We start from the raw sequence: 54406 nt of genomic DNA, 5'->3' as shown, positions 1-54406 counted from the left end.
GAAGACCGTTTGAGGGCTTATCAATGCCAAGACGTCGCGTAGCAGCCAAACGTGAGATTCTGGACGATCCGAAATACGGAAGCCAGATTCTCGCCAAGTTCATGAACCACGTAATGGAAAGCGGCAAGAAAGCCGTTGCCGAGCGTATCGTTTATGGCGCACTGGACAAAGTTAAGGAACGCAAGAACAGCGATCCCCTGGAAATCTTCGAGAAAGCTCTCGACGCCATCGCTCCGCTGGTCGAAGTGAAGTCGCGCCGTGTAGGTGGTGCTACTTACCAGGTTCCGGTCGAAGTTCGTCCGTCCCGTCGTAACGCCCTGGCAATGCGCTGGTTGGTAGACTTCGCCCGCAAGCGCGGTGAGAAGTCCATGGCCCTGCGTTTGGCTGGCGAACTGTTGGACGCTGCTGAAGGTAAAGGTGCTGCAGTTAAGAAGCGTGAAGACGTGCACCGTATGGCTGAAGCCAACAAGGCTTTCTCGCACTACCGCTTCTAATTTTAGCGTCACTCAATTTGCGAGGGCTTTATGGCTCGTACTACACCGATTAATCGCTACCGTAACATCGGTATCGTTGCTCACGTGGATGCTGGTAAAACCACCACCACCGAGCGCGTCCTTTTTTACACCGGCAAAAGTCACAAGATGGGCGAGGTGCATGATGGCGCCGCGACCACCGACTGGATGGTGCAGGAGCAGGAGCGTGGTATTACCATTACTTCTGCTGCCATTACCGCTTTCTGGAAGGGTTCCGAGAAGCAGTACAAGGACGAGCACCGCTTCAACGTCATCGATACCCCGGGCCACGTTGACTTCACTATTGAAGTTGAGCGTTCCCTGCGCGTACTCGACGGCGCTGTGGTTGTATTCTGCGGCACCTCGGGTGTTGAGCCTCAGTCGGAAACCGTATGGCGTCAAGCCAACAAATACGGCGTTCCGCGTCTTGTTTATGTGAACAAGATGGACCGTGCTGGTGCCAACTTCCTGCGCGTGATCGGTCAGATCAAGCAGCGTCTGGGTCACACTCCAGTGCCTATCCAGCTGGCTATCGGTGCCGAAGACAACTTCCAGGGTCAGATCGATCTGATCAACATGCAAGCGGTCTACTGGAGCGATGCTGACAAAGGCATGGTTCCTGTTCGCAAGGACATTCCTGCTGAATTGCTGGAAGAAGCCGAGCAATGGCGCAGCAACATGGTTGAGGCTGCGGCCGAAGCCAGCGAAGAGCTGATGAACAAATACCTCGAGGGTGAAGAGCTCACCAACGAGGAAATCAAGGCCGCTCTGCGTCAGCGTACTATCGCTGGCGAAATCGTTCTGGCTGTTTGCGGTTCTTCCTTCAAGAACAAGGGTGTTCCCCTGGTTCTCGACGCCGTTATCGACTTCCTGCCTGCGCCGACCGACATTCCTTCCATCAAGGGTACCGACCCGGATGACGAGACTGTCGAGCTGGAGCGTCATGCAGACGACAACGAGCCGTTCTCGGCCTTGGCGTTCAAGATCGCTACCGACCCATTCGTGGGTACCTTGACATTTGTCCGTGTTTACTCGGGCGTGTTGAACTCCGGCGACGGCGTGATCAACTCTGTAAAAGGCAAGAAAGAGCGCGTAGGCCGTATGGTGCAAATGCACGCAAACGCCCGCGAAGAGATCAAGGAAGTGCGCGCTGGCGACATCGCGGCCTTGATCGGCATGAAGGACGTCACCACGGGTGAAACTTTGTGCAGTGGCGACAAGCCAATCATCCTGGTTCGCATGGACTTCCCGGAGCCGGTTATTTCGGTTGCCGTTGAGCCTAAGACCAAGGACGACCAGGAAAAAATGGGTATCGCTCTGGGCAAACTTGCTCAGGAAGACCCGTCTTTCCGCGTCAAGACTGATGAAGAGACTGGTCAGACGATCATCTCGGGCATGGGCGAGTTGCACCTGGACATCCTGGTTGACCGGATGCGCCGTGAGTTCAACGTCGAAGCCAACATCGGTAAGCCTCAGGTTTCCTATCGTGAGCGCATCACGAAGAACTGTGAAATCGAAGGTAAGTTCGTTCGCCAATCCGGTGGTCGTGGCCAGTTCGGTCATTGCTGGATCCGTTTTGCACCGGCTGACGAAGGTCAGGAAGGTCTGCAATTCGTGAACGAAGTTGTAGGTGGTGTGGTTCCTAAGGAATACATCCCGGCGATCCAGAAGGGTATCGAAGAGCAGATGAAGAACGGCGTTGTCGCCGGCTATCCGCTGATCGGCCTGAAGGCGACTGTGTTCGATGGTTCTTACCATGACGTCGACTCCAACGAGATGGCGTTTAAGGTGGCTGCTTCCATGGCAACCAAGCAATTGGCCCAGAAGGGCGGTGGTGAGTTGCTTGAGCCGATCATGGCGGTAGAGGTCGTTACGCCTGAAGACTACATGGGTGATGTCATGGGCGACCTTAACCGTCGTCGTGGCATGATTCTGGGTATGGAAGATACGGTTTCCGGCAAGGTGATTCGTGCTGAGGTTCCGTTGGGTGAAATGTTCGGTTACGCGACCGACGTTCGTTCCATGTCTCAGGGTCGCGCAAGCTACTCTATGGAATTCAAAAAATACAATACAGCTCCGTCGCATATCGTCGAGACTGTTACCAAAAAACAAGGCTGATTCAGCCCCTTTAAGCTAGGAGTTAATTGTCGTGGCTAAAGAAAAATTTGAACGGAACAAACCGCACGTCAACGTTGGCACCATTGGTCACGTTGACCACGGTAAAACCACGCTGACCGCTGCTCTGACCCGTGTCTGCTCCGAAGTTTTCGGTTCGGCCAAGGTTGACTTCGACAAGATCGATAGCGCCCCGGAAGAGAAAGCTCGCGGTATCACCATCAACACTGCTCACGTTGAATACGATTCGTCCGTGCGTCACTACGCACACGTTGACTGCCCGGGTCACGCCGACTACGTAAAAAACATGATCACCGGTGCTGCCCAGATGGACGGCGCGATCCTGGTTTGTTCGGCTGCTGATGGTCCGATGCCACAAACTCGTGAGCACATCCTGCTGTCCCGTCAGGTGGGCGTTCCGTACATCGTTGTCTTCCTGAACAAGGCAGACATGGTTGATGACGCTGAGCTGCTGGAACTGGTTGAGATGGAAGTGCGCGACCTGCTGAGCACTTACGACTTCCCAGGTGATGACACTCCAATCATCATCGGTTCGGCTCTGATGGCTCTGAACGGCCAAGACGACAACGAAATGGGCACCACCGCTGTCAAGAAGCTGGTGGAAACTCTGGACAGCTACATCCCAGAGCCAGAGCGTGCTATCGACAAGCCGTTCCTGATGCCAATCGAAGACGTGTTCTCGATCTCTGGTCGCGGTACTGTTGTGACTGGTCGTGTTGAGCGTGGCATCGTCCGCATTCAGGAAGAAGTTGAGATCGTCGGTCTGCGCGACACTCAGAAAACTACCTGCACCGGCGTTGAAATGTTCCGCAAGCTGCTTGACGAAGGTCGTGCTGGCGAGAACTGCGGCGTGCTGCTGCGTGGCACCAAGCGTGACGACGTTGAGCGTGGCCAGGTTCTGGTCAAGCCAGGCACCGTCAAGCCGCACACCAAGTTCACTGCAGAAGTTTACGTTCTGAGCAAGGAAGAAGGTGGTCGTCATACTCCGTTCTTCAAAGGCTACCGTCCACAGTTCTACTTCCGTACAACTGACGTGACTGGTAACTGCGAGCTGCCAGAAGGCGTTGAAATGGTAATGCCAGGTGACAACATTCAGATGACTGTTACCCTGATCAAGACCATCGCGATGGAAGACGGTCTGCGTTTCGCTATCCGTGAAGGCGGTCGTACCGTCGGCGCTGGCGTCGTAGCCAAAGTCATCGAGTAAGTCTCTTATAGAGTCAGCTTGATGAGTTGAAAGGGCCCCCGCTTAGCGGGGGCTTTTTTATTGGGTTGACACCTATCGGGGGCGTCTATAGAATTGCGCCTCCTTTTAACGGGCGTATTGCGCCCGGTGGGAATAGCAGCCGGAGTCTGAAATCCAATGCAAAATCAGCAAATCCGTATCAGGTTGAAGGCTTTTGATCATCGCCTGATCGACCAATCCACCCAGGAAATCGTGGAAACCGCGAAACGTACTGGTGCTCAAGTGCGTGGTCCAATTCCACTGCCTACCCGTAAAGAGCGGTTCACCGTTCTGGTCTCCCCGCACGTCAACAAAGACGCGCGTGACCAGTACGAGATCCGTACTCATAAGCGCGTTCTGGACATCGTCCAGCCAACGGATAAAACCGTTGATGCACTTATGAAGCTTGATCTTGCGGCCGGTGTGGAAGTGCAGATCAGCCTCGGCTAAGACTCGGTCTTAGTCGTGTAACGCTCTGAAATGGGCGGCCATAGCGGGTGAAAGCCCCGTACACTCATGAGGTTTACAACATGACTATTGGTGTAGTCGGTCGTAAATGCGGTATGACCCGTATTTTCACCGAAGAAGGTGTCTCCATTCCGGTCACGGTCATTGAGATCGAGCCGAATCGCGTCACCCAGTTCAAAACTGAAGAGACCGATGGCTATCGTGCAGTGCAAGTCACTGTCGGCGAGCGTCGCGCTTCGCGTGTAACAGCAGCTCAGGCTGGCCACTTCGCCAAGGCGAACGTTGCCGCTGGTCGTACCGTAATGGAATTCCGCCTTGAAGAAGGCGAGTACCAGGCCGGCGATCTGATCAACGCTGAAATTTTTGCCGCTGGCCAACTGGTTGATGTGACCGGTCAGTCCAAGGGTAAAGGCTTCCAGGGTACGATCAAGCGTTGGAACTTCCGCGGGCAAGATAATACCCACGGTAACTCCGTATCCCACCGCGTTCCAGGCTCTATCGGCCAGTGCCAGACTCCTGGTCGTGTATTCAAGGGCAAAAAAATGTCCGGTCATATGGGCGCTGAGCGCGTGACCGTGCAGTCCCTCGAAGTAGTGCGCGTGGACGCTGAACGCAATCTGTTGTTGGTCAAGGGTGCTGTTCCTGGCGCTACTGGCGGCAACTTGGTTGTACGTCCAGCAGCCAAGGCTCGCGGTTAAGGGGAAGCTGACATGCAATTAAATGTAAATGACGCTCAAGCGATCGAAGTTTCCGAACTGACATTTGGCGGCGAATTCAACGAGACGCTGGTTCACCAAGCAGTCGTGGCCTACATGGCTGGCGGCCGTCAAGGTAGCAAGCAGCAAAAGACCCGTTCCGACGTTTCCGGTGGCGGCAAGCGCCCATGGCGTCAGAAAGGTACTGGCCGTGCTCGTGCCGGTACTATCCGTAGCCCAATCTGGCGTGGCGGCGGTACCACTTTCGCGGCTCGTCCTCAGGATCACTCCCAGAAGCTGAACAAGAAGATGTATCGCGCAGCAATGCGTTCCATCCTTGCTGAGCTGGTGCGTACTGATCGTCTGGTCGTGGTTCAGGACTTCGCTGTTGAAGCACCGAAAACCAAAGATCTGCTGAACAAGCTGAACGGCATGGGCCTGACTGACGTCCTGATCGTGTCTGATGCTGTTGATCAGAACCTGTACCTGGCTGCTCGTAACCTGCCACACGTCGACGTTCGTGACGTGCAGGGTTCCGATCCGGTCAGTCTGATCGCATACGACAAGGTGTTGATCACCGTGTCGGCCGTGAAGAAATTCGAGGAGCTGCTGGGATGAACCAGGAACGCGTATTTAAAGTTCTGCTTGGCCCGCACGTTTCCGAGAAGGCTACGGTTCTGGCAGACAAGAAAGGCCAGTTCGTTTTCAAGGTTGCTACCGACGCAACCAAGCTGGAAATCAAGAAGGCCGTCGAAAGCCTGTTCAGCGTGAAAGTAGAGCGCGTGACTACCCTGAACGTTCTGGGTAAAAGCAAGCGCACTGCTCGCGGTCTGGGCAAGCGTAATGACTGGAAGAAGGCAGTTATCTCCCTTCAGCCAGGCCAAGATCTCGATTTCAGCAGCAGTGCTGAGTAAGGAAGGGGTGCATCATGGCAATCGTTAAATGCAAACCGACTTCCCCTGGCCGCCGTTTTGTGGTCAAGGTGGTCAACCAGGAGCTGCATAAAGGCGCTCCTCACGCACCGCTGCTCGAGAAAAAATCGAAGTCTGGTGGTCGTAACAACAATGGCCGTATTACCACTCGTCACATCGGTGGTGGTCATAAGCAGCATTATCGTCTGGTCGACTTCCGTCGCAACGACAAGGATGGCATCGCTGCCACCGTCGAGCGTATCGAATACGATCCAAACCGTACTGCTCACATCGCTCTGCTGCTGTACGCAGATGGCGAGCGTCGCTACATCATCGCCCCTAAAGGCGTGAGTGCTGGTGACCAGCTGATCGCAGGTGCCTTGGCGCCGATCAAGCCGGGCAACGCTCTGCAACTGCGTAACATTCCAGTTGGTAGCACCGTACACGGCATCGAATTGAAGCCAGGTAAAGGCGCGCAGATCGCTCGTTCCGCTGGTGCTTCGGCTCAGCTGATCGCTCGTGAAGGTGTCTACGTGACCCTGCGTCTGCGTTCTGGTGAGATGCGTAAAGTACTGGCTGAATGCCGTGCGACCCTGGGCGAAGTCTCGAACTCCGAGCACAGCCTGCGTTCGTTGGGTAAAGCTGGTGCCAAGCGCTGGCGTGGCGTTCGCCCAACCGTTCGTGGTGTTGCCATGAACCCGGTTGACCACCCACATGGTGGTGGTGAAGGTCGTACCTCTGGTGGTCGTCATCCGGTATCGCCATGGGGCTTCCCGACTAAGGGCGCGAAGACTCGTGGTAATAAGCGTACCGACAAAATGATCGTCCGTCGTCGCAAGTAAATAGAGGGATACGACAGTGCCACGTTCTCTGAAAAAAGGTCCTTTTATTGATCTTCACCTACTGAAGAAGATCGAAGTGGCGGCGGAAAAGAACGATCGCAAACCAGTTAAGACCTGGTCGCGTCGTTCGATGATCCTGCCACAAATGGTCGGTTTGACCATCGCAGTACACAACGGTCGCCAACACGTCCCAGTTCTCGTGAACGAAGACATGGTCGGCCACAAACTGGGCGAGTTCGCCGGTACCCGCACATACCGTGGGCACGTGGCTGACAAGAAAGCCAAGCGTTAAGGGGTAAGGAAATGGAAGTAGCCGCTAAGTTGTCGGGCGCTCGAATCTCCGCCCAGAAAGCCCGCTTGGTCGCCGACCAGATCCGCGGGAAGAAGGTGGGCGAAGCGCTCAACCTGTTGGCTTTCAGCAGTAAGAAAGCCGCCGAGATCATGAAGAAAGTGCTGGAGTCGGCCGTAGCCAACGCCGAGCATAACGAAGGCGCAGACGTTGATGACCTGAAGGTCAGCACTGTTTTCGTCAACGAAGGGCGTTCGCTGAAGCGCATCATGCCGCGTGCCAAAGGCCGTGCTGATCGCATCGTCAAGCGGTCTTGCCATATCACTGTCAAGGTTGCTGACAAGTAACGGAGTCGAAGAGATGGGTCAGAAAGTACATCCCATTGGCATTCGCCTGGGAATCGTCAAGGAGCACACCTCCGTCTGGTACGCAGACGGTCGGACTTATGCGGACTACTTGTTCGCTGATCTGAAGGTGCGTGAGTATCTCCAAGACAAACTAAAAAGCGCGTCCGTAAGCCGTATCGATATCCATCGTCCGGCACAGACTGCACGTATCACCATCCACACCGCTCGTCCAGGTATCGTTATCGGGAAGAAGGGTGAAGATGTTGAGAAACTGCGTCAGGACCTGACCAAGCAAATGGGTGTGCCTGTGCACATCAATATCGAAGAGATCCGCAAGCCGGAGCTCGACGGTATGCTGGTTGCGCAGAGCGTAGCTCAGCAGCTGGAGCGTCGCGTAATGTTCCGTCGCGCTATGAAGCGCGCTGTACAGAACGCAATGCGCATTGGTGCCAAAGGCATCAAAATCCAAGTGAGCGGTCGTCTCGGCGGTGCTGAAATTGCACGTACTGAATGGTATCGCGAAGGTCGTGTGCCACTGCACACCCTGCGTGCCGACATCGACTATGCCAACTACGAAGCTCACACCACCTACGGTGTGATCGGTGTAAAGGTTTGGATCTTCAAAGGCGAAGTAATTGGTGGTCGCCAAGAAGAGCTGAAGCCACAAGCACCAGCGCCTCGTAAAAAAGCTGCTAAGTAAGGGGTACGCCAAATGTTGCAACCAAAGCGTACGAAGTTCCGCAAGCAGATGACCGGTCACAACCGTGGCCTGGCATTGCGCGGTAGCAAAGTCAGCTTCGGCGAGTTCGCGCTGAAGTCTGTTGCTCGTGGTCGTCTCACCGCTCGTCAGATCGAGTCAGCGCGTCGTGCTCTGACCCGTCACGTAAAACGTGGCGGCAAGATCTGGATCCGTGTATTCCCGGACAAGCCTGTCACCAAGAAGCCACTCGAAGTTCGGATGGGTAAAGGTAAGGGTAACGTGGAGTACTGGGTTGCCCAGATTCAGCCAGGCAAAGTCCTGTATGAAATCGAGGGTGTTTCTGAAGAGCTGGCGCGTGAGGCTTTCGCCCTGGCTGCTGCAAAGCTGCCGCTCGCCACCTCCTTTGTTAAGCGGACGGTGATGTGATGAAAGCGAATGAACTTCGTGAAAAATCAGCACAGCAGCTGAACGAGCAACTGCTCGGCCTGCTGCGCGACCAGTTCAATCTGCGTATGCAGAAAGCAACTGGCCAGTTGGGGCAGTCTCATCTGCTCTCGCAAGTTAAGCGTGACATCGCTCGCGTGAAAACTGTGCTCAACCAGCAGGCAGGTAAGTAATCATGGCTGAAGCCGAAAAAACTGTCCGTACGCTGACTGGCCGTGTTGTCAGCGACAAGATGGACAAAACCATCACCGTTCTGATCGAGCGTCGCGTTAAGCACCCGATCTACGGTAAATACGTTAAGCGTTCGACTAAGCTGCACGCGCACGACGAAACCAATCAGTGCCACATCGGCGACAAAGTCACTATTCGTGAAACTCGTCCGATGGCCAAGACCAAGTCTTGGGCGCTGGTTGATGTTCTCGAACGCGCTGTGGAAGTCTAAGGGCTAGGGGTCGGAGAAATTATATGATTCAGACTCAATCCATGCTCGATGTGGCCGATAACAGCGGCGCTCGCCGTGTTATGTGCATCAAGGTGCTGGGTGGCTCCCATCGTCGTTACGCTGGTATCGGTGACATCATCAAAGTTACCGTCAAGGAAGCAATTCCTCGCGGTAAGGTGAAAAAAGGCCAAGTGATGACTGCTGTCGTAGTCCGCACTCGCCATGGCGTCCGTCGTGCTGACGGCTCCATCATCCGCTTTGATGGCAACGCTGCTGTTCTGTTGAACAACAAGCAAGAGCCGATCGGCACCCGTATCTTTGGGCCAGTGACCCGTGAGCTTCGTACTGAGAAGTTCATGAAGATCGTCTCGCTCGCCCCAGAAGTGCTGTAAGGAGATCCGACATGCAAAAGATTCGTCGTGACGACGAGATCATCGTGATCGCCGGCAAAGACAAAGGTAAGCGCGGTAAGGTGCTGAAGGTTCTTGCTGACAACCGTCTGGTTGTTGGTGGTCTGAACCTGGTCAAGCGTCATACCAAGCCTAACCCGATGTCGGGCGTACAGGGCGGTATCGTCGAGAAAGAAGCGCCACTGCACGCTTCCAACGTCGCCATCTTCAACGGCGAAACCAACAAGGCTGACCGTGTTGGTTTCAAAGTAGAAGACGGTAAGAAAATTCGTGTCTTCAAGTCGACCCAAAAAGCGGTTGATGCTTGAACACTGCTAGGTAGAAGACCATGGCACGACTAAAAGAGATTTACCGGAAGGAAATCGCACCGAAACTTAAGGAAGAACTTAAGCTTTCGAACGTGATGGAAGTTCCGCGCGTTACCAAAATCACCCTGAACATGGGTCTGGGCGAAGCGATCGGCGACAAAAAAGTCATCGAGCACGCTGTTGCTGACCTGGAAAAGATCACCGGCCAGAAAGTCGTCGTGACTTACGCTCGGAAATCCATCGCAGGCTTTAAAGTCCGTGAAGGTTGGCCGATCGGCGTCAAAGTGACCCTGCGCCGTGAGCGTATGTACGAGTTCCTGGATCGTCTGCTGTCGATCTCCCTGCCTCGGGTTCGCGACTTCCGCGGCCTGAATGCCAAGTCCTTCGATGGTCGTGGTAACTACAGCATGGGTGTTAAAGAGCAGATCATTTTCCCGGAAATCGATTACGACAAGATCGACGCTCTCCGCGGTCTGGACATTACCCTGACCACCACTGCTCGGACGGATGACGAAGGTCGCGCACTGCTGCGCGCTTTCAAATTCCCGTTCCGCAACTGATTGGAGTAGGAAAATGGCCAAGAAGAGCATGAAGAACCGTGAGCTGAAGCGTCAGCTCACCGTTGCCAAGTACGCCACCAAGCGTGCAGCGCTGAAAGCTATCATCGTTGATCTGAACGCAAGTCCAGAAGCGCGTTGGGAAGCTACAGTTGCCCTGCAGAAGCAGCCACGTGATGCAAGCGCCTCGCGCATGCGTAACCGCTGCCGCCTGACTGGTCGTCCGCACGGCGTGTACCGCAAGTTCGGCCTTGGCCGTAACATGCTGCGTCAAGCCGCAATGCGTGGTGACGTTCCAGGTCTGGTTAAAGCCAGCTGGTAAGCGCTGTCAAAGTCGGGGCGTTCGGGATCGCAAGATCCTGACCGTCGGTGACCTTGAACATGAATCAAGCCCCTATTGGGGCTTGATTCATTTGTGGGGTGTGTCTAGAATACCCGGCTCGCCTGAGCCCGTGCTTTTGTTGCACGGATGTGCTCGGCGACACGTACTAGCCGAAAGGCTAATTTTTTGTGTATTAGGAGCGTCTAGCCCATGAGTATGCAGGACCCGTTAGCGGACATGCTAACTCGTATCCGTAATGCCCAGATGGCTGAAAAGTCCGTCGTAAGCATGCCATCTTCTACTTTGAAGGTAGCTGTTGCCAAAGTCCTGAAGGACGAAGGTTACATTGCGGGTTATCAGATCAGCAGCGAAATCAAGCCACTGCTGTCCATCGAGCTGAAGTACTTCGAAGGCCGTCCGGTCATCGAGGAAGTGAAGCGCGTTAGCCGTCCAGGCCTGCGTCAGTACAAGTCCGTCGAGGATCTGCCGAAAGTTCGCGGCGGCCTGGGCGTGTCTATCGTCTCCACCAACAAAGGTGTGATGACGGATCGTGCTGCGCGCGCTGCCGGTGTCGGCGGCGAAGTTCTTTGCACTGTGTTCTAAGGGGGGATAAGCATGTCACGCGTCGCTAAGAACCCCGTTAAGCTGCCAGCCGGTGTCGAAGTCAAATTCGCAGGCCAACAGCTTTCGGTGAAGGGTGCCAAGGGCACTCTGCAACTGAACATCCATTCGTCCGTTGAGATCGTTGAAGAAGCTGGTGAGCTGCGTTTCGCTGCTCGCAATGGCGATCAGCAGACTCGCGCAATGGCTGGTACCACTCGTGCGTTGGTAAACAACATGGTCCAAGGCGTAAGCCAAGGCTTCGAGCGCAAGCTCCAGCTGGTCGGTGTTGGTTACAAAGCGCAAGCAAAAGGCACAGTGCTGAACCTGGCTCTTGGCTTCTCGCATCCAGTGGATTATGAACTGCCGGAAGGCATCACCGCTGAGACTCCTAGCCAGACCGATATCCTGATCAAGGGCATCGACAAGCAGCTGGTAGGTCAAGTGGCCGCCGAGATCCGCGACTTCCGTCCACCAGAGCCGTACAAAGGCAAAGGTGTGCGCTACGCGGACGAAGTCGTCCGTCGTAAAGAAGCCAAGAAGAAGTAGGGCATAGCAAATGACCGACAAAAAAGTTACTCGACTGCGTCGCGCTCGCAAAGCACGCCTGAAAATGCACGAACTCGAAGTCGTGCGTCTCTGCGTGTTCCGCTCGTCGCAGCACATCTACGCCCAGGTCATTTCGGCCGACGGCAACAAAGTCCTGGCAAGTGCCTCGACTTTGGATAAAGAACTGCGTGATGGCGCCACTGGCAACATCGACGCGGCCACTAAGGTTGGCCAGCTGGTCGCTACGCGTGCAAAAGCCGCTGGCGTCTCGCAGGTGGCTTTCGACCGCTCTGGCTTCAAGTACCACGGCCGCGTCAAGGCGCTGGCTGATGCTGCTCGTGAAGCTGGGCTGGAGTTCTAAGTTATGTCAAATAACGACCAAAAGCGCGACGAAGGCTACATCGAGAAGCTGGTTCAAGTTAACCGCGTAGCCAAAACCGTTAAAGGCGGCCGTATCTTCACTTTCACTGCGTTGACCGTAGTGGGTGATGGTAAGGGCCGTGTTGGCTTCGGCCGTGGCAAGTCGCGTGAAGTGCCTGCTGCGATCCAGAAGGCAATGGAAGCTGCTCGCCGCAACATGATCCAGGTTGATCTGAACGGCACCACTCTGCAGTACGCAATGAAGTCTGCCCATGGCGCTTCGAAGGTGTACATGCAGCCTGCTTCTGAAGGTACCGGTATCATCGCTGGCGGCGCTATGCGTGCTGTCCTCGAAGTTGCTGGCGTTCAGAACGTTCTGGCCAAGTGCTACGGCTCGACTAACCCGGTAAACGTGGTTCACGCCACTTTCAAGGGTTTGAAAGCAATGCAGTCTCCTGAATCCATTGCCGCCAAGCGTGGCAAAAGCGTCAAGGAGATCTTCTGATCATGGCTACCGTAAAAGTTACGCTGATCAAAAGCATGACCGGCCGCATCCCTAACCACAAACTGTGCGTTAAGGGTCTGGGGCTGCGTCGCATCGGTCACACTGTAGAAGTCCTGGATACTCCCGAAAATCGCGGGATGATCAACAAGGCTTACTACATGCTGCGTGTCGAGGGTTAATCGATGAAACTCAATGATCTGAGTCCAGCGCCGGGTTCCCGTCGCGAAAAGCATCGTCCGGGCCGTGGTATCGGTAGTGGTTTGGGTAAGACCGGTGGCCGTGGCCACAAAGGTCAGACCTCCCGCTCCGGTGGCACCATTGCTCCAGGCTTTGAAGGCGGTCAACAGCCGCTGCATCGTCGCCTGCCGAAGTTCGGTTTCGTTTCCCTGAAAGCCATGGATCGCGCAGAAGTGCGTCTGTCCGAGCTGGCCAAAGTGGATGGCGATATCGTCACCGTGCAGTCCCTGAAGGATGCCAACGTGATCAACCAGAACGTTCAGCGTGTGAAAATCATGCTGTCGGGCGAGGTTGCTCGTGCTGTCACCATCGGAAAGGGAATCGGCGCCACCAAAGGTGCGCGTGCGGCTATCGAAGCAGCTGGCGGCAAGTTCGAGGAATAAATGGCTAAGCAAGGTGCTCTCTCTGCGCTCGGCAAAGGCGGTATGTCTGAACTCTGGGCTCGTCTGCGTTTTCTGTTCTTGGCGATTATCGTCTACCGAATAGGCGCACACATCCCGGTTCCAGGTATCAACCCGGACCGACTCGCGGACCTGTTTCGACAGAATGAGGGGACCATTCTTAGCTTGTTCAACATGTTTTCCGGCGGCGCGCTGGAGCGGATGAGCATCTTTGCGCTGGGGATCATGCCGTACATTTCGGCATCGATCATCATGCAATTGATGAGCGCCGTCAGCCCGCAGCTGGAACAGTTGAAGAAGGAAGGTGAAGCTGGCCGTCGCAAGATCAGCCAGTACACCCGCTACCTCACTGTCGTCCTTGCTCTCGTCCAGGCTGTTGGCATGTCCATCGGTCTGGCGGGGCAGGGCGTAGCGTTCACTGGTGACTTTGGCTTCCATTTCGTTGCGGTAACCACTTTTGTGGCGGGCGCGATGTTCATGATGTGGCTGGGTGAGCAGATTACTGAGCGTGGTGTTGGCAACGGTATCTCGATGTTGATCTTCGCAGGTATCGTCGCCGGTCTTCCGAGAGCGATCGGGCAGTCTTTCGAGTCTGCGCGTCAGGGTGATATCAATATCTTTGCCCTGGTTGCCATCGGTCTGTTGGCAGTAGCGATTATCGGTTTCGTGGTGTTCATCGAGCGTGGTCAGCGGCGTATTGCTGTTCACTACGCCAAGCGTCAGCAGGGCCGCAAGGTGTTTGCTGCGCAGACCAGCCACTTGCCGTTGAAGGTGAATATGGCCGGTGTTATTCCGGCTATTTTCGCGAGCAGCATCCTGCTGTTCCCAGCTTCGTTGGGTGCCTGGTTCGGCCAGTCTGAAGGTATGGGCTGGTTGCAGGACATCTCGCAGTCGATCGCTCCTGGTCAGCCGTTGAATATTCTGCTGTTTAGTGCAGGGATTATTTTCTTCTGCTTCTTCTATACGGCGTTGATGTTCAATCCGAAAGACGTAGCGGAAAACCTGAAGAAGTCCGGTGCCTTTATTCCGGGTATCCGTCCAGGTGAGCAGTCGGCGCGCTACATTGATGGCGTTCTGACTCGTTTGACCTTGTTCGGTGCTCTTTACATGACGGCCGTCTGTCTGTTGCCCCAGTTCCTGGTGGTTGCGGCAAACGTACCGTTCTACCTTGGCGGGACCTCGTTGCTGATCGTGGTCGTGGTTGTGATGGACTTCATGTCCCAAGTGCAATCGCACCTCGTTTCGCACCAGTACGAATCCCTGATGAAGAAAGCCAACCTGAAGGGCTACGGCAGCGGCATGTTGCGCTGAGTAGCGTCCATAAGGTTCGAGGAGTTGGTGATGAAAGTTCGTGCATCGGTGAAAAAGCTGTGCCGTAACTGCAAGATTATTCGCCGCGAAGGTGTTGTTCGGGTAATTTGCAGCGCGGAACCACGTCACAAACAGCGCCAAGGCTGAGTGTGATTGTGCTTTAAGCCCGGCAGCTAGTGCGCTGCCGGGTTGATTATTTGTTATTACAGCGATATTATCTCGCGCCCTATTTCTTGGCTTCCGGGGCGTAGGTAGCTGTCAATTGGAGTCCCACTGAATGGCCCGTATTGCAGGCGTCAACATTCCAGATAACAAGCATACTGTTATCTCGCTGACCTACATCTATGGTGTTGGTCGCACTACTGCACAGAAAATTTGTGCAGTGACTGGGGTTAACCCAGCGGCAAAGATCAAGGATCTGAGCGACGAGCAGATTGAACAGCTGCGTGGCGAAGTGGCGAAGTTCACCACTGAAGGTGACCTGCGTCGCGAAGTCAACATGAAAATCAAGCGCTTGATGGACCTCGGTTGCTATCGCGGTCTGCGTCATCGTCGTGGTCTGCCAGTACGCGGTCAGCGTACCAAGACCAACGCGCGTACCCGTAAAGGTCCGCGTAAGCCGATCCGCAAGTAATCGCCCCAGCGAATCGACAGGAATTTAATCATGGCAAAACCTGCTGCTCGTCCTCGTAAAAAAGTTAAAAAGACAGTGGTTGATGGCATCGCCCACATCCATGCTTCTTTTAACAACACCATCGTGACCATTACCGACCGTCAAGGTAACGCTCTTTCCTGGGCTACCTCCGGTGGTTCGGGTTTCCGCGGTTCCCGCAAGTCCACCCCGTTCGCTGCTCAAGTAGCTGCTGAGCGTGCTGGTCAAGCTGCGCTGGAATACGGCCTGAAAAACCTCGACGTCAACGTCAAGGGTCCAGGTCCAGGTCGTGAATCCGCAGTCCGCGCTTTGAACGGCTGTGGCTACAAGATCGCCAGCATCACCGACGTGACGCCAATCCCGCACAACGGGTGCCGTCCGCCGAAGAAGCGCCGCGTGTAATCCAGGAGATTGTAAAGAATGGCTCGTTACATTGGTCCAAAATGCAAACTCGCTCGTCGCGAAGGCACCGATCTTTTTCTGAAGAGCGGCGTGCGCGCGATCGAATCGAAGTGCAACATTGAAGCAGCACCTGGTATCCACGGCCAACGCCGCGGCCGCCAGTCCGACTACGGCACCCAACTGCGTGAAAAGCAGAAGGTCCGTCGTATCTACGGCGTTCTCGAGCGTCAATTCAGCGGCTACTACAAAGAAGCAGCTGGCAAGAAAGGCGCAACCGGCGAAAACCTGTTGCAACTGCTCGAATGCCGTCTGGACAACGTTGTATACCGTATGGGTTTCGGTTCTACTCGTGCCGAATCCCGTCAGCTGGTATCGCACAAGTCGATCAGCGTTAACGGTCAGACCGTAAACGTTCCGTCCTACCAGGTTCGTGCTGGTGACGTGGTTGCTGTTCGCGAGAAAGCAAAGAACCAACTTCGCATTGTCCAAGCTCTCGATCTGTGTGCCCAACGTGGCCGCGTAGAATGGGTAGAAGTAGACACTGAGAAGAAGTCGGGCGTTTTCAAGAACGTTCCTGCTCGCAGTGATCTGTCCGCCGACATCAACGAAAGCCTGATTGTCGAGCTCTACTCCAAGTAAGGGCTAGAAAATAGGTGCATCCATGCAGATTTCGGTAAATGAGTTCCTGACACCCCGCCATATTGATGTGCAGGTTGTCAGTCCAACCCGCGCCAAGATCACGCTCGAGCCTCTCGAGCGTGGTTTCGGCCACACCCTGGGCAACGCGCTGCGACGCATCCTGTTGTCCTCAATGCCCGGCTGTGCAGTAGTCGAGGCCGAGATTGACGGTGTGCTCCACGAGTACAGCGCCATCGAAGGTGTACAGGAAGACGTAATTGAAATCCTGTTGAACCTTAAAGGTCTGGCTATCAAGCTGCACGGTCGTGACGAAGTTACGCTGACCTTGTCGAAGAAGGGTTCGGGGGTGGTTACCGCTGCCGATATTCAGCTGGATCATGATGTCGAGATCGTTAACCCCGATCACGTAATCGCTAACCTGGCGTCTAACGGCGCCCTGAACATGAAGCTCACCGTAGCTCGTGGTCGTGGTTATGAACCGGCAGACTCGCGTCAGAGCGATGAAGACGAAAGCCGCAGCATCGGTCGCTTGCAGCTTGACTCTTCGTTCAGCCCAGTTCGCCGTATCGCATACGTGGTGGAAAACGCCCGTGTCGAACAGCGTACCAACCTGGACAAGCTGGTTATTGATCTGGAAACCAACGGTACCCTGGATCCTGAAGAGGCTATCCGCCGTGCTGCAACCATCCTGCAACAGCAGTTGGCTGCGTTCGTCGACCTCAAAGGTGACAGTGAGCCAGTGGTTGTCGAGCAGGAAGACGAGATCGATCCGATCCTGCTTCGCCCGGTTGACGATCTGGAACTGACTGTACGTTCGGCTAACTGCCTTAAGGCGGAAAACATTTACTACATCGGCGACCTGATTCAGCGTACCGAAGTAGAGCTGTTGAAGACTCCGAACCTTGGTAAGAAATCCTTGACTGAAATCAAGGACGTTCTGGCCTCCCGCGGTCTGTCCCTCGGCATGCGCCTCGACAACTGGCCGCCTGCAAGTCTTAAGAAGGACGACAAGGCGACTGCCTGATCGTCGTAATCACCGAACGTTGTGTTTGGTAAGGAATGAACCATGCGTCATCGTAAAAGTGGTCGTCACCTGAGCCGCACCAGCTCGCACCGCAAGGCCATGTTTCAAAACATGGCGGTGTCGCTGTTCGAGCACGAGCTGATCAAAACTACACTGCCGAAAGCCAAAGAACTGCGTCGCGTTGCTGAGCCGCTGATCACTTTGGCCAAGACAGATAGCCTGGCTAACCGCCGTCTGGCTTTCGACCGTACTCGTTCGAAAGCTATCGTTGGTAAGCTCTTCAACGACCTGGGCAAGCGTTACGCTACCCGTGAGGGTGGCTACCTGCGCATCCTCAAGTGCGGTTTCCGCGCTGGCGACAACGCGCCTATGGCGTACGTCGAGTTGGTTGATCGTGCTACCAGCGGTGAAGCTGTATCCGCTGAGTAAGTCGGCAACATACAAAAAACCGGGCCTTGTGCCCGGTTTTTTGTTGCCTGAAGGAATAGCAGGCAATCCGTTTCGCCTGGATTGGCCATCGGCAAGTATTCAACATTAGATAATGACTATCGATGTCCATGATTTAATGAATTTGGATACTGTCATTAATATGATCGATACTCCTTTCCAGCCGATTAGCCGGCAGTTCGAAGACCGACCTAGGAAGATTGAGCATGAGCCAGACCAAAACGCTTACGACCGCCAGCGGCGCTCCTGTCGCCGATAACCAGAACTCTCGCTCCGCCGGCCCGCGTGGCCCGCTGCTGCTCGACGACTTTCACCTGATCGAGAAGCTTGCTCACTTCAACCGCGAAAACATTCCAGAGCGTCGTGTGCACGCCAAAGGCTCGGGCGCCTACGGCACATTCACCGTTACCCGGGACATTACTCAGTACACCAGCGCCAAGTTGTTCGAATCGGTTGGTAAACAGACGCCCACTTTCCTGCGGTTTTCCACCGTGGGTGGCGAGCGTGGTTCGGCCGACACTGAACGCGACCCGCGCGGCTTTGCCCTGAAGTTCTACACCGAGGAAGGCAATTGGGACATCGTTGGCAACAACACGCCGGTATTCTTCATCCGTGATCCATTGAAGTTTCCAGACTTCATCCACACCCAGAAACGTCTGCCGCAAAGCAACCTGAAAAGCGCCCAAGCGATGTGGGATTTCTGGTCGCATTCACCTGAGGCGCTGCATCAGGTCACCATTCTGTTCTCTGATCGCGGTATTCCGGATGGCTACCGCCACATGCATGGCTTCGGCAGTCATACCTACAGCCTGATCAACGCGCAGGGTGATCGCCACTGGGTGAAGTGGCACTACAAGACCCAGCAAGGGATCAAGAACCTCGCACCGGCAGAAGCGGCACGCCTGGCGGGTACCGACCCGGATTACGCCCAGCGTGACTTGTTCAACGCCATCGAGCACGGTGATTTCCCGAAATGGAGCGTTTGTATCCAGGTCATGAGCGAGGCCCAGGCCGCAGCGCATTACGAGAACCCGTTCGACGTGACCAAGACCTGGTCGCAGAAAGAGTTTCCGCTGATCGAAGTCGGTGTGCTCGAGCTCAACCGTAATCCGCTGAATTACTTTGCCGAAGTCGAGCAAGCGGCGTTTGGCCCTAGCAACATGGTGCCAGGGGTTGGCCTCTCGCCGGACCGCATGCTGCAGGGCCGTGTCTTCGCCTACGCTGATGCGCACCGCTACCGTGTGGGCACCAATCACCAGCAATTGCCGGTGAATGCGCCGCGCAGTCCGGTCAATACCTACCAGCGCGACGGTGCCATGGCGTTTGGCAGCAATGGCGGGGCGGCACCGAACTACGAGCCTAACAGCTACGTGGAGGCGCCGAAGCAGGCCCCACGTTACGCAGAACCAGCACTGGCCCTCAGCGGCGCGGCGGACCGTTACGATCACCGCGAAGACAACGACTACTACAGCCACGCCGGTGCGCTGTTCCGCTTGATGAGCGATGAGCAGAAGGCGCTATTGATCAGCAACATCGCCGGTGCAATGGGGGGCGTGTCGGCAGATGTGGTGGACCGTCAATTGCAACATTTCTTCAAGGCCGATGTGGCCTATGGAGAAGGTATCGCAAAAGCCTTGGGTGTAGCGCTTAACTAAGTCTAAACGAGAAGCAGAACCGCCCTCATTAGGGCGGTTTTTGCGTTATTTAGCCTGGTTTTCTCTGATTTTCTTCGATTTTGTTCCGTTGAGGTCGTGACCTCGAGGTCCGCTTGGTTCAAACTGCAACCTTTAAAAGCTTGTGGAGATGTAGGGCGATGCAAGGTCACCCAGACGTAATCGATTACCTCAACACGTTGCTGACAGGCGAACTGGCAGCCCGTGATCAATATTTCATCCATTCGCGGATGTACGAGGACTGGGGTTTTACCGAGCTCTACGAACGTATCAACCATGAGATGGAAGAAGAGACCCAGCACGCCGATGCGTTGATGCGCCGGATCCTGATGCTCGAAGGCACGCCACGCATGCGTGCCGATGACCTCGACGTTGGCACCACGGTGCCCGACATGCTCGCCGCCGACCTGCGCCTGGAATACAAAGTTCGCGCTGCGCTGTGCAAAGGCATCGAACTCTGTGAGCAGCACAACGACTACGTGACCCGCGAGATCCTGCGGATCCAGCTCAACGACACCGAAGAAGACCACACCTACTGGCTGGAGAAGCAGTTGGGTCTGATCAAGCTGATCGGGTTGGAAAACTACCTGCAATCGCAGTTCTGAGTGTAGGCGCTGCCGAAGGCTGCGATCTTTTCGAAATCGCAAAAAAGCCCCTGCCATCGATGAGATGACAGGGGCTTTTTCGTGCTCGGTTAAAATCAGTCCCGATCACGTTCCAGCAGCGGTTTGAGGTAGTGGCCGGTGTAGGACTGTTTCATCTCGGCCACTTGTTCCGGTGTTCCTACGGCGATGATCTGGCCGCCCTTGGAGCCGCCTTCCGGCCCCAGGTCCACTAGCCAGTCAGCCGTCTTGATCACGTCCAGGTTGTGTTCGATCACCACCACGGTATTGCCGTGGTCGCGAAGACGGTGCAGCACGTCGAGCAATTGCTGGATATCGGCGAAGTGCAGGCCTGTGGTTGGCTCGTCGAGGATATACAGGGTCTTGCCGGTGTCGCGCTTGGACAGCTCGCGGGACAACTTGACCCGCTGGGCTTCACCGCCGGACAGCGTGGTTGCCGACTGCCCCAGCTTGATATACGACAGGCCGACATCCATCAGCGTCTGGAGCTTGCGCGCCAGGGCCGGTACCGCGTCGAAGAACACCCGGGCCTCCTCGATGGTCATCTCGAGGGTTTCGTGGATGTTCTTGCCCTTGTATTTGATCTCCAGGGTTTCGCGGTTGTAGCGCTTGCTCTTGCACACATCGCACGGCACGTAGATGTCTGGCAGGAAGTGCATTTCCACTTTGATCAAACCATCGCCCTGGCAGGCCTCGCAGCGCCCGCCCTTGACGTTGAACGAGAAACGCCCCGGGCCGTAGCCGCGCGAACGGGACTCCGGCACGCCGGCGAACAGCTCGCGGATCGGTGTGAACAACCCGGTATAGGTCGCCGGGTTTGAGCGCGGGGTGCGGCCAATCGGGCTTTGGTCGATGTCGACCACCTTGTCCAGATGCTCCAGGCCCTTGATGCTGTCGTGGGCAGACGCTTCCAGGGTGGTGGCGCCGTTCAGTGCCGTGGCGCTGAGGGGGAACAGCGTGTTGTTGATCAGCGTCGACTTGCCGGAGCCGGACACGCCGGTCACGCAGGTCAGCAGGCCGATCGGGATTTCCAGGTCGACATTGCGCAAGTTGTTGCCGCGGGCACCCTTGAGGGTCAGCGACAACTTCTTGTTGCGCGGCGTACGTTTGGCCGGGACCTTGATCTTGACCCGACCCGACAGGTATTTGCCCGTCAGCGAGTCAGGGTGCGCCATGACTTCGGCTGCGGTGCCCTGGGCGACGATATGCCCGCCATGCACGCCTGCGCCCGGGCCGATGTCGACCACGTAGTCGGCCAGGCGGATGGCGTCCTCGTCGTGCTCGACCACGATGACCGTGTTGCCGATGTCCCGCAGGTGCTTCAGGGTTCCGAGCAGCCGGTCGTTATCCCGTTGGTGCAGGCCGATGGACGGCTCGTCGAGGATGTACATCACCCCCACCAGGCCGGCGCCGATCTGGCTGGCGAGGCGGATACGCTGGGCTTCGCCGCCGGACAGGGTGTCGGCGCTGCGATCGAGGGTCAGGTAATCCAGGCCGACGTTTACCAGGAACTGCAGGCGCTCACGGATCTCCTTGAGGATCTTGTCGGCGATTTCGCCACGACGACCGGTGAGCTTCAAACCGCCGAAATAATCAGTGGCGTCGCCAATCGGCAGGTTGGTCACCGCCGGCAGCGTCTTCTCGCCGACCCACACATGCCGCGCTTCGCGACGCAGACGGGTACCACGGCAATCGGGGCAGGGCTGGGTGCTGAGGAACTTGGCCAGTTCTTCGCGCACGCTGGCCGACTCGGTCTCGCGGTAGCGTCGTTCCAGGTTCGGCACGATGCCTTCGAACGGGTGGGAGCGCTTGACGATATCGCCGCGGTCGTTGAGGTATTTGAAGTCGACATTCTGCGTGCCGCTGCCCTGCAGGATGAATTTCTGCTGGTCGGCGGGCAACTCGTTGAATGGCTTGTCCAGGCTGAACTTGTAATGGGCCGCCAGCGAACCGAGCATCTGGAAGTAATAGACGTTGCGCCTGTCCCAGCCGCGAATCGCCCCTTCGGCCAGGGTCAGCTCGCCATTGACCAGCCGCTTGGTGTCGAAGAACTGCTTGACCCCCAGGCCGTCGCAAGTCGGGCAAGCGCCCGCCGGGTTGTTGAAGGAGAACAGCTTGGGTTCCAGCTCGCTGATGGCGTGACCGCAGATCGGGCAGGCAAAGCGCGCGGAAAAAATGATTTCCTCGCCGGGCTCGTCGTCCATCGGCGCCACCAGGGCGATGCCGTCGGCCAGCTTCAGCGCTGTTTCGAAGGACTCGGCCAGGCGCTGTTGCAGATCGGCCCGGACCTTGAAGCGGTCGACCACCACATCGATCGAATGCTTCTTCTGTTTATCCAGCTTCGGCAATTCGTCCAGTTCGCACAGTTTGCCGTTGACCCGGGCCCGCACGAAGCCCTGGGCGCGCAGTTCTTCGAAAACCATCAGGTGTTCGCCCTTGCGCTCGCGAATCACGGGCGCCAGCAGCATCAGCTTGCTGCCTTCCGGCTGGGTCAGCACCAGGTCGACCATCTGGCTGACGGTCTGGGCTTCCAGGGGAATGTCGTGATCGGGGCAACGGGGGATACCGACCCGCGCATACAGCAAACGCAGGTAGTCGTAGATCTCGGTGATGGTGCCCACCGTCGACCGGGGGTTATGGGAGGTCGACTTCTGCTCGATGGAAATTGCCGGCGACAGGCCTTCGATGGTGTCGACGTCGGGTTTTTCCATCATCGACAGGAACTGCCGGGCGTAGGCCGACAGCGATTCGACATAGCGTCGCTGGCCTTCGGCGTACAACGTGTCGAAGGCCAGGGATGATTTGCCGGATCCGGACAGGCCGGTGATGACGATCAGCTTGTCCCGTGGCAGGGTCAGGTCGATGTTCTTCAGGTTGTGGGTACGGGCCCCACGAATCAGGATCTTGTCCAAAGTGGCCTCGCTCGGCGGGCGTCGAAAACGTAGGAGTATACGGGCAAATACTGGATGGATGCACACTATTGAAGGTGCGATCGCAGCCATACATGAAGACTGCGCGGCAAACGGTCGCCATATACCCTCTCAATCGATGGGACTGGTAGAATCGCCGCCGGTTCACATGAGGTTTTTCCATGCAAGATCCCCACAGCGAACGCATGAGTAGTGGCGAGACACGCGCAGCAAGCGGTCTGGCCCTGGTGTTCGCCTTCCGTATGCTGGGCATGTTCATGGTGTTGCCGGTGCTGGCGACCTATGGCATGGACCTGGCTGGCGCGACCCCGGCTCTCATCGGGCTGGCGATTGGCGCTTATGGCCTGACCCAGGCGATCTTCCAGATCCCGTTCGGGGTCATTTCCGACCGCATCGGCCGGCGTCCGGTCATCTATCTGGGGCTGATCGTCTTCGCCCTTGGCAGTGTGCTGGCGGCAAATGCCGACTCGATCTGGGGCGTGATCGCCGGACGCATCCTACAGGGCGCCGGGGCTATTTCCGCGGCAGTCATGGCGCTGCTGTCGGACTTGACCCGCGAACAACATCGCACCAAGGCCATGGCCATGATCGGCATGACCATTGGTCTGTCGTTCGCCGTGGCCATGGTGGTCGGCCCCTTGGTGACCCGCGCCTTTGGCTTGTCTGGCCTGTTCCTGGCGACTGGGGCCATGGCCCTGGTGGGGATTCTGATCGTGGCGTTCATGGTGCCGCACGCCACCGGCCCGCTGCAGCACCGTGAATCCGGCGTGGCGCGCCAGGCATTGATCCCGACGCTCAAGCACCCGGATCTGTTGCGCCTGGACCTGGGCATTTTCGCGCTCCACGCCATGCTGATGTCCAGCTTCGTAGCCTTGCCGCTGGCCCTGGTCGAGAAGGCCGGCCTGCCCAAGGAGCAGCACTGGTGGGTCTACCTGACGGCGCTGCTGATTTCGTTCTTCGCCATGATTCCGTTCATCATCTATGGCGAGAAACGACGCAAAATGAAACGAGTTTTGCTCGGCTCCGTCATGACGCTGATGCTCACTGAGCTATTCTTCTGGCAGTTCGGCGACAGCTTGCGGGCCCTGGTGATCGGCACGGTGGTGTTCTTCACCGCGTTCAATCTGTTGGAAGCATCGCTGCCGTCGCTGATCAGCAAGGTTTCACCGGCGGGCGGCAAGGGCACGGCGATGGGGGTTTATTCCACCAGTCAGTTCCTGGGTTCGGCGTTGGGCGGGATCCTCGGCGGCTGGCTGTTCCAGCATGGCGGTTTGTCGGTTGTGTTCCTGGGTTGTGCCGCGCTGGCTGCACTTTGGTTAGCCTTTGCTGTTACCATGCGCGAACCTCCCTATGTGACGAGCCTGCGCTTGCCCTTATCGCCCGAGGCGATTCGTGAGGCTGGCCTGACTGAGCGTCTGAAGGCCGTCGTTGGAGTAACCGATGCAGTGGTGGTCGCCGACGAAGCGGCCGTTTACATCAAACTGGACACCGAATTATTGGATCGTGCGACGCTCGAGCGCCTGGTGAACAACCCGGCCCCGAGCACGTGCGAAGCCTAGGAGAACGTTATGGCCCGTGGGGTTAACAAAGTCATATTGGTCGGTACTTGCGGCCAGGATCCCGAAGTTCGTTACCTGCCGAACGGCAACGCCGTGACCAACCTGAGTCTGGCGACCAGTGAACAGTGGACCGACAAGCAGACCGGCCAGAAGGTCGAGAAGACCGAATGGCACCGCGTGTCGATGTTCGGCAAAGTGGCTGAGATCGCCGGCGAATACCTGCGCAAGGGTTCGCAGGTGTACATCGAGGGCAAGCTGCAGACCCGCGAGTGGGAAAAGGACGGTATCAAGCGTTACACCACCGAAATCGTGGTCGACATGCAAGGCACCATGCAACTGCTGGGCGGCCGTCCACAAGGCGACCAGCAACAAGGTGGCAACAACTACCAGCAGTCGGCTCCGGCCCCGCGTCAGCAGGCGCCTCGTCCGCAGTCGGCGCCACAGCCACAACGCGAACGCCCGGCCCCACAACAGGCTGCTCCGCAGCCGGCTCCGGATTTCGACAGCTTTGATGACGATATTCCGTTCTAATTCCTACCTAAGACTATTTTGTAAAGTTTAGGCCTGAGACCCCCGCGATGCGGGGGTTTCGCGTTTTTATGGGCGTAAAAAATATCTTGAGCAAGTTCTTAAGAATTAATACCCTGTAAAAACGTAAAGAAAGGAGTCTGTCGTGGAGCTGTCAGCGCGGAGAATTAAATCCTCGAATGGTGAGCGATTTATCGTTCTAGTCGATGAGGGAGGGATGCCTCTGTGTTATCGCTTATGCAGAGTTGGCCCATCTGTCGACTTGGCGTTGCCCCATAAGTATTCAGCCCAAAGTTAGACCTGCTAACGCTTTACGAAGTAGAAGCTTGGGTCAGCGAAATTTCGCCAGCAGGGTCAATTCTGCATCAGCGGCAACAGAGTGTCGGCGCTGATTGAAAGCTAACCCGCCCGTTAGGCCAAGGCAATTTGAAGGACACTCCTGCATGCACAACAAAATATCCCTCGGATTGGCCTGCACCCCCGAGAAATAGGTACGAGGCTGAGGGGTGGGCCATTAATGAGCGTGTAGGACTTAAATCGCAACAGGGCGTACAGAGCGAATTAATTTTAAGACGCAGAAAGTTGTTGCCACTGCTCGATATATGTCATATCCGCCTCTATTGATGACAGCAAAGCTTCGCAGATTTTTTTACTTTCAACAAAGTTATCTATAGTTTCTGATTTTGCGAGTGCCATAAATTGCACATCATCTAATTTTCGGTTGACCATAGTAAGTTTTTTTCTAGAAGCTCTTTTTCTGAAAGCAGCGCTGCGCATAAAGCATCAGGAAATAACTGACGCTCTAGCTTGGTGATTGCTGTAAAAATATTTTTAACTTCAGGGCTTGTTTTGGAGTGAACAAAGTTTAGTCCAGTTTCATCAACTGCATGGTGCTCCTGGTTTTGACCCTTCCAGTTGATAAGATATAGATTGTAGCTCTACAGTGGTCTAGAAGGCTTTATCTTCTGTTTTGCGAGGTTCGCAAGATGGAGCTGAAGCAAGCCTTTAGTCTTGCATTAAAGCGGTTGAGGACTAGGAGGGGGCTTACTCAAGAGGATTTCTCATTTGTCAGCAGTCGTACTGATCTCAGCACGACGGAACGAGGGCTGCATGCGGTCGGGCAATACCTGCCGCCATGACGTTGGCCATGGCGGCAGTGCCCGCAGATTTGACGAAGCCCGAATGAGCTTGCGTCAGATGTGTACGCAGCCAACTTCAGGCCGCGACCGAGCCCGGATCATTTCCAGCGATTTATATCCCATGCCTTGCGGTCGATATCGAGGTCGGGGAATTTCGCCGGATCGAAGAGCGGCCTTTCCACGCCCGCTTTCAACTGCGCACGGAAGTCGTTGATCACCCGTATTGCCGTAGGGAAAAGCATCAGAATCGCAATAAGGTTCACGAGTGCCAGAATACCCATCATTGGGTCTGAGAAGAAGAACACCGCGGTCGCGTTTGGAGCGGCCGCGCCGAGGAAAATCAAGCCCAGGATCAGCACGCGCAGCACCAGCAGGGCTGGTTTGGACTTGGTGATTGCCGCCAGTGCGTTCTCACCCAGATAAACGTTGTAGATGATAGACGAAAAGGCGAAGAGCAGGATCGCCAGTGTCAGCGCGTAGCGCGACCATTCGCCAAAATGGCTGGCCAGCGACTGCTGTGTCAGCACGATACCGTCGATACCTGTTGCACCGGCCACATAGACATCACCCAGCAGAATGATGAACGCGGTGCAAGAGCAGATCACGATCGTGTCGATGAAGACCGAGAACGATTGGGTGATGCCCTGGCTGACCGGGTGGTGTACCAGTGCGGTCGCTGCGACGTTCGGTGCCGAACCGAGCCCAGCCTCGTTTGAGAACAGCCCGCGCCGCAAGCCTTGCGCAATTGCGGCTCCCATACCACCGGCGATGGCTTCTTCGTAGCCGAAGGCGCTCGAGACGATGTGTACGAAGAGCGCCGGAATCTCACCGAGGTTCATCGCGATGACGATCAGGGCAAGGGCCAGGTAACCCAGCGCCATGACCGGCACCACGACATCGGCCGCCTTGGCGATACGCTTGATGCCACCAAAGATCACAAATCCCGTGACGATGACCAGTAGCGCTCCGGTCACGTAGCGGCTGATCCCGAACGAATCCTGCACCGCGCCCGCAACAGTGTTGCCTTGGAACGCGTTGAAGCCAAGGCCGAAGGCCGACAGCAAGCAGACCGCATAGACGATCGCCAGCCAGTTGTAGTTCGACCCGAGGCCACGCCGGATATAGTCGGCTGGGCCGCCACGGAAGGAGTGTTCACCGTCGGTGCTCTTATAAACCTGAGCAAGCGTGCATTCAACGAGACTCGTCGCCATGCCAACCAGCGCGATGCACCACATCCAGAAAACCGCGCCAGGCCCACCGAGCGTAATGGCTACCGCTACGCCGGCAATGTTCCCGCCGCCGACGCGACCGCCCACGGACACGAGGAGCGCCTGTCGCGCGCTGAGGTTGTTGGGGTCGCTGTTCTGGTTCTTTCCTGAGAGCACGCGGAACATCCGGCCGAAGAACTCGAACTGGACGAAACCCGACATAATTGTGATGAACACGCCAAAGACGACGAGGATGGGAATAAGCGACCACCCCCACGTGAGGCTGTCGACATACCCAAACAGCGTTTGCAGGAATTCCATCTGTATCTCCTATTTCTTATTATCGGCGGTGCCTCTCTCTTGAGAGCGCCGCGATCAGTATCTGCCTGGTTTGACGTCCGATTTATCGGCTTCGCACGTTTCGGTGCCGCCGACCGTTCCCGATCCGAACACCCGCAGTACGGCACCGTCGAGTTGTTCGAGGGCAGCACCGGCCCTTATCGCTGGCAGTGGCCGGGCCCTGGCGGGGGCAACTGTACTACAGAGCGGTAGTTTCGGCGCCCTGAGAGTGATGCTTAATCAGCCTCAGGGGCTGTTCTGTGCATGCCAACCGCGACCATGTGTCTTGCACATGGATTGTTGGATAGCGACAGCCCCCGAGATTCCGAGGCATCTCCTGCCCAATAGCACTGGCTGCTGGGAGCACGAGACAAGTATCTCATTTCACCTTTCCCCCTTTCTCTCGACAGCGGTGAGATTACCGATCCTTGGGCGCTGCCACGGTGCGTAAGCTTGGCTTCGTTGGTGCGTCGAGGTTTTCCGTCAATAAGTTCGATAACGGCTACCTCAAGCCATTGCTTGATCAGCCGCAATACCCCACCAGCCATGAATGTTAGCTGCTGTGCATAGAGTTGCGTAACGAGTCTACTCCGCCAATAGTTTGAAAAAGGCCCCAAGCGCACTCTGCCCTTGGGGCTTTTTATTTCTGAGCGCAGGCCAGGTTCGTGGCTCGAGGACACCGCGCGATCCAGGTCTTGCTCACAAATCCAGATCCAATAGCACCTGCATCGTCTCGCCAACCGACTGGCTCAACCACGTGGCCTTGTCCTTTGCTCGCATCGGCCGGGATCTGAAGACCGAGGGCAAGGCCTTGAGTGGTATTGGCGTTTCCTATTACGCACAAGGACGGCCATGGAGGCCATCGAATGCAGCACCCTTCATGTGCGGTTGACCGACGTGGCGGGGCAGTGGCTGCGTAGCGCAGCAGATGGGATTCGTGGCGACGAGCTTCCGGGCACACCCTTGATGCTTGAGGCAAAACCGCACTTCGTCGACGAAGCGCGGTTTTTTTTGCGTTTCTTTAGAGGTGCCGTGTAGTTAGCGATTGGCCGCCAGGAATTGCTCGGTGCTCACCACACTCGCGTAGGCAAAACCCAGCGCGGCCATGAACGCCGCATGCACCTGGGCTGCCGGCACGACGACGCCGTTGAATTCCAGGTCGAGGGTGGCGCAGGCATCATGGATCACCGTGACGCCGTAGCCCAGGTCCGCTGCCGCCCGCACCACGCCGTGAACGCACATGTGGCTCATGCTGCCGACCACCACCAGTTGTTCGATGCCGTGCTGGTCGAGGATGGCTTGCAGTTCGGTTTCGCGAAACGAATTGACGAAGTGCTTGAGGACCACTGGTTCATCGGCGCGGTTGAGCACCTTGGGGTGCAACTGTGCGCCTTCGGAGCCAGGGGTGAAGAATGGCGCGTCGTCGGAGGTGAATTCGTGGCGGACATGCACCACGCTGTCGTCAGCCTGGCGAAAGGCTTCGATCAAGCGAGCGGCGTTATCGGCAGCGGCTTGGGCGCCGACCAACGGCCATTTGCCTTGGGGGAAGTAGTCGTTCTGGATATCGACTACGATGAGCGCTTGTTTGGACATGGGGGCTTCCTTGATCAGATTGGGTGTGAAGCCAGTATTGGCTTTTGCCGCCGCTTCGAGGATTGGCCGCAACGACAATAAGCGAGGGAAAACTGACAATGACGCAGCAAAGGGCAGTCGCCGAGCTTGGGGTGCTCATCTACCCCGGCGCGCAACTGGCGGCGGTGCATGGCTTGACCGATCTGTTTGCCGTGGCGCAGCGGATCGCGGCCGAGCATGCCAGCGTGCAGTTGCCAACGCTGCGGGTGAGTCACTGGCGGGCGGAGGAGGGCGAGGCTCCGCTGCGGGTGTTCGACAGCGAAACCGGCCCGGCGGGCAAGCTGGTGGCGTTGTTGATTCCACCGTCCCTTGCCGGTTTCAGTGCAGGCTTGGTCTCCCAGGCGCTGATGGATTGGCTGCGGGCGCAGCATGCCGACGGCACAGTGCTGGGCGGGGTTTGCGTGGGCTCGATCCTGCTGGCCGAAAGCGGCCTGCTCGACGGGCGCAGCGCCACCACCCACTGGACCTCGGCCAAGACCTTTGCCGCGCGTTACCCGAAGATCAAGCTCAACGCCGACAAACCCATCGTCGACGACGGTGACCTGATCACCACCGCCGGGCTGATGGCCTGGTCGGAACTGGGGCTGCGCCTGGTGGACCGCCTGCTCGGCCCCAGCATCGCCACGCGCACGGCGCAATTTCTGGTGATCGAGCACAGCGACAGCGCGAGCCAGTGCGGCAGTAACTTTGCGCCCATCCTCGGCCATGGCGACCCGGCGATTCTCAAGGTCCAGCATTGGTTGCAAAGCAGCGGCGCGGTGGAGGTTTCCCTCGGTGCGATGGCCGAACGCGCCGGTCTGGAAGAACGTACTTTCCTGCGCAGGTTTCGCGCCGCCACCGGGCTCAAGCCCACCGAATACTGCCAGCACCTGCGGGTTGGCAAGGCCCGGGAAATGCTGGAATTCACCAATGGCACCATCGACCACATTGCCTGGACCGTCGGTTACCAGGACCCGAGCGCCTTTCGCGCGACGTTCAAGAAAATCACCGGGTTGGTGCCGAGTGATTACCGGGCGCGGTTTGGGGTGAGCCCGCCGAGTACTCCCAAGGGTTGACTGACCCGCTTGCCCCGCTGGGCTGCGCTTGTAGGAGCTGTGTGGAGCTGTGTAGGAGCTGTCGAGTGCAACGAGGCTGCGACCTTTCCACAACCAATTGAATCCAGAGCGAAAGATCAACATCAAAAGATCGCAGGCTCCTACACCTAGCGGGGACTCCCTCGCCACAGGATGGGGTTGCGTCTGCTGCTGGCCATCGTGCAATTTGCGGGACGTCAATTGTGTGTCGTGCAGAATGAAACAGGCCCGGTGCTATCAACTGCGCGCAATACACCCGCGTGGCCACCCCATCCTTGCGATGACACCGTTGGCCTGATCTCTGCAGCTTCCCTTGTCTAAAGCCATCGAGCGCAGGAAAAAGGGCAACGCATGACACCAGTCAATCGCAACAAGCGGGTAGTGGCCTATTCGGTCAATCCACAAGCGCCGCGCCATGAGGTCGAGACCAATCGCGCGCTGGCCCAGTGGCTGGCACAGATCCTGGGATGGGAGTACGGCGACAGTCATGACTCCCAGCGGCATGCCGGTCATGATCTCTATCTGTTGCCCACGCAAACCCTGATCGGCGCCGAAGCCGCGATGCGCCTGGGAGTCCAGGGGCCGGAGGATGTGTGGGGTGGGTATGTCGAGCATGATTTTATCTGCACCAAGGCGATTACCCATGGTCTGTTGAATAAGGACGCCGTGGCGCCCAAAGGCTGGTCGCCCCTGTTTGCCAAGCACACACGAGGCGCGGTGCTCGATGGCGTGACGGTCTTTTCGCTCAAGGATGCGCGCCCCGCCGCCGAGCACTTGTTGTACACCGGGCCGATTCGCCTCAAGCCGATCCATGCCTGTGCCGGGCGTGGCCAGCGGCTGATCAAGAGCCTGGCGCAGTTCGATGAAATTGTCGCCGGGCCTGACGCCCAGGCGCTGTTTCACGATGGGGTGGTGCTGGAACAGCACCTCAACGAGGTCAAGACCCAGAGCGTCGGCCAGAGCTTCATCAACGGCAAGGTCTTGAGCTATTGCGGCGTGCAACACCTGACCCACGACAGCGAAGGGGTGGAGGTGTACGGCGGGTCGGACCTGCTGGTGGTGCAGGGCGGCTATATTGAGTTGCTCAGGCTCGAACTGCCCGACGATGTGCGTGAGGCGGTGCGGCTGGCGCAAGTGTTCGATGATGCCGCGAACCAGGCCTACCCGAGTTTTTTTGCGTCGCGGCGCAATTACGACATTGCCCAGGGCCTGGATGCCGCCGGCCAGCCGCGTGGCGGCGTGTTGGAACAGTCGTGGCGCATGGGCGGCGCCAGCAGCGCTGAACTGGCGGCGTTGCAGGTGTTCGTCGAAGCGCCCGCAACCAGCGCGGTACGGGTGTCCTCGGTGGAGACCTACACCGAACAACCGCTGCCGCCCGGCGCGAGGGAGGTCTATCGCGGCGCGGCGCACAACGGCGACTTCCTTCTCAAATACGTAACGGTTCAATCCTATGACGGCTAGCAGTGAAACCATTCAGATCGAGATTGACGATGAACGCATGAACGGGACGTTCCTGAGTCCCAAGTCGAAGGTCCCTGGCGTGTTGTTCGTGCACGGTTGGGGTGGCAGTCAGGAGCGCGACCTGGAACGGGCCAAAGGCATCGCCGGCCTGGGTTGCGTGTGCCTGACCTTCGACTTGCGTGGACACACCGGCGGGGCGGGGATTCCGTTGGCGCGGGTCACCCGCGAGGACAATCTGCGGGACCTGTTGGCGGCATACGACCGACTGCTCGCGCACCCAGCCTTGGATACCTCGGCGATTGCCGTGGTGGGCACCAGTTATGGCGGCTACCTGGCTTCGATCCTGACGTCGCTGCGCCCGGTACGTTGGCTGGCCCTGCGGGTGCCGGCGCTGTACCGCGACGAGCAATGGCACACGCCCAAGCGCGATCTGGACAAGACCGACCTGCTGGATTACCGCGGCACCCTGGTGCATGCCAGCACCAATCGCGCCTTGCAGGCATGTTCGCAGTTCACCGGCGATGTGTTGCTGGTGGAGTCCGAGACCGATGCCTACGTCCCTCATGCCACCATCATGAGCTACCGGGCGGCGTGCCAGCAGACCCACTCACTGACTCACCGGATCATCGACGGCGCCGACCATGCCTTGAGCGACCCCGTGTCACAGCAGGCCTACACCTCGATCCTGGTGGGCTGGATCACGGAAATGGTGGTGGGAGAGCGGTTGAGCATTATTCAGGAGCGGTAGATGGCGGGCCTCATCGCGAGCAGGCTCGCGATAAGCCGCTACGGGCAACCCATCACTTGAGCCTAGGCTTGACCCGCAACGCCTTGGCCTTCGCCTCGATCACCAGGTACATCACCACGGTAATCAGCAACGGCAGGATGAAGTAGATCGCCCGGTAGGCGATCAGACCCGCCAGCAGGCTGCCCCGCGACACTTCATGTTGCAGCAGCGCAACGAACACCGCCTCCAGCACCCCAAGCCCTGCCGGAATGTGGGTGATCACCCCGGCAATGCTGCTGATCAGCAACACCCCGAGCACCATCGGATAATCCAGTTTGCCGGGCAGCAACGTGAAGATCACCGCCGCCATCAACGACCAGTTCAGCGCGCCCAGCGCCAGTTGCAGCACCGCCATGCGCAGCGAAGGCAGGTTGATTTCCATGCCGCGAATCGTCCACGCCCGGCGCTTGGAAAACCGGCAGGCCACCAGGTAACCGGCGCTCACCAGCAACAACAGCGCGCCGACGCCTTGCAGCGCATCGCTGCTGAGTTTCCAACCCGGCGGCATGGTCACCAGGGCGCTGCTGAACACCACCCCGGCCAGGGTCATGTAGCCGAACCAGTTGGTGGCCAGGCTCAGGCCGAGAATCTTGGCAATATTCCCGGTGCTGACCCCCAGCCGTGAATACAGCCGATAGCGCATGGCGATGCCACCGACCCAGGCGCTGAGGTTGAGGTTGAACGCGTAACTGATCACCCCCACCGGCAAGATCTGCCGCCAACCCAATTTCTGGCGGATGTAGGTGCGGCCGATCAAGTCGAAGCAGGCATAGGTGATGAAGCTGGTGACGGTCAGCGCGGCGGCGATGACCAAGGTGCGCACCTTGAAAGCGGCCAGGGTGGCGAACACTTCGGCCCAATCGATGCGTCGGGCCAAGGCGGTAAACAGCACGATCAACAGCAGGAAAAACGCCAGGCTCAGCGGTCTTTTCCAGCGGCTCCAGCGGGATTTGGGCTTGGACTGTTCCGGCCCATGGGCAGCTCTCGGCGCGGTGTGCGCTTCAGAAGGGGTCATGGGGGGCGCTCCGGACCGCCGACGGCGGCGAAAAGGGTTTCAGACGCGGTTTATGGGCCGGTAGCAAGCCGGCCCAGGCCGGGAAATGGCGCAAAAAGTGGAACACCATGAAACCGATGGTCATGCGCCACAACAGGCCGCGGGGGGCGCGGTCCTCGGGCATGGCGGCGCAATGGTAGCGGCTCAGGTAGTCGAGGCGCTCGAACAGCTCGCGGTTGAACGCCCGGTCGCGGATCAGCACATTGGCTTCCAGGTTCAGGGACAAGCTCAGCGGGTCGAGGTTGCTCGAACCCACGGTGCTCCAGTCCTCATCCACCAGGGCGACCTTGCCGTGCAGGGGGCGCTCGCAATATTCGTAGATCACCACGCCGGCCTTGAGCAGGTAGCTGTAGAGCATGCGGGCGGCGAGCTTGGCGATCATCATGTCCGGCTGGCCCTGCAGGATCAGTCGTACTTCCACGCCACGGCGCGCGGCATTGCGGATCTCGCGCAGCAACCGGTAGCCAGGGAAGAAATAGGCGTTGGCGATCACCACCCGCCGTTGGGCCCTGCGCAGTACTTGCAGGTAGACCTCTTCGATGTCGGTTTGATGTTCGTGGTTATCCCGGTAAACCAGGCGCACCTGGCCGTCGTGGTCGCTGAACGCCAGCTCGTTGCGACGGCTGCGGCGGCGTTGCCACCAGTATTTGGCCCGGGCCGGTCGGCCGCTTTGCAACAGCGCGAAGTGATGGATATCCACCACCGCCGGGCCTTTGACCTCCACGCAATAGTCCTGCTTGGCCTCGGGGCCGAAATCGCCCAGGTGATCGGCGGAAAAATTGATCCCGCCGATAAACGCAATCACCCCGTCCACCACCACGATTTTGCGGTGCAGGCGGCGGAACCAGTTGGTGCGGATCCCCAGGTGCCGAGGCGCCGGGTCGAATATCTGCAAGCGCACCCCGGCGTCGCTCAACGAGGCCAGGAAAGCGGTGGTCAGCTCACCGCAGCCGAAGCCATCGAGGCTGACGGTGATGCGCACGCCACGCTCGGCGGCTTCGACCAACAGATCCCGCAGTTCATAGCCAACCTTGTCCTCGAACAGGATGAAGGTCTCCAGGAGGATTTCAGTTTCGGCCCGACGAATGGCCTCGAAGACTCTGGGGAAATACTCCTCGCCGTTTTCCAGCAGCTTGACGCGATTGTTGCCGTGCCAGCCGTATTCGATATCCGTCAGCGCCGGGTTGCGCTCGGAGGGTGGCGACTCGACCTGCTCAACCGTCGCCTTGTTCATCGTCGCGCTCATAATTGGATCTCCACCGACAGCGGTGCGTGGTCGGACAGGTGTGACCAAGGGCGTACATTCAATACTTTGGCATGACGGGCCTTGAGGTTGCGCACGTAGATGCGGTCCAGACGCAGGACCGGCAGTCGCGCCGGAAAGCTGCGGGCCGGTTTGCCCCACTGTTCGGCGAACACTTCGCGCAGGCCACTGGGTTCGAGCAGTTCACTGGCCTTGCCGCGCCAGTCGTTGAAGTCGCCAGCGACGATCACTGGCGCGTCGGGCGGCAGTTCGCTCAAGCGCTGGCAAAGCAGCTTGAGTTGCGCGACACGATGACCTTCGCGCAGCCCCAAATGCACGCAAATGGCATGCACTTGCGGTCCATCGCCCGGTAGGCGCAGCACGCTGTGGAGCATGCCGCGGTTTTCGTGGCCGCTGATGGACACGTCCAGATTGTCGTGGCGGATGATCTGGAATTTCGACAACAGCGCGTTGCCGTGGTCGCCCGCCGGGTACACCGCGTTGCGCCCGTAGGCGAACTGCGGCCAGAGGCTGTCGGCGAGGAACTCGTATTGCGGCATGCTCGGCCAGTTGCTGTAGCGCTGGGGGTGGTGTTCGTGGGTGCCGTGGACTTCCTGCAAGAACACCACGTCGGCGGACACGCTGCGCACCGCTTCGCGCAGTTCCGGCAGGATGAAGCGCCGGTTCAGGGCGGTGAAGCCCTTATGGGTGTTGACCGTCAGCACGGTGAAGTGGCTGACCTGGTCGAAATCCTGGGGCTGTGGCTGGGTCGGCTCGTGGGTCGCTTCGCCGGTTTCCGGGCGGTTCATGGCAATACCCCTTCGGCCGGGCGCTCGCCGGGTGCGGTGGCGAGGTCCTTGTCCAGATGGAAGTGTTCCAGCAAGTGGCGCGCGTCATAGGGCGCGCGGACTTTGATGTCGTTGTCGAAATAGCAGAACACTTCCCGGCTTTTGCGGGCCCGAGGTTTCTTGTCGGGGTCGATCAGGTGGGCGTCGGCGGGTTGCTTGCCGTGGCTCCAGGCCTCGATCCGGCTGCCCCAGCGCTTCAACGCTTCGTCGGTATAGCCGCTGGCGTACAGCTGCTCGGCACCGTGCAGGCGCAGGTAGACGAAATCGCTGGTGACGTCTTCGCGGTAGGGCCACTTACCGGCCGTGTCGGCGATCACCAAGGCCACGTCGTAGCGCTTGAGCAACGTGACGAAGTGCGGGTCGATAAAACTGTCATGGCGGATTTCTACGGCGTGGCGCAGTGGGCGCTTTTTGTCAGTCATGATGCTGGCGTGGCCGTCCAGGCGCGGCTCGTGCTCGTGGGCCAAGGCGGCGGCGCCTTCGGTGTCGTGGGGCAGCTGCTTGAGGAAGACCTCGAACAGTTCCGAGTCGAATTCGAAACTGGGCGGAAACTGCCAGAGGATTGCCCCCAGTTTTTCCTTGAGTTCCAGCACGCCGGAGGCAAAGAAGTTGGCCAACGGCTTGCGGATGTCCCGCAGGCGCTTGATGTGGGTGATGAAACGCGGGGCCTTGACGCTGAACACGAAGCCGGGCGGTGTCTCGGCATACCACTGGGCATACCGTTCGGGGCGTTGCAGGGCGTAGAACGATCCATTGATTTCGATGCTGTTGACCGCTCGCGAGGCGAATTGCAATTCCCGTTTCTGAGTCAGCCCCTTGGGGTAGAAATCCCCCCGCCAAGGTGTGTAGCGCCAGCCGGAAATACCAATGTGGATCGCCGTCATGTATCCCTCCCGTGCCAATGACCTCGTACTGCCTGTGTCTTGTGATGACTGTTGCGCGGTCCGGAAAGTTTCGATGGGGTGCCCAGCGGTGGGGGGGCGTGCCCGTTGTGTGGGAGCAAGGCTTGCCCGCGAACAGGCGCCTCGATGCCTGAAAGACTGCGGTGCCGCTATCGCGAGCGAGCCTTACGCCCACCTGAATTCCCTCGCCAGCCGGGTGGTGTTGCCCAAGCGGTTGATCAAGGAACCGAAGGAGGGGAACGAAGCATCTGGTGAGCTACTGGCCGCAATTTTTATGGATGACCTTATTGCGCACTTCAGTCATCGCTTGATCATCCAACGCCACCCAAAGATGCTGCTTGCCAGCAATCTGCGCCGCCACCGGCAAACCATCGCGATACACCAGTCGATTAGTCGCCAATGCCGGCACTTTCGGCCCCGGCAGCAAGGTGCCGGCCAAGTTCAGCGGGTCGACGCCGCACACCGCCACCAGGCTGCCGTCGGAGGGGCGCCGACGGGTCTCGCGCAGCAGTGGGATGGCTTCGGGCAGGGCGAATTGTTCGCCCGCCAGCCCACTGACAAAACGCCCGCCACGAATCTCGCCCCGCGCCTCCAGGCGATGAAAGGTGCGCAGCAGCTCGCGCCAGCTCGGCAACCAATCCGCCTCCCGCTCCAGCAAGCGCCAGAACACCACGCCGTAACGGCGCAGCAGGGTCATGGCGATGTGTTCCAGGGTTTGCGGCGCGGTGGGCGCGGGGCGGTTGCCCTCCACGGGCACCGCTTGACTGCGGCGCAACAAGGCCCAGCGGCCGGCGTCGTCCATGCCACCGACAAACGCTCCACGCCCGCGCCGACTGCTGCGGGCCTGGCGTTTGCTGGCCGGGGTGATCAGCGCGCGCAAGCCGGCGAAACTGTCGGCATTCACCCACCCGGCGCCCACCAGTTCCTGCAAGGCGATTTCCAGTTCGCTGCGCAGCAGGTGGGCTTCGTGGACCAGTTCATCGAAAAACAGTGCGCCGTGTTCGCTGAGGGCCTGATGGACTTTTTGCGCCTTGGGCGACAACTCATCAAGGGCCGTTTGCCCGGCCAGGCTGCTCCACAATGTCACCTGGCTGCGCGGCAGCAACACCACCGGCGTGCTGCGCAGGGCGCTGGCGGAAGGCTTCTGGCGCGTGCTCAGGCGCGTCCATACCCACTTGCCATTGCGGCACAACTCATCGAGCCAACGGGGCGAATAGTCCTTGACCCGCGCCGGCAGCAGGTCGCTGTCCCAGGCAGAGGCAGCGGCCGGGAAGCCTTCGAACTGGCCCAGGATCGATGGCAACACGGCATTGCCCCGGCCTTGGGTCGACGATGACAGGTGCTGCCAGTCGAACAGAAACCGCATGAAATCCTGCAACGTCACGGGTTCGATTTCCCGGCGCAGGCGCTTGACCGTGTAGCGATGGATCCGCGCCAGCAAATGCCGCTCGCACCATTCCTCTTGCCTGGTGCCCGGCGTGAACCGTCCGCGCAGCACATAGCCTTGTTGTTCAAGCTGCGCCAGGGCCTGGGTGACCTGCGGGGTCGACAGCCCCAGCGGGTAGGCGATGGCCTTCAACGGTAACGGACCAAAGGCACTGAGTCGGGCGCGGAGCACTTCCACCAACGCTTCGTCACCGCCCCAGGCTTCATCGAAACCTGCCAGGGCGGTCAGCGCCGGTTGCCAGCGGGCTTGTGGATAAAGGGCTTGCAGGCAGGTCAGGCGCTCCAGCGGCACCCACAGACCACGCTCGGCAGTGATCTGCAGGTGGCTGGCGCGACCACTCGCGGCCAATGCCTGCAGCCAATCCAGCCACGGCGCGTGGGTGTCGGCTTCACTGTCGGCGATGCAGGCCAGGCTCATCAAGGCTTCATGCATCTCATCGAGATTGGCCGGTGTCGGCCAGGCCTCACAGCGGACCGACTGGATGGCGTCGGCGTCCAGTGCGCCCAGGTCGTCGGTGGCCTGTGGATCGCTCCAGCGCCGGTTGATCACGGCCTGGGTCCGCCGTTCTTCCAGCGGCGCATCGTCGAGAAAGGTGTAGGGGCGGGCGCTGAGAATTTCGGCCGCCAGCGGTGAGGGTGCTGGCAGGTCGCGGCTGATCAGGCGAACCTTGCCCGCTTCCATGCGCCGCAACAGCGTCAGCCAGCCTTCGCTGTCCATGGCTTCGTGCAGGCAATCGTCGAGGGTCTGTTCCACCAAAGGGTGGTCGGGGATCTCACGCTCGCCGGCCAGGTTTTCCAGGCAGGCGATCTGGTCCGGAAACACGCTGGCAATCAGGTCCTCGCTTTTCATCCGCTGGATCTGCGGCGCGACTTTGCGTCCGCCGACGTAGCGCGGCAAGGCCAGGGCCACGCCAGCGTTCCAGCGCCAGCGCACGCCGAACAGCGGTGCATCCAGCACCGCCTGGACCAGGATCTGTTCGGCGCTGTGGCTGTTGAGGTAGCGCCAGACCTCGTCCAGTTCGAAGCTGTGACTGGTGGACAGTGAGAGCACGATGGCGTCTTCACTGGCGGCGGCCTGCAATTCGAAGTTGAAAGTGCGGCAGAAACGCTTGCGCAAGGCCAGCCCCCAGGCGCGGTTGATACGGCTGCCGAAGGGCGTGTGGATGATCAGTTGCGTGCCGCCGGACTCGTCGAAAAAACGCTCCATCAGCAACGTGTCCTGGGACGGCAGGGCGCCGAAGGCCTGGCGCGCCGGGGCCAGGTAATCCACCAGTTGTTCAGCGCTGGCCAGGTTCAGTTGCAGGGTACCGGTGAGCCAAGCGAGGGCCGATTGCAGGTTGCCCGGCGTGGCGCCGAGCAGTTGATCCAGCTGGGCTTGCAGGCGCGCCACGGCCAGGGACAGTTCGGCGCTGCGCCCAGGCGCTTCACCGAGCCAGAACGGGATGGTCGGCGGCTGCCCCTGGGCATCCTCGACCCGCACGCGGCCGGTCTCGACGCGAATGATGCGATACGACGTATTGCCCAACTGGAACACGTCGCCAGCAATGCTCTCTACCGCGAAGTCTTCGTTGACGCTGCCGATGTTCAGCCCTTGGGGTTCGAGCAGCACGCTGTAGTCGGCATTGTCTGGAATGGTGCCGCCGCTGGTCACCGCCGTGAGCTTGCTGCCCCGACGCCCGCGCAAGGTCCGGGTCACGGCATCGCGGTGCAGGTAGGCGCTGCGCACGCCCAGGCGGCCATTGAGGCCTTCGGCGAGCATCTGCAACAGCGCCTGGTAATGCCCTTCGTCCAGTTCCGCGTAGGGCGCGGCGCGGCGCAAGGTTGCCAGCAGCGCTTGTTCCGACCATTCCTGGCAACTGACTTCGGCGACGATCTGCTGGGCCAGTACATCCAGCGGCGCCTTGGGGATGTGCAGGATGTCGAGTTCGCCACGGCGTACGCAGTCGAGCAGGGCGGCACATTCGATCAAGTCGTCGCGGGTGGTGGCGAACAGGCGTCCCTTGGGCGTGCCACCGACCTGATGGCCGGAACGGCCGACCCGTTGCAGGAATGCCGAGATCGAGCGGGGCGAGGCGATCTGGCACACCAGGTCGACATCGCCAATGTCGATGCCCAGCTCCAGGGACGCGGTGGCGATCAGCACCTGCAGTTCGCCGCGTTTCAGGCGTTGTTCGGCGTCGAGGCGAAACTCTTTCGCCAGGCTGCCGTGGTGAGCGGCCACGGCGTCCTTGCCCAGGCGCTCGCTCAGATGACGGCTCAGGCGTTCGGCCAGGCGCCGCGTATTGACGAACACCAGGGTGGTGCGATGTTTCCGGGCCAGCTCGGCGAGGCGGTTGTAGACCTGTTCCCACACGTCATTGGCCATCACCGCCGACAGCGGCACTGGCGGCACCTCGATGTCCAGGTCCCGGGGGCGGGCGTGGCCGATGTCGACGATTTCACAGGCGCGTCCTTCGCCGACGAGAAAACGTGACACCGCTTCGATGGGCTTTTGCGTGGCGGACAGGCCGATGCGCATCAGCGGTTCGGCGCACAGGGCTTGCAGGCGCTCCAGGCTCAAGGCCAGGTGGCTACCGCGCTTGCTGGCGGCGATGGCGTGGATTTCGTCGACGATGACCGTGCGGGTGCTGGCGAGCATCTGTCGGCCGGAGTCGGAGCCGAGCAGCACGTAGAGCGATTCGGGGGTGGTCACCAGGATGTGCGGCGCGGTCTTGCGCATCGCCGAGCGTTCTTTCTGCGGTGTGTCGCCGGTACGCACGGCGGTGGTGATGTGCAGCGGCGGCAGGTCCATCCGTCGCAGCTGTTCGGTGATGCCGGCCAGCGGATTTTGCAGGTTGATCTGGATATCGTTGCTCAAGGCCTTGAGCGGAGAGACATACACCACCAACGTCTGGTCCGGCAGGCCGCCCTGTTCCAGGCCGCGATGCACCAGGTCATCGAGCACGGCGAGAAAAGCCGTCAGGGTCTTGCCCGAGCCGGTAGGCGCCGCCACCAGGGTCGAGCGACGCTGGCCGATCAACGGCCACGCTTGGGCCTGGGCGGCCGTGACCGCCGGGAATGTCTGGCTGAACCAGGCGCGAACGGCGGGGTGAAAGCCGGCCATGGCGTGGTTGGCTGCAAGGGGCAGATTCATGGGGGCAGTTTAGGCGGGTGGGGTGGGGAAGATGCAAGTACCGTCCGGGACCTCTACTGCCTGTTCGGACCTCTTCGCGAGCAAGCCCGCTCCCACAGGGGAATGCATTCCAAATATGGGAGCGGGCTTGCTCGCGAAGAGGTCCTTGAAGTCGGCCAAAAACCCAGGATCTGCACATTGCGGATGACGGTTGCGCACTAAACCCGCAAAATGCAACGATTCCGGCAACGCCTGTGGGCGTTGTCGACCTCATTTTTGTGCCAATAGACTGGGCCTGCTGACTTTATGCGAATGCGCCTTATGTTACTGGGCGGCGGAAATGCCCTTGGGCAGGCGCTGATTCGCCTCGGTGCAGAAGAAGACATCGGTTTTCTTGCCCCCCGCCCACCCGAAGACGGTTGGGATGCCGCGAGCCTGACGCAACTGCTCGACGACACCCGCCCGGACGCCTTGATCAACCTGGCGTACTACTTCGACTGGTTCCAGGCCGAGGCCGTCAGCGAGCAGCGCCTGGCCAGCCAGGAGCGCGCTGTCGAGCGCCTGGCTGAGCTGTGCCAGCATCACAACATCGTTTTGCTGCAACCCTCGAGCTATCGCGTGTTCGATGGTTCCCGCGCCACGGCCTACAGCGAGAAGGACGAGCCCGTGCCCCTGGGCGTGCGCGGCCAGGCGCTGTGGCGGATCGAGCAAAGCGTGCGCGCCACCTGCCCGCAACACGTGCTGCTGCGGTTTGGCTGGCTGCTGGACGACAGCGGCGATGGCATTCTCGGGCGTTTCCTGGCCCAGGCCGAACAACCCGAAGAGCTGTTGCTGGCTGACGACCGCCGCGGTAACCCGACGCCGGTGGACGATGCCGCGCGCGTGATCATCTCGGTGCTCAAGCAACTCGATTGCGCCGCGCCGCTGTGGGGCACCTATCATTACGCCGGCCACGAGGCGACTACACCGCTGGCGCTGGGCCAGGCGATCCTCACCGAAGCCCGCGCCCTGCATCCGCTGGCCATCGAGTCGCCCACCGCCCAGGCCCATGCCGCACGGCCGGACGCCGCGGAAGAACCGCAGCACGCGGTGCTGGCCTGCAAGAAAATTCTGCACACTTTCGGGATCAAGCCCCGCGCCTGGCGCGCGGCACTCCCGAGCTTACTGGATAGGTTTTATCGCCATGGCTGAAGGCCCTGTTTTAATCACCGGCGGCGCGGGTTTCATTGGTTCGCACCTGACCGACGCCTTGCTCGCCAAGGGACATTCGGTGCGCATCCTCGATGACCTGTCCACCGGCAAACGCAGCAACCTGCCGCTGGACAACCCCGCGCTCGAACTGATCGAAGGCGACGTCGCCGATCCCGCGCTGGTGGCGCGGGCCATGGCCGGTTGTAGCGCCGTGGCGCACCTGGCGGCGGTGGCCTCGGTGCAAGCCTCGGTGGACGACCCTGTGCGCACCCACCAGAGCAATTTCATTGGCACCCTGAATGTCTGCGAAGCCATGCGCCAGAACGGTGTGAAACGGGTGCTGTTCGCCTCCAGCGCAGCGGTCTACGGCAACAACGGCGAAGGCGAGTCCATCGACGAAGAAACCCCCAAGGCTCCGCTTACGCCGTATGCCTCGGACAAGCTGGCCAGCGAGTTCTACTTTGACTTCTATCGTCGCCAGCATGACCTGGAGCCGGTGGTGTTCCGCTTCTTCAACATCTACGGCCCGCGCCAGGATCCGTCCTCGCCGTATTCCGGGGTCATCAGCATCTTCAGCGAACGGGCGCAGAAAGGCCTGCCGATCACCGTGTTTGGCGACGGCGAGCAGACCCGGGATTTTGTCTACGTCGAAGATCTGGTGGATTTGCTGGTGCAGGCCATCGAGAAGCCTGAGGTGGAAGTGGGCGCGGTGAACGTCGGCTGGAACCAGGCCACGACCCTCAAGCAGATGCTCCAGGCCCTGGCCGCCGTGGTGGGCGATCTGCCGCCGATCAGCTACGGCCCGGCGCGCTCCGGCGACATCCGTCATTCGCGGGCCGACAACCATCGGCTGTTGCAGCGCTTCAGTTTTCCACCGCAAACACCGATGAGCGTGGGGCTGGCGCGGTTGTTGGGGCGCTGAGTTCTCAGCAACCATGAACTAAATGTGGGAGCGAGCCTGCTCGCGATAGCGCAGTGTCAGTCAACAATATTGCTGACTGATCCACCGTTATCGCGAGCAGGCTCGCTCCCACCGTTTTTTCTTACCCTCAAGTGTGGGTCAGAACTTGTAGCCCAACCCGACCATGTAGATCCATGGGTCCACATCGACATTCACCTTGGCCCGTGTGCCGCCGGCCACGGCGTTGTTGTCCACATACGCGGTGGTGTCGATGTCGATGTAGCGAATCTGGCCGTTGATCATGACGTTGTCGGTCAACATGTAGTCAGCGCCCACTTGCCATGCCATACCCCAACTGTTGCTCGCGCGGAAATTGCTGAAGCCATTGGCACTGGCTTCGCTGCCAACGTGTTCGTCGTAGATCCAGGTGTAGTTGATGCCCGCGCCGACATAAGGCTGGAACGTCGACTTGGCGTCGAGTGGGTAGTAGACCAGGCTCAGGGTTGGCGGCAGGTGCTTGAGGGTGCCGAGCTTATTGTTGGCCGCGCCCAGGGCGGTGCCTTTGATTTTTACGTCATGCTCGAACGGCGAGGCCGCCAGCAGTTCGATCCCCAGGTTATTGGTGATCATGTAGGCGAAGTTCAAGCCCAGCTGCGTGTCGCTGCTCATGGTCGCCTTGCCGCCCAGGTCGGCGCCGGCCAGAGGGCCACGGTCTACCTTGACGCTGGAGCTGTCGGCTTCCGGGTTGACGGTGATAGCACCGGCGCGAACGATAATATCGCCGGCCGTGTGGGCCTGGGCGAGTGGGGCTGTGAGCGCGAGGGCAACGAGGGAAGCGCTGAGCAAGGACTTGTTCATGAGGGCTCCAGAGGGCATCAAAATTTAATGTCCCATGATACGAAGCCGTCTGGCCCGGTCTTTTGACTCAGCTCAATAAAATCGCTGATGTGAAATTTGAGGGTGCCATCGCGAACAAACTCGCTCCCACATGGGATCGAGTTTCTTCAGAAGAAATACGATCCAACTGTGGGAGCGAGCCTGCTCGCCATAGCGACCTCAAAAACCACACATCACTACCGGACTTACTCCGGCAACTCATACACATAAATCTTCTCGGCCTCCATCTGATACCCGGCATCGGCCAGATCACTGGTGGACGGCTTGACCTGCATCGGCCCTTCGACCCAGTACGGTTGATACAACTCGTCGAGCTTGACCCCAATTTCACTTTTCACATGCACGATCTGGTTGGACGGCGGTGGCGGTACGTGGATGCAGGCGCCGAAATACGGCACCAGCAAAAAGTCCGTGGTGCGACCTTCCTCGCTGACTTCCAACGGCACGATGTAGCCCGGCAAACGAATCTGCTGGCCATCGAGGGCCTTGACCACCGGGGCATTGGGCAGATCCTGCTTGGCGGCTGGACTGGACTCGGCGGCCAGGGCATCGCTCATCTTCGACAAATCGTGCAGCGGGGTCATATTCGGCACTTCCGGCGGCGCGTCCGGCGGGATCATTTCTGACCAGGCCAGGTCCCTCGGCTCGGCCGCACACAGGGGCAGGGCGACCATCATCAACAGGGCAAGCAGGGCGCGGGGCATCTTCAAGGTCCTCATAGACGGATCGACAGGCCGTCGGCCAACGATTGGCGATAGGCGCGCCAGGCCGGCACACTGCCCATCAGCAGGGCGGCGAGCAGGATGCCAGCCAGCAGCATCCATTCATATTCGCTCGGCCAGCTCAGCGGCAGATACAAGCCATAGGCCGACTGCACGTAACCCTGGGCGGCGGCGATGCCGATGTACAGCAAGGCCAGTCCAGCGGTCACCCCGGCCAGCGCCAGGGCGAAGGCTTCGAGCACCAGCAGCGTCGCGATGTGCCACGGCCGCGCGCCCACCGAACGCAGGATCGCCATTTCCCGGCGACGCTCATTGAGACTGGTGAGGATCGCCGTGAGCATGCCGATCAACCCGGTGAGCACCACGAACAACGAAATCACGAACAAGGCTTTTTCCGCCGTGCCCATCAGGCTCCACAATTCCTGCAGCGCCACGCCCGGCAGGATAGCCAGCAACGGCTCACCGCGGAATTCGTTGATCTCGCGTTGCAAGGCAAAGGTGGAAATCTTGCTGTTAAGACCGAGCATGAGCGCGGTGATCGCCTGGGGTGTGAGGTCCATGTTGCGGGCCTGGTCGGCGCTGATGCGGCCATTGCCCTGGGCCGGCACGCCGTTTTTCCAGTCGATGTGGATCGCCTCAATGCCGCCGAGGCTAATGTGCAGCGTGCGGTCCACCGGGGTGCCGGTGCGCTTGAGAATCCCGACCACGGTGAAGGGCTTGTCGTCGTGCTTGACCAGGCTGACCACCGCCACACCGTGGGCCAGCACCAGCTTGTCGCCGAGCTTGTAGTGCAGCGCCTCGGCCACCTCGGCACCCAGCACCACTTCGAACGGATCGGTGGCGAAAGCCCGGCCGGCGGCCAGTTCCAGGTGTTGCTGGCGGCCGTACTGGTAATGCTCGAAGTAGGCCTCGGTGGTGCCCATCACCCGATAGCCACGGTGGGAATCGCCAAGGGACATGGGGATCGCCCACTTCACTTTCGGGTTGCTGGCGAAATGTTCGAAGCTGTCCCAGCGGATGTTGTTGGTGGCGTTGCCGATACGAAACACTGAATACAACAGCAGGTTCACGGAGCCGGAGCGGGCGCCGACGATCAGGTCGGTGCCACTGATGGTGCTGGCGAAACTGGCCCGCGCCTCGGTACGTACCCGCTCCACTGCCAGCAACAAACAAACAGAAAGGGCGATGGCAAACGCGGTGAGGATCGCCGTGAAGCGACGGTTCGCCAGGCTGGCCATGGCTAGACGGAACAAATACATCTCAAACCTCGAGTGGCGTGGCGGCGCGATTGAGATTGGCCAGCGACAGGTTGCGGTCGAACAGCGGCGCCAGGCTCTGGTCGTGGCTGACGAATAACAGGCTCGACCCGGCCTCGCGGCATTCGGCGAACAACAGCCGCAGGAAGTTTTCCCGGGCGTCGTAGTCCAGGGCTGAAGTCGGCTCGTCAGCGATGACCAGTTCCGGTTGGCCGATCAGCGCCCGGGCGGCGGCGACCCGTTGTTGCTGGCCGATGGACAACGAGTCGGCGCGCCGCTCCAGCAGGTTTGGATCGGTCAGCCCCAGGTGGGCCAGCAGCGTGGCGGCGGCTTGATCGACGCTGCCGTGGCGCTGGATGGCCCGTTGCGCACGTAGCTTGGAAAAGTGACAGGGCAGTTCGACGTTTTCGCGTACCGAGAGAAACGGCAGCAGGTTGAACTGCTGGAAGATATAGCCGGTGTGGTCGACGCGAAACCGATCGCGACTGCCGGCGCCCAGTTCGGTGAGTTCCTGGCCGAGCAGGCGGATGCTGCCGCGATCCTGTGTCTGCACACCGCCCAGCAGCCCCAGCAAGGTGGTTTTGCCGCTGCCGCTCGGGCCCTTGAGAAACAGCGTCTCACCGGCCTCCAGGCGAAACGCCGGGATATCCAGCAATGGCGGATGCCCGGGCCAGCTGAAGCCCAGGTTGGACAATTCGATGAGTGCTTGGGTCATGTTTGCCGCTTCAAGTAGTGGAACCTGTGGAACACCAGTGGGAGCTGAGCTTGCTCCCACCAGGCTTGCTCCCACATTGGGTTTTGCGCTGAATCAGAATTTCAGGGCTGGCGCCTTGGCCGTCACTTCCACGCCTTGCTGGCCGCTCGGGCTGATCAGTTGTACCTGAATTTTCTGGGTGGCCGGGAAGGTTTTGAACAGGGTCGCCAGGTCCAGGTTCTTCAGTGCACCCGGGGCAGCGCAGGTGAATTGGTAGTGGGCATGGATCTCACTGTGTTCGCCGTGGTGCTCGTCGCCGTCGGCATCTTCGTCATGGTCTTCGTGGTCTGGTTCATCGCCGAACAACGGGCTTGCCAGTTCCTGTTGGGCCACGCTGCATTTGGCGGCGGCCGGCAGGTTGAACAACGCCAGTGGCTTGTCCAACTGCGCGCGTACGGCGGCGACCTTGGCCTTGTCGGCATCGCTGGTGGCGGCGTGTTCGAAGCCCACCAGGTTCATCGCCGGGCTTTCCAGTTCCAAATCCAGGGTCTGGCCGTCCAAGGCGGCGTTCAATCGACCCACACCGTGTTCATGGGCGCCGAGGCTTGCGTGCTCATGATCGTGGTCATGGTCATGCTCGACCGCCGCGTGAGCGACAGCCAATGGCAGCAGGGCGAACGGCAAAGCGAGAAGCAGACGACGCATGACGGGTCTCCGAAAAGGTTATGTAATCTTATAACGAAAGTGCGGAGAGTTTGACCGTCTGCTTGGCGTCGCGCAAGGGCCATGGGAGCATGCGCACATGAAATATTCAGGAGCACGGTGATGTTGCGGATACGCGGAACCATCGGCGATTGGCCGGTGGACTTGTCGATCGAAATGGATGAGGGCGACTGGGCGCAGCTCGGCGCGCAGTTGCAAGTGGCCAAGCCCGAGGACGTGGCGGCACCGTCGGCCAAGCCGGCGAACCCGGACGATACCCAGTGGCAGATCGCCAAGGAGTTGCTGCGCAAGGCCGGGCAACTGAGCGGCCCGGACTTGCTGGAACAGCTCGAAGGCCTGACCGGCAGCGCCTCGGCGGGCAAGCGCCTGTTGGTGCGCTTGCGCCATAGCCCGGATGTAAAAGTCATCAGCGGCACCGACACACCGCTCTACAGCTGGCACGAAACCGCGTAGGAGCTGACGAGCGAAGCGAGGCTGCGATCTTTACCCCTAACGCTTGAGTCTCGAGCGAAAGATCAAAAGATCAAAAGATCGCAGCCTTCGGCAGCTCCTACAGGGCGATCAATACAACGCTGCGAACAGCTTGCGACGATAAGTCGTCACCAGCGGATGGTCGTTGCCCAGCAGTTCGAATACTTGCAGCAAGGTCTTGTGGGGCAGGCCTTCGCTATAGCTGCGGTTACGCACGAACAGTTTGAGCAGCGCATCGAGGGCCGCTTCGTACTGCTGGCGCGCCAGTTGCTGGATCGCCAGTTGGTACACCGCTTCATCGTCCTGCGGGTCTTTCGCCAGGCGCGCCTTGAGATCGGCGGCGTCCGGCAGGTGCTTGGCCAGGCCGAGGAATTGGATCTGCGCCTTGGCGCCGGCGAGGGGGGCCTTGTGCTCGTCGCTTTTTACCGCGTCGAGCACGGTCTGCGCTTCGTCCAGCTCACCGCGCTCGGTCAGGCAGCGGGCATACAGGATCAGGGTCCGGGCGTTGGTGTTGTCTTCACCCAGCAATACCGTGAGCACGGCTTCGGCGTCGGCGAAACGCCCGTCATCGAACAACGCCTGGGCCTGTTCGAATGGGTCAGCCGCGGCCGGAGGCGGCATCTGCACATGAGGCTCGAGCATTGTGCGCACGGCCGATTCCGGCTGGGCACCGGCAAAGCCGTCGACGGGTTGGCCGTCCTTGAACAACACCACCGTTGGCAGGCTGCGAATGCCGAAGCGGGCGACAATGTCCTGCTCGATGTCGCAGTTGACCTTGGCCAGCAGCAGTTCGCCCTGATAGCTCTCGGCAATGGTTTGCAGCATCGGCATCAGTGCCTTGCACGGCGCACACCACTCGGCCCAGAAATCCACCAGCACCGGTTTGTGGAAAGAGTTGGCAATCACCGACTGGTCGAAATCGGCCGTGGTGGCGTCGAAGATGTAGGGCGTTTCCTGAGTCATGGGCAATCTCGTAGAGCGCTTGAATGGGGCAACTATACGGCTTGGTGGGGGGAGGCTGAAAGCGGGGGAGGTCTTTCGTCTTGTTCGGTCTGGTAGGACACCTTCGCGAACAAGCCCGCTTCCACATTGGATTGGCGGTGTACACGAATTTTGTATCCACAGGAGATCGACTGTGGGAGCGGGCTTGCTCGCGAAGCTTTTATCCTAGCCGCGCCGCGCGTGGTACAGGCTCACATGCCGAAACTCCTCCGGTTCGGCCAGGTCCGGCAAGGTCATGGCCTGGAGCATTTCGATGCGTCGGTACAGCGGATGCTGGAAATCCCGCACCCGGGAATCGGCCACCAACGCCTCACGGCCACGGCTGAGAAATTGATCGAGCAGCGGCAGGTTGGCCCGGTCGTAGAGCACGTCGGCGACCAGGATCAGGTCGAAGCGATCAGCCTCGGCGAAGAAATCCGTCGAATAACCCAGCGCCACGCCATTGAGTACGGCATTGGCCTGGCACGCGGCAATCGCCAGTGGGTCCAGGTCGCAGGCCACCACCTCCAGCGCCCCAGCCTTGACCGCTGCGATGCCCGCCACGCCGGAGCCGGCGCCAAAATCCAATATGCGCTTGCCCTCGACCCGCTGCGGCTGTTCGGCCAGATAGCGCGCCATCGCCAGACCGCTGGCCCAACAGAAGCTCCAATAGGGCGGCTCGTGGAGAATGCGGCGGGTTTCATCCGGGCTGAAGGCACGGTCCATGTTGTCGCCGTCGATCAGCCACAATTTCAAGTCAACGCCGGGTAGCGGGCAGGCCACCAGGCGCGCGTCGCCCAGCAACTCACTCAACGCCCGTTGCAGGTCTTGCGGTGCACTCATGGCGCTTTGACGAATTGCAGGGTGCCCAGTGCCTGGGTGGTCGGTTGGCTGATGCGTCGTTCCGGCAGGTGCAGGATCAACTGGCCCGACTGGCTGGCGCGGCCACGCAGCTCCACGCGGGCGCCGACCGGGAAGGCATCAGGGTTGAAACGCACGTGGAAGGGCAGGGCCTGGTTGGTGCCGATCAGGCTGGAGCTGGCGAGCAATTTCTGCGGACGGCCCTTGTCATCGATCACCAGCAACGCCAGTTCGACCTCGGCCCCGGCCGGGATGCCGTGCAAGATGCCGCTCAATTCGCGTTGATACGCTGGCAGCGGCCCCAGCTCGACCGCCTGTCGGGCTTTTTCCTGGGCCTGTTTCGGCGCGGGGGCCGGTGCGGGGGCAGCGGGCTTGGGTGCGTCGCTGCTGCACGCCATCAGCAGGCTGAAAAGACTGAGCAAAACGAGCGATCGTAGCGGCATGTGTGGCTCCTGCAAGGTGAATTCCATGGATCTGGCGGTAGGCCCGTCTATATACCGTAAACCCTATGGCTTGTCTTGCCAGTGGGATGCGCTACCATGGCCCTCCCTTTTTTTGTTGCCTGCCACCATGCACTGTCCCTTCTGCGGTGCCAACGACACCAAGGTCATCGACTCGCGACTGGTCGCCGAGGGCGAACAAGTCCGCCGCCGCCGCGAATGCCTGGCTTGCGGCGAACGTTTCACGACGTTCGAGACCGCTGAACTGGTGTTGCCGCGCCTGATCAAAACCGACGGCAGCCGCCAGCCGTTCGATGAAGAAAAACTGCGCGCCGGCATGCAGCGCGCCCTGGAAAAACGCCCGGTGAGCGTCGAGCGCCTGGAAGCGGCGCTGGTGCACATCAAGCACAAGCTGCGGGCGACCGGCGAGCGCGAGGTCAAATCCCTGGTGGTCGGTGAGCTGGTGATGGCCGAGCTGCAGAAGCTCGATGAAGTCGCCTACATCCGTTTCGCCTCGGTGTACCGGCGCTTCCAGGACCTGAACGAGTTCCGCGAAGAAATCGACCGCCTGGCCCGCGAACCGGTGAAAGAATGACCGCCTCGGCGCAGCAGGCCATCCTCGACGCCCACTACATGGCCCGTGCCCTGGAGTTGGCGCGGCGCGGTCACTACACCACTCACCCCAATCCCCGGGTCGGATGCGTGATCGTGTGTGACGGGCAGATTGTCGGCGAAGGCTGGCACATCCGCGCCGGTGAACCCCATGCCGAAGTCCATGCCCTGCGCGCCGCTGGCGAACAGGCGCGCGGCGCCACAGCCTACGTGACCCTTGAACCGTGCAGCCATCACGGGCGTACGCCGCCTTGTGCCGATGCGCTGGTCAACGCCGGTGTGGCGCGGGTGGTGGCGGCGATGCAGGACCCCAACCCGGAAGTCGCCGGGCGCGGCCTGCAACGGCTGGCCCAGGCCGGTATCGCCACCGAAAGCGGCGTGCTGGAGGGCGAAGCACGCCAGCTCAATGAAGGTTTTCTCAAGCGCATGGAGCAGGGCCTGCCGTTCGTGCGGGTCAAGCTCGCCATGAGCCTCGATGGTCGCACCGCCATGGAAAGCGGCGAAAGCCAGTGGATCACCGGCGCCGCCGCACGCGCGGCGGTCCAACGCCTGCGCGCCCAGGCCAGCGTGGTACTGACCGGTGCCGACACGGTGCTGGCGGACAACGCCCGGCTGACCGTGCGCGCCGACGAACTGGGGCTCGATGCCGAGCAGACCGCGTTGGCCATGAGCCGTCCGCCGCTGCGGGTGCTGGTGGACGGGCGCCTGCGAGTGCCGCTGGATGCCGCGTTTTTCAAGGCTGGCCCGGCGTTGGTCGCTACCTGCATGGCGGTGGAAGAACAATACGCCAACGGTCCTGAATGCATGATCGTGGCGGGCGATGACGGCCAGGTCGATCTGCATCACCTGCTGGTGGAGCTGGCTGGCCGTGGCGTCAACGAGGTGCTGGTGGAAGCCGGTCCGCGCCTGGCGGGGGCTTTCGCCCGGCAAGGGCTGGTCGACGAGTTCCAGATTTTCATCGCCGGCAAGTTCCTCGGTTCTTCGGCGCGGCCGCTGTTGGACTGGCCGCTGGCGCAGATGAAAGACGCCCCGCAGCTGAAAATCACCGAAATCCGCGCCGTGGGCGATGACTGGCGAGTCATCGCCGTTCCCGTTGCGCAGGCGAGCGTATAATTCCCGGCTTTCGCGCAAGCGGTGGCCCGTTCTCGAGGAGGACTCCATGTTTACCGGCATCATCGAATCCATCGGCAGCATCCGTGCACTCACCCCCAAGGGCGGCGATGTGCGGGTCTACGTCGAAACCGGCAAGCTCGACCTGAGCGACGTCAAGTTGGGCGACAGCATCGCGGTAAACGGCGTGTGCCTGACGGCCGTCGAATTGCCAGGCAACGGTTTCCTGGCGGACGTCAGCCGCGAAACCCTCGACTGCACGGCCATGAACGACCTCAAGAGCGGCAGCCCGGTTAACCTGGAAAAAGCCCTGACCCCCACCACTCGCTTGGGTGGGCACCTGGTCAGCGGCCACGTGGACGGCGTCGGCGAAGTGGTCTCGCGCACTGATAACGCCCGGGCCGTGGAGTTTCGCATCCGTGCGCCGAAGGCATTGGCCAAGTACATCGCCCATAAAGGCTCGATCACCGTCGACGGCACCAGCCTGACGGTCAACGCGGTGGATGGCGCCGAATTCCTGCTGACGATCATTCCCCACACCTTGAGCGAAACCATCATGGCCGCGTATCGGCCAGGTCGCCGGGTCAACCTGGAAGTCGACTTGCTGGCCCGTTACCTGGAGCGCCTGCTGTTGGGCGAAAAGGCCGCAGAGCCTGCCTCGGGTAACATCACTGAAAGTTTTCTGGCCGCCAACGGCTACCTAAAATCCTGACCCAAGGGGGTGCCGCGTGGCGCTCAATAGCATCGAAGAACTGGTTGAAGACATCCGCCAAGGCAAGATGGTCATCCTCATGGATGACGAAGACCGCGAGAACGAAGGCGACCTGATCATGGCCGCCGAATGCTGCAAGGCCGAACACATCAACTTCATGGCCAAGCACGCCCGTGGGCTGATCTGCATGCCGATGACCCGCGAACGCTGCGAGCTGCTGAAACTGCCGCTGATGGCGCCGCGCAATGGTTCGGGTTTCGGCACCAAGTTCACCGTGTCCATCGAGGCCGCCGAAGGCGTGACCACCGGGATCTCTGCGGCTGATCGTGCACGCACCGTGCAGGCTGCCGCCGCGAAAGACGCCAAGGCCGAAGACATCGTTAGCCCCGGTCACATCTTCCCGCTGATGGCCCAGGCCGGTGGCACCCTGGCCCGTGCCGGTCACACCGAAGCAGCATGCGACCTGGCGCGCATGGCCGGTTTCGAAGCCAGCGGCGTGATCTGCGAAGTGATGAACGACGACGGCACCATGTCCCGTCGTGCGGAGCTGGAAGCCTTCGCCGCCGAACACAACATCAAGATTGGCACCATCGCCGACCTGATCCACTACCGGATGATCCACGAGCGTACCGTTCAGCGGATTGCCGAGCAGCCACTGGACAGCGAACTGGGCCAGTTCAACCTGGTGACCTACCGCGACTCGGTGGAAGGTGACGTGCACATGGCGCTGACCCTGGGCACCGTGTGCGCCGAAGAACCGACCCTGGTGCGTGTGCACAACATGGACCCACTGCGCGACCTGCTGATGGTCAAGCAACCTGGCCGCTGGAGCCTGCGGGCCGCCATGGCTGCGGTGGCCGAGGCGGGCAGCGGCGTGGTGCTGCTGCTCGGGCATCCACTCGATGGCGACGTGCTGTTGGCGCACATCCGCGAAACCAGTGACCAGGCGGCGGTAAAAAAACCGACTACCTACAGCATTGTCGGTGCCGGTTCGCAGATCCTTCGTGACTTGGGCGTGCGTAAAATGCGCCTGATGAGCGCACCGATGAAATTTAATGCGATATCCGGTTTCGATCTGGAAGTTGTAGAATACGTGCCCTCCGAATAATGGCCCGGAGATTTCGGCATTATTGTTCAAGGCTTGCTGATTTTATGTGGTGAGGGAGTTTGCTCCCGGCGGGTGTAGGAGCTGCCGAAGGCTGCGATTTTTTGATTTTGATCTTTCGCTTGAGATTCAAGTGTCTGGGTAAAGATCGCAGCCTCGTTGCACTCGACAGCCCCTACGACGTGGTTCGGCGGGAGTAAGTGTCCTCGCCACAACGATGTGCAAGTGAACGAGATGGCGGGATCCACAGCCCTGTATTCGTGGCTAATATCACTGAGGAGCGCGTTATAGAACGCGCTCTGGCTCTTTAAGAGATCTGACGAATGACCCTGAAGACCATCGAAGGTACCTTCATCGCCCCCAAAGGCCGCTACGCTCTGGTAGTAGGCCGTTTCAACAGTTTCGTGGTCGAGAGCCTGGTTGGCGGTGCGGTCGATG

Annotated in this window: 64 protein-coding genes and 1 pseudogene (1 of these 65 only partly in view); 48 read left to right on the top strand and 17 right to left on the bottom strand. The window is 59.6% G+C overall.

Annotated elements, in window-relative coordinates:
- Positions 1 to 23: 23 nt before the first annotated feature.
- From rpsG to bfr, 33 genes are all read left to right on the top strand, one after another.
- A complete protein-coding gene (gene rpsG / locus AACY31_RS12600) occupies positions 24 to 494 on the top strand; it encodes a 30S ribosomal protein S7 (protein WP_003186074.1) in 471 nt (156 codons plus the stop codon).
- Positions 495 to 524: 30 nt separating this feature from the next.
- Entirely contained in the window at positions 525 to 2630 is a 2106-nt protein-coding gene (fusA, locus tag AACY31_RS12595) for an elongation factor G (RefSeq protein ID WP_339481468.1), read from the top strand.
- A 31-nt stretch (positions 2631 to 2661) separates the two neighbouring features.
- Positions 2662 to 3855: an elongation factor Tu gene (gene tuf / locus AACY31_RS12590; RefSeq protein WP_339481469.1), complete on the top strand. Its 1194-nt coding sequence runs from the start codon at positions 2662 to 2664 to the stop codon at positions 3853 to 3855.
- Positions 3856 to 4011: 156 nt separating this feature from the next.
- Positions 4012 to 4323 (top strand): 30S ribosomal protein S10, encoded by a 312-nt coding sequence (rpsJ, locus tag AACY31_RS12585; RefSeq protein ID WP_003186070.1) that lies wholly within the window; start codon positions 4012 to 4014, stop codon positions 4321 to 4323.
- 80 nt (positions 4324 to 4403) lie between these two features.
- Positions 4404 to 5039 carry a 50S ribosomal protein L3 gene (gene rplC, locus AACY31_RS12580; protein ID WP_003186059.1) on the top strand — a complete coding sequence of 212 codons (636 nt, stop codon included), beginning with the start codon at positions 4404 to 4406 and terminating at the stop codon, positions 5037 to 5039.
- Between the two features lie 12 nt (positions 5040 to 5051).
- Positions 5052 to 5654, top strand: a complete 603-nt coding sequence (rplD, locus tag AACY31_RS12575; RefSeq protein ID WP_003186057.1) for a 50S ribosomal protein L4 — start codon at positions 5052 to 5054, stop codon at positions 5652 to 5654.
- Positions 5651 to 5950: a 50S ribosomal protein L23 gene (gene rplW, locus AACY31_RS12570; protein WP_002555488.1), complete on the top strand. Its 300-nt coding sequence runs from the start codon at positions 5651 to 5653 to the stop codon at positions 5948 to 5950. The genes rplD and rplW overlap by 4 nt, the downstream gene beginning before the upstream one ends.
- A gap of 14 nt (positions 5951 to 5964) precedes the next feature.
- Positions 5965 to 6789: a 50S ribosomal protein L2 gene (rplB, locus tag AACY31_RS12565; RefSeq protein ID WP_003186055.1), complete on the top strand. Its 825-nt coding sequence runs from the start codon at positions 5965 to 5967 to the stop codon at positions 6787 to 6789.
- Positions 6790 to 6805: 16 nt separating this feature from the next.
- Positions 6806 to 7081, top strand: a complete 276-nt coding sequence (rpsS, locus tag AACY31_RS12560; RefSeq protein WP_002555486.1) for a 30S ribosomal protein S19 — start codon at positions 6806 to 6808, stop codon at positions 7079 to 7081.
- Positions 7082 to 7092: 11 nt separating this feature from the next.
- On the top strand, positions 7093 to 7425 hold the full coding sequence (rplV, locus tag AACY31_RS12555; protein WP_003103908.1) for a 50S ribosomal protein L22: 333 nt from the start codon (positions 7093 to 7095) through the stop codon (positions 7423 to 7425).
- Positions 7426 to 7438: 13 nt separating this feature from the next.
- On the top strand, positions 7439 to 8125 hold the full coding sequence (rpsC, locus tag AACY31_RS12550; RefSeq protein ID WP_003176422.1) for a 30S ribosomal protein S3: 687 nt from the start codon (positions 7439 to 7441) through the stop codon (positions 8123 to 8125).
- Positions 8126 to 8137: 12 nt separating this feature from the next.
- Positions 8138 to 8551 carry a 50S ribosomal protein L16 gene (rplP, locus tag AACY31_RS12545; protein ID WP_003186052.1) on the top strand — a complete coding sequence of 138 codons (414 nt, stop codon included), beginning with the start codon at positions 8138 to 8140 and terminating at the stop codon, positions 8549 to 8551.
- Positions 8551 to 8742, top strand: a complete 192-nt coding sequence (rpmC, locus tag AACY31_RS12540) for a 50S ribosomal protein L29 (RefSeq protein ID WP_002555481.1) — start codon at positions 8551 to 8553, stop codon at positions 8740 to 8742. Before rplP ends, rpmC begins: the two co-directional genes overlap by 1 nt.
- A 2-nt stretch (positions 8743 to 8744) precedes the next feature.
- A complete protein-coding gene (rpsQ, locus tag AACY31_RS12535; RefSeq protein WP_003194644.1) occupies positions 8745 to 9011 on the top strand; it encodes a 30S ribosomal protein S17 in 267 nt (88 codons plus the stop codon).
- A gap of 23 nt (positions 9012 to 9034) precedes the next feature.
- Complete coding sequence (rplN, locus tag AACY31_RS12530) at positions 9035 to 9403, top strand: 50S ribosomal protein L14 (RefSeq protein WP_002555479.1); 369 nt, start codon at positions 9035 to 9037, stop codon at positions 9401 to 9403.
- 11 nt (positions 9404 to 9414) lie between these two features.
- Entirely contained in the window at positions 9415 to 9729 is a 315-nt protein-coding gene (rplX, locus tag AACY31_RS12525; protein ID WP_003186046.1) for a 50S ribosomal protein L24, read from the top strand.
- A gap of 20 nt (positions 9730 to 9749) precedes the next feature.
- Positions 9750 to 10289 (top strand): 50S ribosomal protein L5, encoded by a 540-nt coding sequence (gene rplE / locus AACY31_RS12520; protein WP_003186044.1) that lies wholly within the window; start codon positions 9750 to 9752, stop codon positions 10287 to 10289.
- Positions 10290 to 10302: 13 nt separating this feature from the next.
- On the top strand, positions 10303 to 10608 hold the full coding sequence (rpsN, locus tag AACY31_RS12515) for a 30S ribosomal protein S14 (RefSeq protein ID WP_003186042.1): 306 nt from the start codon (positions 10303 to 10305) through the stop codon (positions 10606 to 10608).
- A gap of 210 nt (positions 10609 to 10818) precedes the next feature.
- The gene (gene rpsH / locus AACY31_RS12510) at positions 10819 to 11211 is read left to right on the top strand and encodes a 30S ribosomal protein S8 (RefSeq protein ID WP_017848802.1); all 393 of its coding nucleotides are present in this window, start codon (positions 10819 to 10821) and stop codon (positions 11209 to 11211) included.
- Positions 11212 to 11223: 12 nt separating this feature from the next.
- On the top strand, positions 11224 to 11757 hold the full coding sequence (gene rplF / locus AACY31_RS12505) for a 50S ribosomal protein L6 (RefSeq protein WP_003186039.1): 534 nt from the start codon (positions 11224 to 11226) through the stop codon (positions 11755 to 11757).
- Between the two features lie 10 nt (positions 11758 to 11767).
- The gene (gene rplR / locus AACY31_RS12500; RefSeq protein ID WP_003186037.1) at positions 11768 to 12118 is read left to right on the top strand and encodes a 50S ribosomal protein L18; all 351 of its coding nucleotides are present in this window, start codon (positions 11768 to 11770) and stop codon (positions 12116 to 12118) included.
- A 3-nt stretch (positions 12119 to 12121) separates the two neighbouring features.
- Entirely contained in the window at positions 12122 to 12622 is a 501-nt protein-coding gene (gene rpsE, locus AACY31_RS12495; protein ID WP_003186035.1) for a 30S ribosomal protein S5, read from the top strand.
- Between the two features lie 2 nt (positions 12623 to 12624).
- Positions 12625 to 12801: a 50S ribosomal protein L30 gene (rpmD, locus tag AACY31_RS12490; RefSeq protein ID WP_003186033.1), complete on the top strand. Its 177-nt coding sequence runs from the start codon at positions 12625 to 12627 to the stop codon at positions 12799 to 12801.
- Between the two features lie 3 nt (positions 12802 to 12804).
- Positions 12805 to 13242, top strand: a complete 438-nt coding sequence (gene rplO / locus AACY31_RS12485; protein ID WP_003186032.1) for a 50S ribosomal protein L15 — start codon at positions 12805 to 12807, stop codon at positions 13240 to 13242.
- Complete coding sequence (secY, locus tag AACY31_RS12480; RefSeq protein ID WP_018612224.1) at positions 13243 to 14571, top strand: preprotein translocase subunit SecY; 1329 nt, start codon at positions 13243 to 13245, stop codon at positions 14569 to 14571.
- Between the two features lie 30 nt (positions 14572 to 14601).
- Positions 14602 to 14718 (top strand): 50S ribosomal protein L36, encoded by a 117-nt coding sequence (gene rpmJ, locus AACY31_RS12475; protein WP_002555468.1) that lies wholly within the window; start codon positions 14602 to 14604, stop codon positions 14716 to 14718.
- Positions 14719 to 14848: 130 nt separating this feature from the next.
- Positions 14849 to 15205, top strand: coding sequence for a 30S ribosomal protein S13 (gene rpsM, locus AACY31_RS12470; protein ID WP_017129885.1), 357 nt, complete (start codon positions 14849 to 14851; stop codon positions 15203 to 15205).
- Positions 15206 to 15235: 30 nt separating this feature from the next.
- Complete coding sequence (gene rpsK, locus AACY31_RS12465; protein WP_002555466.1) at positions 15236 to 15625, top strand: 30S ribosomal protein S11; 390 nt, start codon at positions 15236 to 15238, stop codon at positions 15623 to 15625.
- An 18-nt stretch (positions 15626 to 15643) separates the two neighbouring features.
- Positions 15644 to 16264, top strand: coding sequence for a 30S ribosomal protein S4 (gene rpsD, locus AACY31_RS12460; protein ID WP_003176404.1), 621 nt, complete (start codon positions 15644 to 15646; stop codon positions 16262 to 16264).
- 22 nt (positions 16265 to 16286) lie between these two features.
- The gene (locus AACY31_RS12455; protein ID WP_003186012.1) at positions 16287 to 17288 is read left to right on the top strand and encodes a DNA-directed RNA polymerase subunit alpha; all 1002 of its coding nucleotides are present in this window, start codon (positions 16287 to 16289) and stop codon (positions 17286 to 17288) included.
- A 42-nt stretch (positions 17289 to 17330) separates the two neighbouring features.
- Positions 17331 to 17717, top strand: coding sequence for a 50S ribosomal protein L17 (gene rplQ, locus AACY31_RS12450; RefSeq protein WP_003186009.1), 387 nt, complete (start codon positions 17331 to 17333; stop codon positions 17715 to 17717).
- A 224-nt stretch (positions 17718 to 17941) separates the two neighbouring features.
- Positions 17942 to 19390 (top strand): catalase, encoded by a 1449-nt coding sequence (locus AACY31_RS12445; RefSeq protein ID WP_339504533.1) that lies wholly within the window; start codon positions 17942 to 17944, stop codon positions 19388 to 19390.
- 158 nt (positions 19391 to 19548) lie between these two features.
- The gene (bfr, locus tag AACY31_RS12440; protein ID WP_014340470.1) at positions 19549 to 20013 is read left to right on the top strand and encodes a bacterioferritin; all 465 of its coding nucleotides are present in this window, start codon (positions 19549 to 19551) and stop codon (positions 20011 to 20013) included.
- A 95-nt stretch (positions 20014 to 20108) separates the two neighbouring features.
- On the opposite strand, the gene uvrA is transcribed toward bfr, so the two are convergent.
- Positions 20109 to 22943, bottom strand: a complete 2835-nt coding sequence (gene uvrA, locus AACY31_RS12435; RefSeq protein WP_339481482.1) for an excinuclease ABC subunit UvrA — start codon at positions 22941 to 22943, stop codon at positions 20109 to 20111.
- Positions 22944 to 23122: 179 nt separating this feature from the next.
- On the opposite strand from uvrA, the gene AACY31_RS12430 reads away from it, so the two are divergent.
- Both AACY31_RS12430 and AACY31_RS12425 read left to right on the top strand, forming a co-directional pair.
- Positions 23123 to 24520, top strand: coding sequence for an MFS transporter (locus AACY31_RS12430; RefSeq protein WP_339491724.1), 1398 nt, complete (start codon positions 23123 to 23125; stop codon positions 24518 to 24520).
- A 9-nt stretch (positions 24521 to 24529) separates the two neighbouring features.
- Positions 24530 to 25051, top strand: coding sequence for a single-stranded DNA-binding protein (locus tag AACY31_RS12425; RefSeq protein WP_003206078.1), 522 nt, complete (start codon positions 24530 to 24532; stop codon positions 25049 to 25051).
- Positions 25052 to 25615: 564 nt separating this feature from the next.
- Here AACY31_RS12425 and AACY31_RS12420 read toward each other — a convergent pair.
- Complete coding sequence (locus tag AACY31_RS12420; protein WP_339481485.1) at positions 25616 to 25825, bottom strand: hypothetical protein; 210 nt, start codon at positions 25823 to 25825, stop codon at positions 25616 to 25618.
- Between the two features lie 209 nt (positions 25826 to 26034).
- On the opposite strand from AACY31_RS12420, the pseudogene AACY31_RS12415 reads away from it, so the two are divergent.
- Positions 26035 to 26157, top strand: a pseudogene (locus AACY31_RS12415) (helix-turn-helix domain-containing protein); the annotation flags it as partial.
- 128 nt (positions 26158 to 26285) lie between these two features.
- Here AACY31_RS12415 and AACY31_RS12410 read toward each other — a convergent pair.
- Positions 26286 to 27716, bottom strand: a complete 1431-nt coding sequence (locus AACY31_RS12410; RefSeq protein WP_339481486.1) for an alanine/glycine:cation symporter family protein — start codon at positions 27714 to 27716, stop codon at positions 26286 to 26288.
- Between the two features lie 870 nt (positions 27717 to 28586).
- Here AACY31_RS12410 and AACY31_RS12405 point away from each other — a divergent pair.
- On the top strand, positions 28587 to 28772 hold the full coding sequence (locus AACY31_RS12405; protein WP_339504532.1) for a hypothetical protein: 186 nt from the start codon (positions 28587 to 28589) through the stop codon (positions 28770 to 28772).
- On the opposite strand, the gene AACY31_RS12400 is transcribed toward AACY31_RS12405, so the two are convergent.
- Complete coding sequence (locus AACY31_RS12400) at positions 28773 to 29327, bottom strand: cysteine hydrolase family protein (RefSeq protein ID WP_339481490.1); 555 nt, start codon at positions 29325 to 29327, stop codon at positions 28773 to 28775.
- A gap of 98 nt (positions 29328 to 29425) precedes the next feature.
- Here AACY31_RS12400 and AACY31_RS12395 point away from each other — a divergent pair, with 98 nt between their 5' ends.
- The 3 genes from AACY31_RS12395 to AACY31_RS12385 all read left to right on the top strand — a co-directional run bounded on the left by AACY31_RS12395 (position 29426) and on the right by AACY31_RS12385 (position 32648).
- The gene (locus AACY31_RS12395) at positions 29426 to 30421 is read left to right on the top strand and encodes a GlxA family transcriptional regulator (RefSeq protein WP_339481491.1); all 996 of its coding nucleotides are present in this window, start codon (positions 29426 to 29428) and stop codon (positions 30419 to 30421) included.
- A 369-nt stretch (positions 30422 to 30790) separates the two neighbouring features.
- Positions 30791 to 31900 (top strand): DUF3182 family protein, encoded by a 1110-nt coding sequence (locus AACY31_RS12390; RefSeq protein WP_339481493.1) that lies wholly within the window; start codon positions 30791 to 30793, stop codon positions 31898 to 31900.
- The gene (locus AACY31_RS12385; RefSeq protein ID WP_339481495.1) at positions 31890 to 32648 is read left to right on the top strand and encodes an alpha/beta hydrolase family protein; all 759 of its coding nucleotides are present in this window, start codon (positions 31890 to 31892) and stop codon (positions 32646 to 32648) included. The genes AACY31_RS12390 and AACY31_RS12385 overlap by 11 nt, the downstream gene beginning before the upstream one ends.
- A gap of 52 nt (positions 32649 to 32700) precedes the next feature.
- Here AACY31_RS12385 and AACY31_RS12380 read toward each other — a convergent pair whose 3' ends face one another.
- The 5 genes from AACY31_RS12380 to AACY31_RS12360 all read right to left on the bottom strand — a co-directional run bounded on the left by AACY31_RS12380 (position 32701) and on the right by AACY31_RS12360 (position 41313).
- Positions 32701 to 33702, bottom strand: a complete 1002-nt coding sequence (locus AACY31_RS12380; RefSeq protein ID WP_339481497.1) for a lysylphosphatidylglycerol synthase domain-containing protein — start codon at positions 33700 to 33702, stop codon at positions 32701 to 32703.
- Complete coding sequence (gene clsB / locus AACY31_RS12375) at positions 33689 to 34987, bottom strand: cardiolipin synthase ClsB (RefSeq protein ID WP_339481498.1); 1299 nt, start codon at positions 34985 to 34987, stop codon at positions 33689 to 33691. Before clsB ends, AACY31_RS12380 begins: the two co-directional genes overlap by 14 nt.
- A complete protein-coding gene (locus AACY31_RS12370; RefSeq protein WP_339481499.1) occupies positions 34984 to 35793 on the bottom strand; it encodes an endonuclease/exonuclease/phosphatase family protein in 810 nt (269 codons plus the stop codon). Before AACY31_RS12370 ends, clsB begins: the two co-directional genes overlap by 4 nt.
- A complete protein-coding gene (locus tag AACY31_RS12365) occupies positions 35790 to 36716 on the bottom strand; it encodes a DUF72 domain-containing protein (RefSeq protein WP_339481500.1) in 927 nt (308 codons plus the stop codon). Before AACY31_RS12365 ends, AACY31_RS12370 begins: the two co-directional genes overlap by 4 nt.
- Positions 36717 to 36990: 274 nt before the next feature.
- Entirely contained in the window at positions 36991 to 41313 is a 4323-nt protein-coding gene (locus tag AACY31_RS12360; RefSeq protein WP_339491717.1) for a DEAD/DEAH box helicase, read from the bottom strand.
- Between the two features lie 285 nt (positions 41314 to 41598).
- On the opposite strand from AACY31_RS12360, the gene AACY31_RS12355 reads away from it, so the two are divergent.
- Together AACY31_RS12355 and AACY31_RS12350 are read left to right on the top strand one after the other, a co-directional pair.
- Positions 41599 to 42483: a sugar nucleotide-binding protein gene (locus AACY31_RS12355; protein WP_339504530.1), complete on the top strand. Its 885-nt coding sequence runs from the start codon at positions 41599 to 41601 to the stop codon at positions 42481 to 42483.
- Positions 42476 to 43405: an NAD-dependent epimerase/dehydratase family protein gene (locus AACY31_RS12350; protein WP_339481505.1), complete on the top strand. Its 930-nt coding sequence runs from the start codon at positions 42476 to 42478 to the stop codon at positions 43403 to 43405. Before AACY31_RS12355 ends, AACY31_RS12350 begins: the two co-directional genes overlap by 8 nt.
- Positions 43406 to 43543: 138 nt before the next feature.
- Here the strand turns inward: AACY31_RS12350 and AACY31_RS12345 are convergent, their stop codons facing one another.
- From AACY31_RS12345 to AACY31_RS12325, 5 genes are all read right to left on the bottom strand, one after another.
- Entirely contained in the window at positions 43544 to 44242 is a 699-nt protein-coding gene (locus tag AACY31_RS12345) for an OmpW/AlkL family protein (RefSeq protein WP_339481507.1), read from the bottom strand.
- A gap of 224 nt (positions 44243 to 44466) precedes the next feature.
- Entirely contained in the window at positions 44467 to 44985 is a 519-nt protein-coding gene (locus AACY31_RS12340) for a DUF3299 domain-containing protein (RefSeq protein ID WP_339481509.1), read from the bottom strand.
- 11 nt (positions 44986 to 44996) lie between these two features.
- Positions 44997 to 46262, bottom strand: coding sequence for an ABC transporter permease (locus AACY31_RS12335; protein ID WP_339491716.1), 1266 nt, complete (start codon positions 46260 to 46262; stop codon positions 44997 to 44999).
- 1 nt (position 46263) lies between these two features.
- Positions 46264 to 46974, bottom strand: coding sequence for an ABC transporter ATP-binding protein (locus AACY31_RS12330; RefSeq protein WP_339504529.1), 711 nt, complete (start codon positions 46972 to 46974; stop codon positions 46264 to 46266).
- Between the two features lie 93 nt (positions 46975 to 47067).
- Entirely contained in the window at positions 47068 to 47658 is a 591-nt protein-coding gene (locus AACY31_RS12325; protein WP_339481512.1) for a DUF2796 domain-containing protein, read from the bottom strand.
- Between the two features lie 120 nt (positions 47659 to 47778).
- Here AACY31_RS12325 and AACY31_RS12320 point away from each other — a divergent pair, with 120 nt between their 5' ends.
- On the top strand, positions 47779 to 48129 hold the full coding sequence (locus AACY31_RS12320) for a hypothetical protein (RefSeq protein ID WP_339504528.1): 351 nt from the start codon (positions 47779 to 47781) through the stop codon (positions 48127 to 48129).
- A gap of 108 nt (positions 48130 to 48237) precedes the next feature.
- Here AACY31_RS12320 and trxA read toward each other — a convergent pair whose 3' ends face one another.
- The 3 genes from trxA to AACY31_RS12305 all read right to left on the bottom strand — a co-directional run bounded on the left by trxA (position 48238) and on the right by AACY31_RS12305 (position 50432).
- On the bottom strand, positions 48238 to 49110 hold the full coding sequence (gene trxA / locus AACY31_RS12315) for a thioredoxin (protein WP_339491713.1): 873 nt from the start codon (positions 49108 to 49110) through the stop codon (positions 48238 to 48240).
- A gap of 204 nt (positions 49111 to 49314) precedes the next feature.
- The gene (locus tag AACY31_RS12310; RefSeq protein ID WP_339481518.1) at positions 49315 to 49971 is read right to left on the bottom strand and encodes a class I SAM-dependent methyltransferase; all 657 of its coding nucleotides are present in this window, start codon (positions 49969 to 49971) and stop codon (positions 49315 to 49317) included.
- Complete coding sequence (locus tag AACY31_RS12305; protein ID WP_339491711.1) at positions 49968 to 50432, bottom strand: hypothetical protein; 465 nt, start codon at positions 50430 to 50432, stop codon at positions 49968 to 49970. Before AACY31_RS12305 ends, AACY31_RS12310 begins: the two co-directional genes overlap by 4 nt.
- A 127-nt stretch (positions 50433 to 50559) precedes the next feature.
- On the opposite strand from AACY31_RS12305, the gene nrdR reads away from it, so the two are divergent.
- From nrdR to ribH, 5 genes are all read left to right on the top strand, one after another.
- Positions 50560 to 51024: a transcriptional regulator NrdR gene (gene nrdR, locus AACY31_RS12300; RefSeq protein ID WP_013694316.1), complete on the top strand. Its 465-nt coding sequence runs from the start codon at positions 50560 to 50562 to the stop codon at positions 51022 to 51024.
- Positions 51021 to 52154, top strand: a complete 1134-nt coding sequence (gene ribD / locus AACY31_RS12295) for a bifunctional diaminohydroxyphosphoribosylaminopyrimidine deaminase/5-amino-6-(5-phosphoribosylamino)uracil reductase RibD (RefSeq protein ID WP_339481521.1) — start codon at positions 51021 to 51023, stop codon at positions 52152 to 52154. Before nrdR ends, ribD begins: the two co-directional genes overlap by 4 nt.
- 46 nt (positions 52155 to 52200) lie before the next feature.
- Positions 52201 to 52863, top strand: a complete 663-nt coding sequence (locus tag AACY31_RS12290) for a riboflavin synthase (RefSeq protein ID WP_339481523.1) — start codon at positions 52201 to 52203, stop codon at positions 52861 to 52863.
- A 16-nt stretch (positions 52864 to 52879) separates the two neighbouring features.
- Positions 52880 to 53971, top strand: coding sequence for a bifunctional 3,4-dihydroxy-2-butanone-4-phosphate synthase/GTP cyclohydrolase II (gene ribBA / locus AACY31_RS12285; RefSeq protein WP_339481525.1), 1092 nt, complete (start codon positions 52880 to 52882; stop codon positions 53969 to 53971).
- Between the two features lie 320 nt (positions 53972 to 54291).
- Positions 54292 to 54406: the 5' end (the start) of a 6,7-dimethyl-8-ribityllumazine synthase gene (gene ribH, locus AACY31_RS12280; protein ID WP_003206025.1), read on the top strand. Its footprint extends 362 nt past the window's final position; only the first 115 of its 477 coding nucleotides appear in the window; its start codon is at positions 54292 to 54294; its stop codon lies beyond the right edge, outside the window.

The sequence above is a fragment of the Pseudomonas sp. RL_105y_Pfl2_101 genome, assembly GCF_963970585.1.
Lineage (GTDB): Bacteria > Pseudomonadota > Gammaproteobacteria > Pseudomonadales > Pseudomonadaceae > Aquipseudomonas.
Note: the sequence above shows the minus strand (reverse complement) of the source record. Positions and strands in the feature narration are given on the sequence as shown.

Coding starts and splice junctions, on each gene's coding strand:
- rplF (WP_003186039.1), top strand. CDS start 11,224: ATGTCACGCGTCGCTAAGAACCCCGTTAAGCTGCCAGCCGGTGTCGAA.
- bfr (WP_014340470.1), top strand. CDS start 19,549: ATGCAAGGTCACCCAGACGTAATCGATTACCTCAACACGTTGCTGACA.
- rplQ (WP_003186009.1), top strand. CDS start 17,331: ATGCGTCATCGTAAAAGTGGTCGTCACCTGAGCCGCACCAGCTCGCAC.
- AACY31_RS12370 (WP_339481499.1), bottom strand. CDS start 35,793: ATGAACCGCCCGGAAACCGGCGAAGCGACCCACGAGCCGACCCAGCCA.
- rpsH (WP_017848802.1), top strand. CDS start 10,819: ATGAGTATGCAGGACCCGTTAGCGGACATGCTAACTCGTATCCGTAAT.
- AACY31_RS12380 (WP_339481497.1), bottom strand. CDS start 33,702: ATGACCCCTTCTGAAGCGCACACCGCGCCGAGAGCTGCCCATGGGCCG.
- AACY31_RS12395 (WP_339481491.1), top strand. CDS start 29,426: ATGACGCAGCAAAGGGCAGTCGCCGAGCTTGGGGTGCTCATCTACCCC.
- AACY31_RS12350 (WP_339481505.1), top strand. CDS start 42,476: ATGGCTGAAGGCCCTGTTTTAATCACCGGCGGCGCGGGTTTCATTGGT.
- rpmC (WP_002555481.1), top strand. CDS start 8,551: ATGAAAGCGAATGAACTTCGTGAAAAATCAGCACAGCAGCTGAACGAG.
- rplD (WP_003186057.1), top strand. CDS start 5,052: ATGCAATTAAATGTAAATGACGCTCAAGCGATCGAAGTTTCCGAACTG.
- AACY31_RS12325 (WP_339481512.1), bottom strand. CDS start 47,658: ATGCGTCGTCTGCTTCTCGCTTTGCCGTTCGCCCTGCTGCCATTGGCT.
- AACY31_RS12340 (WP_339481509.1), bottom strand. CDS start 44,985: ATGCCCCGCGCCCTGCTTGCCCTGTTGATGATGGTCGCCCTGCCCCTG.
- rplP (WP_003186052.1), top strand. CDS start 8,138: ATGTTGCAACCAAAGCGTACGAAGTTCCGCAAGCAGATGACCGGTCAC.
- fusA (WP_339481468.1), top strand. CDS start 525: ATGGCTCGTACTACACCGATTAATCGCTACCGTAACATCGGTATCGTT.
- rplR (WP_003186037.1), top strand. CDS start 11,768: ATGACCGACAAAAAAGTTACTCGACTGCGTCGCGCTCGCAAAGCACGC.
- nrdR (WP_013694316.1), top strand. CDS start 50,560: ATGCACTGTCCCTTCTGCGGTGCCAACGACACCAAGGTCATCGACTCG.
- rplC (WP_003186059.1), top strand. CDS start 4,404: ATGACTATTGGTGTAGTCGGTCGTAAATGCGGTATGACCCGTATTTTC.
- AACY31_RS12305 (WP_339491711.1), bottom strand. CDS start 50,432: ATGCCGCTACGATCGCTCGTTTTGCTCAGTCTTTTCAGCCTGCTGATG.
- AACY31_RS12430 (WP_339491724.1), top strand. CDS start 23,123: ATGCAAGATCCCCACAGCGAACGCATGAGTAGTGGCGAGACACGCGCA.
- AACY31_RS12445 (WP_339504533.1), top strand. CDS start 17,942: ATGAGCCAGACCAAAACGCTTACGACCGCCAGCGGCGCTCCTGTCGCC.
- secY (WP_018612224.1), top strand. CDS start 13,243: ATGGCTAAGCAAGGTGCTCTCTCTGCGCTCGGCAAAGGCGGTATGTCT.
- AACY31_RS12410 (WP_339481486.1), bottom strand. CDS start 27,716: ATGGAATTCCTGCAAACGCTGTTTGGGTATGTCGACAGCCTCACGTGG.
- rpmJ (WP_002555468.1), top strand. CDS start 14,602: ATGAAAGTTCGTGCATCGGTGAAAAAGCTGTGCCGTAACTGCAAGATT.
- rpsN (WP_003186042.1), top strand. CDS start 10,303: ATGGCCAAGAAGAGCATGAAGAACCGTGAGCTGAAGCGTCAGCTCACC.
- AACY31_RS12405 (WP_339504532.1), top strand. CDS start 28,587: ATGGAGGCCATCGAATGCAGCACCCTTCATGTGCGGTTGACCGACGTG.
- AACY31_RS12365 (WP_339481500.1), bottom strand. CDS start 36,716: ATGACGGCGATCCACATTGGTATTTCCGGCTGGCGCTACACACCTTGG.
- rplO (WP_003186032.1), top strand. CDS start 12,805: ATGAAACTCAATGATCTGAGTCCAGCGCCGGGTTCCCGTCGCGAAAAG.
- AACY31_RS12425 (WP_003206078.1), top strand. CDS start 24,530: ATGGCCCGTGGGGTTAACAAAGTCATATTGGTCGGTACTTGCGGCCAG.
- rplB (WP_003186055.1), top strand. CDS start 5,965: ATGGCAATCGTTAAATGCAAACCGACTTCCCCTGGCCGCCGTTTTGTG.
- AACY31_RS12390 (WP_339481493.1), top strand. CDS start 30,791: ATGACACCAGTCAATCGCAACAAGCGGGTAGTGGCCTATTCGGTCAAT.
- rplX (WP_003186046.1), top strand. CDS start 9,415: ATGCAAAAGATTCGTCGTGACGACGAGATCATCGTGATCGCCGGCAAA.
- AACY31_RS12335 (WP_339491716.1), bottom strand. CDS start 46,262: ATGTATTTGTTCCGTCTAGCCATGGCCAGCCTGGCGAACCGTCGCTTC.
- rpsM (WP_017129885.1), top strand. CDS start 14,849: ATGGCCCGTATTGCAGGCGTCAACATTCCAGATAACAAGCATACTGTT.
- AACY31_RS12355 (WP_339504530.1), top strand. CDS start 41,599: ATGCGAATGCGCCTTATGTTACTGGGCGGCGGAAATGCCCTTGGGCAG.
- clsB (WP_339481498.1), bottom strand. CDS start 34,987: ATGAGCGCGACGATGAACAAGGCGACGGTTGAGCAGGTCGAGTCGCCA.
- AACY31_RS12310 (WP_339481518.1), bottom strand. CDS start 49,971: ATGAGTGCACCGCAAGACCTGCAACGGGCGTTGAGTGAGTTGCTGGGC.
- AACY31_RS12345 (WP_339481507.1), bottom strand. CDS start 44,242: ATGAACAAGTCCTTGCTCAGCGCTTCCCTCGTTGCCCTCGCGCTCACA.
- rpsC (WP_003176422.1), top strand. CDS start 7,439: ATGGGTCAGAAAGTACATCCCATTGGCATTCGCCTGGGAATCGTCAAG.
- rplE (WP_003186044.1), top strand. CDS start 9,750: ATGGCACGACTAAAAGAGATTTACCGGAAGGAAATCGCACCGAAACTT.
- AACY31_RS12420 (WP_339481485.1), bottom strand. CDS start 25,825: ATGCGCAGCGCTGCTTTCAGAAAAAGAGCTTCTAGAAAAAAACTTACT.
- rpsG (WP_003186074.1), top strand. CDS start 24: ATGCCAAGACGTCGCGTAGCAGCCAAACGTGAGATTCTGGACGATCCG.
- rpsJ (WP_003186070.1), top strand. CDS start 4,012: ATGCAAAATCAGCAAATCCGTATCAGGTTGAAGGCTTTTGATCATCGC.
- rplV (WP_003103908.1), top strand. CDS start 7,093: ATGGAAGTAGCCGCTAAGTTGTCGGGCGCTCGAATCTCCGCCCAGAAA.
- rpsQ (WP_003194644.1), top strand. CDS start 8,745: ATGGCTGAAGCCGAAAAAACTGTCCGTACGCTGACTGGCCGTGTTGTC.
- rpmD (WP_003186033.1), top strand. CDS start 12,625: ATGGCTACCGTAAAAGTTACGCTGATCAAAAGCATGACCGGCCGCATC.
- AACY31_RS12320 (WP_339504528.1), top strand. CDS start 47,779: ATGTTGCGGATACGCGGAACCATCGGCGATTGGCCGGTGGACTTGTCG.
- rpsK (WP_002555466.1), top strand. CDS start 15,236: ATGGCAAAACCTGCTGCTCGTCCTCGTAAAAAAGTTAAAAAGACAGTG.
- AACY31_RS12400 (WP_339481490.1), bottom strand. CDS start 29,327: ATGTCCAAACAAGCGCTCATCGTAGTCGATATCCAGAACGACTACTTC.
- rplN (WP_002555479.1), top strand. CDS start 9,035: ATGATTCAGACTCAATCCATGCTCGATGTGGCCGATAACAGCGGCGCT.
- AACY31_RS12330 (WP_339504529.1), bottom strand. CDS start 46,974: ATGACCCAAGCACTCATCGAATTGTCCAACCTGGGCTTCAGCTGGCCC.
- AACY31_RS12455 (WP_003186012.1), top strand. CDS start 16,287: ATGCAGATTTCGGTAAATGAGTTCCTGACACCCCGCCATATTGATGTG.
- rpsE (WP_003186035.1), top strand. CDS start 12,122: ATGTCAAATAACGACCAAAAGCGCGACGAAGGCTACATCGAGAAGCTG.
- ribD (WP_339481521.1), top strand. CDS start 51,021: ATGACCGCCTCGGCGCAGCAGGCCATCCTCGACGCCCACTACATGGCC.
- trxA (WP_339491713.1), bottom strand. CDS start 49,110: ATGACTCAGGAAACGCCCTACATCTTCGACGCCACCACGGCCGATTTC.
- AACY31_RS12360 (WP_339491717.1), bottom strand. CDS start 41,313: ATGAATCTGCCCCTTGCAGCCAACCACGCCATGGCCGGCTTTCACCCC.
- AACY31_RS12290 (WP_339481523.1), top strand. CDS start 52,201: ATGTTTACCGGCATCATCGAATCCATCGGCAGCATCCGTGCACTCACC.
- rplW (WP_002555488.1), top strand. CDS start 5,651: ATGAACCAGGAACGCGTATTTAAAGTTCTGCTTGGCCCGCACGTTTCC.
- AACY31_RS12385 (WP_339481495.1), top strand. CDS start 31,890: ATGACGGCTAGCAGTGAAACCATTCAGATCGAGATTGACGATGAACGC.
- rpsD (WP_003176404.1), top strand. CDS start 15,644: ATGGCTCGTTACATTGGTCCAAAATGCAAACTCGCTCGTCGCGAAGGC.